Below are 56,288 nucleotides of genomic sequence, written 5' to 3'. Positions count from 1 at the left end.
GGACATTGCCGCCGCCCTCCTGGCCCTGCGCGAGCCCGACGATCACATGGAAGCGGCCGGGGATCTCGCTCTGGAAAGCGCCAGCTGCCGCGCGATCTGGAGCGCCATGGTCGATGCGGCCTTGGCCGACCGGGACGAGCCCGATGCGACACCATCGCCCGATCCGCTCGCCTGACCGGCGGCGCGAATTCGCAGGCGCCATGCGTCTCTCGCTTGCGCCTGACAGCAATCGGCGGCAGGACTTTTCGCGGTCGCAACGATTGCATGAATCGGCAGAGCCAGCAACTTGCCTGAGTTTCGCGAGTTGCACCCGGATTGCGGAATCAAAGGCGCATCCGGGCCGCGACCGGGCAGTCGAAGATCAAGAGGCGACGTGACGAACACTGGTATGACGGTCGACCTGACCAACTGCGATCGTGAACCCATCCACCTGCTGGGCGCCGTTCAACCCGTCGGCTACCTGATCGCTCTCAGCACGGACTGGGTGATCTCGCGCGTTTCCGCCAATATTGCCGCGCTGCTGGACGTTTCCCCCGAAAGTCTTGTCGGCCAGCCGTTTTCCGGCTTCATCCCGGCCTCGCTGATCCATGACTTGCGCAACCGCATGGCCTATCTGGTGTCTCCGGATTCGGTGGAGCGCATGTTCGGCGTGAGACTGGTCGACGGCGGGCAGTGCTACGACCTCGCGCTTCATCTCTCGCAAGGGCAGATCGTCCTGGAATTCGAACCCGGCGTGCCGACCAGCGGGGATTCCAGCGGCATGGTACGCGCGATGATGGCGCGGCTGGACACCCGGCCGGACCTGGCCTCCTTCTACCGGGAAGGCGCGCGCCAGGTCCGCGCGCTGCTGGGCTACGACCGGGTGATGGTCTACAAGTTCGCGGCAGGCGGCGACGGCGAAGTGGTGGCGGAGGCCTGCAAGGCCGGTATCGGATCCTTCAAGGGACTGCACTATCCCGCCAGCGACATTCCCCGCCAGGCGCGCGAACTCTACAAGCGCAACCTGCTGCGGGTCATTCACGATATCGATGCCGTGCCGGTTCCCATCGTGCCCCAGCTGGACGCCGAAGGTAAACCGCTAGACCTGTCGCTTTCGGTGCTGCGGTCGGTCTCGCCGATCCATATCGAATATCTTCGCAACATGGGCGTCAGGGCCTCGCTCTCGATCTCCATCGTCGTGGACGGCGAGCTTTGGGGGCTGTTCGCCTGCCATCATTATTCGCCGATCTCGCCCACGTTCGAGCGTCGCTCCGTCAGCGACCTTTTCGCCCAGATGTTCTCCATGCGCCTGGAAAGCCGGGAGCGCCGGGAGATGGCCGAATACGAGCGGCGCGCGCGCGATATCTCGGACCAGCTCCTCAGCGCCGTCGCGTCGGACGAAACGCTGCTGAAGGACCCCGACTGGCTTGCCGACATCCTGATGAGCGCGATCCCGGCCGATGGGGTGGGCGTGTGGATCAACGGCAACTACGCCTTTTCCGGGTCCGTGCCGCCCAGCGAGGACTTTCGCGCCATCGTGCGCGCCCTCAATGCCACGGCGGCGGGCAAGGTCTTTGCCACCGATCACATCGGCTCGCTGGTCAAGGGGGCCGGAAGCTATGCCAGGGACGCCGCCGGGCTGCTGGCCATTCCCATCTCGCGATCGCCGCGCGATTACGTCGTGCTGTTCCGCTCGGAAATGCGCCAGTCCGTGCGCTGGGCGGGAGATCCGCACAAGCCGATCGAATATGGCCCGAACGGCCCGCGTCTGACGCCGCGCGAGAGTTTCGCCGAATGGAACGAGCAAGTGGAAGGCCGCTCCCGTCCTTTCCTGCAGCACGAGCTGCGGGTGGCCGAGACCTTGCGCGCCACGCTGATCGAAGTGGTGCTCCGCCTGGCCGATGAAGCCGCGGCGCAGCGGCAGCAGGCCAATGGCCGGCAGGAACTGCTCATCGCGGAACTGAACCACCGCGTGCGCAACATCCTCGGCGTCATCCGGGGGCTGGTGCGGCAGTCCCAGCCTGACGAGGATGCCGTGAAGGAATTCGTCGAGGTGGTCGATGGACGCATCCATTCGCTCGCCCGCGCGCACAACCAGATTACCGACGATCACTGGGGGCCGGCACCGCTACAGGCGCTGATCGATGCCGAAGCGGCCGCCTTCGCCGCGCACAAGGAAAGCTCCATCCATTACGAGGGGCCGTCGATCCTGCTGAATCCGCAGGCCTATTCCTCCATGGCGCTGGTGGTTCACGAACTGGTGACGAATTCCACCAAATACGGCAGCCTTTCGGGCGAGGGGATCGTCCAGATCGCCTGGGAACGTGCCGACAACGACGACCTCATCCTGACCTGGACGGAAAGCGGGGGGCCGACAGTCAAGCAACCCACGCGCAAGGGTTTCGGCACGACCATCATCAAGCGTTCGGTTCCCTACGATCTGGGCGGCGCGGCGGACATCGTCTACGATCCGGCCGGGGTGCGGGCGACCTTCCGCATTCCCGCGCGGCACCTTTCCGAACAGCGCAATTTCAAGGGCACCACGATCAAGCTGCCCAACCCGCGCCGAATTTCGCATGGACCGGCCCAGTCGAAGATGCCGATCCCGCACGATCTGCTGGCGGACATGTCGGTGTTGATCGTCGAGGACAGCCTGATCATCGCGCTCGACGCGGAAGACATCCTGGGCCGTTTCGGCGCGGAGATCGATACGGCTTCCAGCGCGGAAGGCGCGCATGGGGCGCTCGATGGCGGCATGCCGGACCTCGCGATCCTCGACATCAACCTGGGCGACCAGACCAGCTTCGGCGTGGCGGACCGGCTGACGGATGCGGGCGTGCCCTTCTTCTTCGCAACCGGCTACGGCGAACAGGCGCTGCTGCCGCAGGAGCACCGCTCGCGCATCGTCGTGCAGAAGCCCTATACGACGCACAATCTGGCGCGGGCCGTCGAAGACCTGCTGGGCCTGACGCCCATCGAATAGGACCAGCCGCTTCCCGCCCGCCCGGGCATCAACGCGGATGGCGCCGGGCGAGGGCTATGCCCGCCAGGTTCTGCTCGCGCTTGATCCATCGAATGCGGGCGGGTCGGGCCTTGGCGACGAGGGCCAGAAATTCCGCCTCGTGGCGGTTGCGGGGTTCGCCGCGCTTCAGCGCCTCGTTGGCCTGGCGAATAACGGGAAGCGCATCGCCAACCAGCTCGATGTCCTGCAGCCCCAGCGATTGCGCCAGTTCCAGCGCGCGGTTCAGCGCGCGCCATTCGGCATCCTCATTGCTGCCCTGTCCCAGGTCTTCGAAGAGATGCACCGCGCCGCCGATGACGGCGGCGGCCTCGATCGGGCCGGGGTTGGGGCGGCAGCCGCCGTCGAAGAACACTTTCAGCCGGGATCGGGACATGCCGCGCTTGTGGTCCAGTTCGCGGCGAGATGCCAGCCGTCTCCGGCGCTTCGCAGGGCGAATGGCCGGAGAACTGGCATTGGGGCGTGCGGGGCGTCAGCTTCCGAAGTTGAACTTCAGCCGCAGCCCGTACATCCGCGGCGGGCCGTAGGCGAAGTCCAGGATGCCGGAGCTTTCGTAGCCGCCGCCCGATGCGGTCTTGAAGCGCTTGTTGGTGAGGTTGGTGGCGAAGGCGGCAATGTCGAAGCCCGAGCCGAACACGTCGCTCCAGGAGGCGTTGAGGTTGAAGAGGTTGGTGGCCGGGATCGTGACGCGCTGCGGGTTCGCGGCCGTGGCTGCGGTGAAGAAGTTGCCGTCCACCGCCTGGCTGGAGGTAAAGGTATAGTTGCCGCCGAAGGACAGCGAGCCTGTCTTTTCGCCCAGCGGCACGTCGAGATCCGCCGATAGTGTCAGGCGGTTCTTCGGCGAATAGCTGAGCGGATCGCCGGGCTGGCCGCGCGGGATGATCTGCTCGAACGGGCTGTCCGGGCTGAGCGTGGGGGGTACCAGTTCCTTGATCTCGGTATCGAGGTAAGTGTAGCCCGCCGAGAGCCGCAGCCGCTGGAACAGGGTAATGCCCGTGTCCACTTCGACGCCCTGGATCTTCGACTTGCCCGCATTGATGATCGCAGCGCCGCCGGCCAGGCCGCTGCCCTGCTTGGCGATGAGGGCGCCGAACACCTGTTGGTCGCTGAAATCGTTATAGAAACCGGCAATGTTGAAATAGCCGGGCAAGGACCCGCGCAAGGTCAGCTTGGCGCCCAGTTCGTAGGAGTCCACTTTCTCCGGATCCCATGTTTCAAGGCCGGGGTTGGTGAAGTTGACGCCGCCCTGGCGATAGCCGCGCGCATACTTGGCATAGAACAGCATGTCGGGCGTCGGCTTGAAGTCCAGGTCGATCAGCCAGGTCGGCCGGTTGGACTTGTTGGAAATCCGCGTGCTGCAGGCGGTCGTGTCGCCGCCGTTGGCGAGGAGGTTGACGGTGGGGTGATTGAGCACGTCGTTGCAGACGCGCCCGACGGGGATCGTGCCCAGTCCCGGTATCGTCGCCAGGTTCCAGCGGTTGCTTTCGGAGACCCCCACCGTCTTGTCGAACGTGTAACGGAAGCCGCCGGTTAGCGCGAACTGATCGGTAAAGTTGTAGGTGGCCTGCGCGAAGGCGCCGTGGTTGTCGAAATCGAAGCGCGTGCGCGATTCAGAGACCAGCGCGATGCCCAGGCTGGAAGCGGGCAGGCCCAGCGGCAGCACGCCGGAGCAGCCGAGGTTCCCGGCATCCGGGCAGTTCCCATAGATGCCGGTGCGCTGCTGGTTCCATCCGATCGGCCGGCTGAATTCCAGGTAGCCGCCGATCACGTAGTTCAGCTTGCCATTGGCCGAGCGGCCCTGGAGCTGGAGTTCCTCGGTTGCGGTGGATTCCGCCGCGGCGTGATAATTGGGCTGGATGTCGAGCGCGATGTAGTTGAACGGCGCGCCCACCGTGACGTAGCCCAGCGACTGGAATGTGCGGGTGACCGGCGTGTCGGCGATGCGGAAGTTGTCGCTGTAGAGATTGAACGCCGAATCCTCCCGGAATTCGCCGTAGCTGGCGATGTTCTTCACCGTCATCGTGTCGCTGGCCTGCCAGGTCGTCGTGTTGATGACCTGCCATGTCTCCAGCAGGAAGCGCGGATCGGGATTGCTCACTTCCACGTCGAGCCTGCCGTCTCCGCGCGCGGCCTGCCGGTCGATCTGGGCACAGGCGGCCGTTGCGGTGAAGTAGCGGGTGAACGGACCGCCTGCCAAAGGACTGGCTGCGTCGCGATCGCAATTCTCGTAATGGGTGGCGTAGCCGTTCGTATCCGACCGGCTGTAATGGAAGATCGTGTAATTCTCGAGATTGGGCGTCAGGTCGGCGACCACGCTGAGACGGGCGTAGACGTAGTCGGTATTGTTGTAGGCGTCAGGCCCGATGCCGGAGCGGTTTTTCATGTAGCCGTCGCGCTTGTTGCGGTCCACCGCGAGGCGTACCTTGAACGTCTCCGCCAGCGGCACGTTGAGTGCCGCCTGGATCCGGCGCTGGTCGTAATTGCCGATGGTGCCTTCGATATGGCCTTCGAACAGATCGGTCGGCCTGGTCGGAACCAGCAGGATCGCACCGCCGGTGGTGTTGCGGCCGAAGAGCGTGCCTTGCGGGCCTTTCAGCACCTGCACGTTCTGCAGGTCGGTGAAGGTGCCGGCGCCCACGGTATTGCCGGAGGTCGTGCCGCCCTGCGCGCGAACGCCCACGACGTCCGCGAAATAGACGCCCACGGTGGGCGCCGTCGAGGCATCCTGGTTGAAACCGCGCAGCGAGAAACTGGCTTTCTCGGCGCCGTAGCGCGTGTTGACGGAAAGGGAGGGGGTATAGGTCGCCAGGTCCGATGCCACGACGATATTGCGCTTTTCGATGGTGGCGCCGTCATAGACCGTCATCGAGATCGGCACATCCTGAAGCCGTTCTTCGGTGCGGCGGGCCGTAACGATGATATCGCCGGGATTTATCGTCGGCTGGCTTTGCGCCAGTGCCGGCATCGCCGTCGAAGTGCCACCCAGCACGGCGCCCATGATCATGACGCGCGTCAGCTTCCCTGCATTCATGCCTGTTCTCTCCTCCCGGTATCGTGTTTTTCTTTTTTGTTTTCCCACCGATATTGTTCTGTTTTCGGTGATGATTTGACTTTATCCCGCGCACAGGTAGCCGACGCCGCGGCGGCGCGCGCAAGTGTTCGGTTCGGAATGATCTGGGTATACTGCCGAAAATCGCCGCAATTCGGCCGGGTTGTCCCGGCCGGTACTTGCTCCCTCGCTCCGTATCTTGCCCGGAGCGTACTGCGGGTGATGCCCGGTGAAAAGAAACTATCGTTTCGTTGCAACCCGTTGCCAAATCGCGCGCCGCGAAATTCGCGGTCTAACAAGAGCTTGGCGATTTAATCTTCCGTCACGGATTATTGTTAGTGCCGATGCAGACTATCGGGCGACCATGGCGCGCGCGGGCTTATCCGAGCCTTGCCAAGGGCCGGACGGGATTGCATGCAGCGGCCGATGCTCAGGCCGGAAGGCCGCTTGTCTGCGGGCTGTGGACCGCCCGGACCTGCGGCAGGAAACTGGAGACGACTTGTGTTTGCGATCGGCTGCCTCGCCCTCATCGTCCTTCCCCTTGCCGGACTGGCGCTGGGCGGTTTCCTGGCCGGGCCGCTCGGCGCGAAGTGGGGCGCGGGGGCGGGGTTCGCCATCGCCCTGGGCCTGTGCGGCGTGACGACTTACGCGCTCGTCGCCGCCGCCCGCCGGCGCTAGGCCAGACCCTCCAGGGCCCGGCCCAGGCCGGTTTAGGCTTTGTTCACGCGCGGCAGGAATGCCGTCAGCAGGCCGATCGCCGGGAGGAAGGCGCAGACGTGGTAGACCGTCTCGATGCTCGTGCGGTCGGCCAGCCAGCCGAGCACGGCCGCGCCCAGACCGCCCATGCCGAACGAGAAGCCGAAGAACAGGCCCGAGATCATGCCGACTTTCCCCGGCACCAGTTCCTGCGCGAACACGACGATGGCCGGGAAGGCGGAAGCCAGGATCAGGCCGATCACCACGGTCAGCGGGCCTGTCCAGAACAGGCTGGCATAGGGCAGCAGCAGCGTGAAGGGCAGGGCGCCTAGGATCGAGAACCAGATCACGTATTTGCGCCCGAACCGGTCGCCCAGCGGCCCGCCCATCACCGTGCCGACCGCGACGGCGGCCAGGAAGGCGAAGAGGTGGAACTGCGCGTTCTGCACGGTGAGGCCGAAGCGGTGGATCAGGTAGAACGTGAAGTAGCTCGTCAGGCTGGCGAGGTAGACGTATTTGGAGAAGATCAGCGCCAGCAGGATGGCGATGCCGCGCGCGGCGTGGCCCTTGGGGAGGCCCGCGGAAAGCTTCGCCTTGCCGCCGGCCGCCAGCCGTTCCAGGCCATGACTGCGATACCAGGCGGCCACGTTCCACAGGACGGCGCCGGACAGCAGTGCCAGCAGCGCGAAGAAGGCCAGGCTGGACTGTCCCCAACGCACCACCACCAGCGCGGCGGCCAATGGCCCTAGCGCCTGACCGGCGTTACCACCCACCTGGAACAACGACTGCGCGAGTCCGTGCCGTCCGCCCGCGGCCATGCGGGCCACGCGGGAGGATTCGGGATGGAACACGGAAGACCCCATGCCCAGCAGCGATGCCCCGACCAGCACAAGTCCATAGCTATGCGCGGCCGACAGCACGGTCAGTCCGGCCAGCGAGAACAGCGTGCCGCCGGGCAAGGCGAGCGGAGTCGGTCGCTTGTCCGCATAGAGCCCCACGAGTGGCTGAAGGATCGAAGCGGTGATCTGGTAGGCCAGTGTCACCAGGCCGATCTGGCCGAAACTCAGGCCCAGGTCGGCCTTCAGCGCAGGATAGATCGCGGGCAGCAGAGACTGCATCATGTCGTTCAGAAGATGGCAGAAACTGATGGCGACGATCACGCCGAACACGGTTCCATTCACGGCCGCCTGTCCGCGATCGTCCATTGCCGGGCCGGACCCGCCTGCTGCCAATTTCTGGGCCATTTTTGCCGCCTCCTTCGCGGTCCTTTGCTCGTGGCGCCTCTCCTATTCGCTTTGAGATCGTCCCGCTTCGGCATATGGGTCAATCAATTATGATTGTGGGACATCAGATCCAGCAGCGCCAGCCGGCGGATTACGAGGACGTGCCGCGGCCGGTCGTCGGTATCGGCAACGATTATCCGCCCTCGTTCGAACTGGCGGAGCACAGCCATCGGCGCGGCCAGTTCCTCTATGCCTCGCGCGGCGTGGTGGCCGTGAGCACGCCGGATGGCGCCTGGGTCGCACCGCCGGAGCGCGCGGTGTGGATCCCTGCCGGAACGCCGCATTCGGTGCGGATGGTGGGCAAAGTCCAGACGCGCAGCGTGCTGGTGGCGCCTTCGGCGGGCGCGGCTCTGGCGGATACTTGCCGGGTGGTCGCGGTGTCCCCGCTGCTGCGGCAGCTTCTGGTGGCGGCGTCCGAAGTGCCGGCCGAATACGACCTGGAGGGCCGCGACGGACTGGTCATGGCTCTGCTGGTCGCCGAAATCTGCCAGGCGCCGGTCATTCCCATCGTCGTGCCTTTTCCGCGTAACCCCGCGCTGGCGGAACGCTGCCATCGCTTTCTGGAAAGCCCCCGCGCCGGAGACACGATCGAGCGATGGTCCGATGCGCTGGCGATGAACCGCCGCCGGTTTACCCGGCTGTTCCGCCGGGAGACAGGCATGAGTTTCGCGGAATGGCGGCAGCAGGCCTGCCTCTCGGTGGCCCTGCCGCGGCTGGCTGCCGGCGATTCCGTCACCGCCATCGCGCTCGACCTCGGTTACGATGGGCCGGGGAATTTCTCCACGATGTTCAAACGCGTGCTGGGCGTGCCGCCGAGCCGTTACCTGCAGCAATAGTGGACCGGAATTATCCTAGATTAACTTTTTGAAGTCCGGCCGGTCTTCGTCGTTGACAGCGTTGTCACTGACCAGCGCTTAAGTCATGCGCTTCAGCGGGCGCGCAGGAGTCGCGGGGCGTTAACAGCTGGGGGCGATGGGTAGAAAACTTGGGGAAGAGGGTTTCGGCGGGCTTGGGCCGACGCCGGAGAGTGGCTTGTCCGGGCATGTGTCCGCAGGCGGGCCAAGTGGCCATCCAGGTGGCGAAGGGCTGGGTGACGGGGCCGCGGAAGGCGATGCCGATCTGCTGCCCCTGGCCGAATATATCTATCGATGCCGCCGGATCCGTGATGAAATGCTCGGCGCGGATTTCTTCGGGGAGCCGGCCTGGGACATTCTGCTCGACCTTTTCATCGGCCAGTCCCGCAAACCCGCGGCGCCGCTCGGCACCTCCTCGGCCAATACGGTGCTGCGCTGGCAGAACGTGCTGGAAGCGAAAGGGCTGGTGACGCGCTGTACGGATGCCGCGTCGGGCGGCAACCATGCCTGTCTTACCGACAAGGGGCAGGCGCTGATGCGCGATTACTTGCGGCGGGCCGCGCGCAGTACCGGAAAGGTGAATATTTGACTATCCAATGGGAGTCATTCGTAATTCTACTTGGTTCGGAGCGTTCCTTGGCTTAGCCTGTCTTCTTGGACCTAGGGGGGATAGGCCCGAGGGGGAGGAACGGTCTGATGGCACTCACCAACCAGGAACAGCTTGTCCTTGAGCTGCGCAGCATTACGCACTTGCTGCAGGAGGCCATAGGCCGCCTCGACGCCTGCGGTCAGGATCTCGCGGCGATTCACGTCCAGACGGCCCTCGATGTCCTGCGGGACAAGGGCGGCGACGACGATTGGATCATGTTGCGGAACTGAGTGGCAGGGCGCGGGCGGGTTGGGAGCCTTGCGCTGCGATCAGGATGCCGGCTCGCCGCTGTTCAGATGTTCGATCTCTGTGGGACTGGAATTTCGGCCAAGAGCGAGATTGCGCCCCGGAAAGCGCCCGAAAGCGGCAATTTCGGCACTATGGCCCGAAGCGAAGCCCATCACTTCTTCGGCATAGTCGCGCAGGGCCTTGAAGCGTTCGACGCTCATGGCCTGGAGGACGGGGTCCTCGGCATGCATCAGCGGCATGTAGAAGAACTGGCGCTGCGCAAAGCCCAGGGTTTCGTCCATTCTGGCGGCTATGCCCTCGACGGCGAGGTGCTGCGCCGCCGGATCGCTGGCAAAGGCCAGCGCCGTGCCGCGATGGATATGGCGAGAGAACTGGTCGAGCACGAGTATCAGCGCCAGCCGGCCGAGCGGGGTCTCGGCCCAGTCCGCCAGCGCGCCTTCTGCGGCCTGGGCGTGAAGCGCGCCGAAACGGGCACGCACCGCGGGGTCCAGGGCCTCGGCGGTCTCGAACCAGTCTTTGGGAGAGAGTTCGCGGAACCAGAAATCCAGCACGTCTTCCCGGGGGTCGTTTCCGCTTTCGGTCATGCCGATTTTGCCTTTCAGTGGAGCCTGTTGGTTTCGGGAACGCATGAGGCGTGCCGCTGGCTGCCCTGCGCGGAGGAATCCCGGGTAGTCAGCGCGCCGTCGCGTCCCCGGACAGGGCCTTGGCGAGAGGATCGATTTGCGCCTCGGGAATGCGCCGGGCGATGACGGCCATCGGGTCGCGCGGCTTGTGTGCGTCGATCACGGTTTCCTCGCCCCGCCATTGCCGCAATCTGGCGGCGAGGTAGTCCGCCCGTTGGCCGCCGAGGGCGGGCGCCGCCTTTCCGGGCGCGTGGCAGGTGGTGCAGGCAGGCAATTGCTGCGCGGGCAGTCCATCCGAAACGATGGCATGGGCGGCGGGGAGGGATTGGTCGCGCAGCCCCGGTTGCCGTGCGTAATGGCGGGCGGCCTGGCGTAACTCCGCGTCCGAGAGGCCCGATGCTGCAACCTGCATGACCGCACCGTGGCGCTTTCCGGAGGCGAAGTCGCGCAGGGCGGCGAGGAGATAGCTTTCCTTCTGCCCGGCGATCACCGGGATATCGGCCTGGCCGCGCCCCAGACCGTCGGTTCCGTGGCAACCCGTGCAGCCGGCAAGGGCAGCGTTGCTGCCCGGAGTAGGCGCGGTGAGAGCCTCGTACTCGGCCGGGGTCATGTTCGGCAGGCGGCGCAGGAAGCCCACCATGCGGCGCACTTCGTCCGGTCGGTCGCCGGCCGGCCAGGCGGGCATGCCGGTGAATTTCACCCCGTGACGGACGATCCAGAACAGCTCCTTGTCGCCATATTCGCCCACCACGCGCGCAAGGTCCGGTGCGGGCGGCGTGGCGGACTGCATGACCGGCGATGGCGGCATGCCGGGCGCCCCGTGGCACACCGCGCAGGACTGCCGGAAATGGCCCGCCGCGCTGACGAGGGCCCGGTCGTCGCGCACGCGTTCCGGCGTCTGGAACGCGCTGTAAGTGCGCGCGGAGTTCTGCATGGTCCAGTGGAGGAACCAGTCGGTGATCGCCCAATGCCCCGAGGAAGCGGCGATGGGGAACAGGCCGGACCAGGCGAATCCCATGCCCAGCGCGAAGAGGGTGAGCAGCGCCAGGATCAGGCGTTTCCAGGTCAGTTTCACGGTCATTTCGAAGGTTCCGGCTTGGCTCTCAGCAGTCCCGCAAGAAGGGCAATGCCGCCGAGGAAGTAGCTTGCCCCGCCGATCACCAGCATGGCGACCCCGCCAAGCTGCTGGTCGGCCAGAGGGTCAAGGCCGAACGGCGCGCCGTGGTCGTGCATTCCGGGCATTCCCGAGCCGTAAAGCGGGCGCGGGGCGAGGCCGATGAGCACCCCCAGCAGCGTCATGTGCATCGATGTCAGCAGAAGCGCACCGATTCCGGCTGCGCGCTGGGGGGTGTGGATCGCGGCGCTCCAGAGCAGCAGTCCTGCGCCCAGGAAACTGGCGTATTCCGCGGCGCCCAGCCAGGGTGCGGCGTCGGCGGCGCGGCGCACGGCGGGCAAGTGCCACGCCCAGACGGCGACCAGTTCCACCAGCATCATCGCCATCGGCGTCACCAGGCGGGGCCAGCGGCGCGCAGGATCGAGAGCGGTTTCGGCCAGGCCGAATGCCAGTAGCGGCGCGGCCACGGCCACGGCGATCATATGCGCGGTCATGTGGCCGGTCATGCCGAAGTGCGCGCAGGCAAGGCCCAGCGGCACGAGCAGGAACCCGGTCAGGAGCGCGGCCCGCTTCACCGGCAGTCTCCGATGAACACCACCGGCAGCGCGGTGAAAAGCACGCCCACGAAGCTCAGTCCGGCCAGCAGCAGGGTTGCCTTCGCCAGAAAACGCAGCCGGTCGATGTCGGTCCCGTCCTGGTGCGGCGGCGGGCTGCCGGGCATGCGGACCTGCCGGTGGGCGATCCAGCCAGACAGGGCGATGGCCGCCAGGGCCAGCACCGTCCCGGCCACGAACAGCGTCGGGAAACGGGCGAAGGTGCCTTGCTTGGCGCAGGATATCGCCGCCCAGAGGTAGGAAAACAGGAAATGGGCCGCCCAGACCGTGGGCGGCACGATCAGGGTCCAGAGCGTGACTTGCAGCCGCTCGTGCCATTTCCTGCGGTCGCCGCGCGGGTCTTCGCTCATGCCACCTCCGGGAACAGGCCGATGGTGGCATAGGCGCAGGCGGCGGTGAGCGCGAAGAAGTGCATGTAGACGGTGACGTTGCGAATATCCGCGTCGTGATGCGGGGTCATCCGCCCTGCCAGGCTCCGCGCGAGAACATAGGCCTGCATGATCGCCGCGACGGCGGCATGAAGGCAGGTCCAGATCGCCAGCGTCCAGACGATTGCTGGGTAGCTGTGTGTGGCGGGATCCATGCCGGAGAGCCAGGGCCCCGCCAGTCCGGCCGGGACACCCGCCAGGCTGGTGGCCAACCCGAACAGCAGCAGCAATCGGCCCGCACCGATGCCACCCCGCGCGTGGATCTCGCGCGCGGCGACCGTGGCGACCCAGCCCGCAAGAGCCAGCATCAGCGCGATCATCGGCCAGAAGATGCCGGGCGCCGCGGCCATGTCGGGCGGCGGAAAGTCGGCATGCCGGGTCCAGAAGAAGAAGTAGCCGAACAGCAATCCGGAGAAGGCCGTGGCGTCCGCCATCATCGTGATGAACATGGCCCACCAGCCCGGAGAGGCTCCGCCCGAGATGTAGAGCGGCAGCTCCATGCCGTGCCCGATCGGCTTGCTGGGCTTTTCGGGAATTTCCGCCGTTCCGGTCCAGAGCCACCAGAGCACCATGGCCAGCGTCGCCACGCCCGAAACCAGCGCCAGCCAGTAGAGATGATAAGTGGTCAGGATGAACACGCCGCCCAGCGCCAGGGCGGTGAGCATGGGTTTCCAGCTGGGAGCGCCCAGGCGGATGACCGAGACCGGGCGCGCGTCCAGCACCGAGGTGATGATCGTCTCGCGCCGGCCTTCCTCGGCATCGGGCAGGAAATAGCGGCCTTCGTCCACCTTGCGCACGAAGTCTTCCTGATCCCAGATCGGATAGCGGCTCTCGATCAGCGGGATCGAGCGGATGCCCCAGTTCTCGTCCTGCGGATGGGCCAGCCATTCCAGCGTTCCGGCCTGCCAGGGATTGCGCGGGGCCATCTGGCGCCAGGGCGAGCGGCACAAGTCGAGCACGATCACCGCAACCCCGACGGCGATCACGAAGGAGCCGATCGTGGAGGCCATGTTCAGCCCGCCGAGGCCAAGGTCGGCCGGATACGTGAACACACGGCGCGGCATGCCCTCCAGCCCCGAAAGATGCATCGGGAAGAAGCACAGGTTGGCACCCACGAAGATCAGCCAGAATGCCGTGCGTCCCAGCCGGTCGGACAGTTTCTTGCCGGTCACCAGCGGCCAATAGTAATAGAGCCCGGCGAAGAGCGGCATCAGCGTGCCGCCGATCAGCACGTAGTGCAGGTGGGCCACCACGAAGTAGGTGTCGTGCGCCTGCCAGTCGAACGGGGCCAGCGCGACCATCACCCCGGTCAGCCCGCCGATCACGAAGATCGCGAGGCTTCCGGTGGCGTAGAGCAGCGGCGTGGACCAGACCACGCGGCCCGCCCAGAGGGTGACGATGAAGACGAAGATCTGCACCGCCGTCGGGATCGCCACCGCTTCGGACGCCGCCGAGAAGAAGCCGAGGCTGATCTTCGGCAGGCCCGTCGCGAACATGTGGTGGACCCATAGCCCGAACGAGAGGAACGCGGTGCCCACTGCCGCCAGCACGATCCAGGGATAGCCCAGCAGGTGGCGCCGCGCGAACGTGGGCACCAGCATGGCGAAAAGCGCGATGGAGGGCAGGAAGACGATGTAGACTTCCGGATGGCCGAAGATCCAGAACAAGTGCTGCCACAGCAGCGGATCGCCCCCGCGCGAGGCATCGAAGAAGGGCCAGTCCAGCAGGCGCTCCATCTCGAACAGCACATCCCCGGCGATCAGCGGCGGGAAGGCGAAGAGGATCATCACCGCTACCACCAGGATGTACCAGGCATAGAGCGGCATGAGGTTGAGCCGCATGCCCGGCGGACGGCACTTGAGCACGCCCACGATCAGCTCGACCGCAGCGGCGACCGACGACACTTCGATGAAGGAAAGCCCCAGCATCCAGATATCGGCGCCGAGACCGGAAAGGTCGGTTCGGGTGGTCAGCGGCGGATACATGAACCAGCCGCCGTCCGGCGCGGCGTCGAAGAAGATCGATCCCGAAACGAACACGCCGCCGATCAGGAAGGACCAATAGCCGAAGGCGGAAAGCCTGGGGAAGGGCAGGTCCCGCGCGCCCAGCAATTGCGGCAGGAGAATGATCGATACCGCCTCGAACATCGGCACGGCGAAAAGGAACATCATCACCGAGCCGTGCAGGGTGAACAACTGGTTGAACGTGCCCGGCCCCACCAGGTCGTTGTCGGGCACCGCGAGCTGCGTGCGCATGATGAGCGCCAGCACGCCTGCGAAGAGCATGAAGGCGAAGGCCGTGAGCACGTACCAGTTGCCGACCTGGTTGTTGTTGGTGTCCGTCCAGCGCAGGAAAAGGCCTTTGGGCGGCGCCCAGACTTCACGCAGGCGTTGTTCCTGCGCGGCGCGGAGGGCGGGATCGTCCTGGTCGTGCAGGCTCATCGCGCGTTCTCCGCCTTGGTCTGCTTCAGCCAGCGGGCAAGGGCCAGGGCTTCCTCCTGCGTGAGATGGGTATAGGCGGGCATGCGAGCGCCCGGTTTGAAGCGATGGGGATCGCGGATGAAGGCGGCGGTATGGGCGTCCGTCGGTTCGAGAATCCCGGCGCCAAGCGTCAGGCGCTCGCCGAACCGGGTGAGATCGGGGCCGATGCGGGCCTGGGCCGATGTGCCGGCGAGGGCGTGGCAACTTCCGCAGCCTTCGCGCGCGAACAGCGCGGCGCCGCGGTCTTGCGTGCGGCGCGGGGGTATGCGGGCGGCGGTCAGCCAGGCATCGAAGGCGGCCGGTTCCATGGCGATGACGTCGAAGGCCATCAGCGCATGGCTGAGGCCGCAGAACTCGGCGCAGACCCCGCGATAGGTGCCGGGCTTCTCGGCCTTGACGACCAGCCGGTTGGTGCGGCCGGGGATCATGTCCATCTTGCCGGCAAGGCCGGGGATCCAGAAACTATGGATGACGTCCGTGGCGGTGAGTTCGAACACGACCGTCCGGCCGACCGGGAGGCGCACTTCGTTGGCGGAGAGCAGCAGCGGCTCCGTCCGGCCGCCCGGGCCGTTGTCATCGCTCCGCGCGTAAGCGACGCGCCACCAGAACTGTTCGCCCTCTACGCGGATGTGCAAATCGCTGTCGCCGGTGGGAAGGGGGCGCATGGCCGGAAGCGCCCAGACCAGCAGCGCGGTCAGCACCACGGTCGGAACCACTGCGCCGAGCCAGAGGACGAGACGCATGCCGCTCTGGTGAGTGAGCTTTCCTTCCGGAGCCCGCGCCGCGACGAAGTAGATCGCGGCCATTCCGAGCGCGATGACACTGCCTCCCGCCGCCAGCACCGCCGTCAGCCAGAGCGTGGAGCGCGCTTCCAGCCCGAACGGCGCCAGCGCCGACTGATGCCCGTTGCAGCCCGCCAGCACCAGCGTCGCCATGGTAACGGACGCTAAGGTAACGGACGGTGCGGCAATCGATTTTCGCAAGACGACATTTCCCCTGACTCGTTCGGGGGCAACGCGTCAGGGGCCGCCGGGTTCGAGCGAAAGCGGCGAACGCGGCGTTACAAATGGTTGCTGCGGCGTGCCGCGGCTGAAAGGTCAGCCGTGAGAGCCTCGCCGCGCTCCGCCCACGCCGCCGGTCGTTTCGGTATCGGCGCCCGGATTGAGACGCTCGTCTTCCTTGTCGGGGTGAAGCTCCGCTTCCCGGGCGCGGGCCGGATCCTTCTGGGGAACGCCTTCGGGCGGCTTGCCATCGTGGTTGGTCCAGCGTCCGTCGGGCGTGCCGGCGGTTCCGGTGACATTGCGGGAATCGTCGGGTTCGTACTCGGCCATGATCCTTCTCCTTCGACAGAAGAAAGGCGCGAGCAGGCGGCCCCGTTCCCAGCTTTCGTTTTCAATCGGTCTTGCCGGCAGGGCGCCCTGCGCTCGAACCAAACGCCGGGTCCCGCGTTGGTTCTGCAAACATGTATCGGAAGAAGGACGCCTGCCCGTGACACTCAAAGCCCTGGCCATCAATTGCACGCTGAAGTCCGATCCAGCCGAGCCTTCCTCCACGGACGCGATGATCGCGGTTTTCGCGAAGGCCTTTGCCGAAACCGATGTCGAGATCACGGAGACCGTGCGGGTGGCTGGGCTCAACGTGCTACCCGGCGTGACCTCGAACGAGGGCGAAGGTGACGAATGGCCCGGCCTGCGGGAAAAGATCCTGGCGCACGACATTCTGGTGTTCGGCGGCCCCATCTGGATGGGCCAGATCGGCAGCGTCGCCAAGCGCGTGCTCGAACGGATGGATGCTTTTCTCGACGAGACCGACGACGAGGGCCGCATGCCCAGCTACGGCAAAGTCGCGGTGGCAGCGATCGTCGGTAACGAAGACGGCGCCCATTTCTCGTCGGCCCAGCTGTTCCAGTCTCTTAACGACGTGGGCTGGACGATCCCGGCTGTCGCGGCCTGTTACTGGGTAGGTGAGGCAATGGGATCCACCGATTTCAAGGACTTGGACAAGACACCTGAAAAAGTCACCAAGACGGCAAGGATGGTGGCAGGCAATGCGGCGCACCTTGCAGGTCTGCTGAAGGCCTCGCCCTACCCCGGTTGAACCGCGCGATCAGGAGATTGGGCATGACCGATAGGAAAAAGGAAGTGAAAGGCGCCGCCAAAGTGATGAAGGGGTACGCCAAGCGCCTTGCGGGCGAGCTTGCCGGCCGCCCTGACCTGGTGGTGGAAGGAGAGAAGGAACAGACCTCGGCCCTTCACGAGATCCGCCGTGCTCGCGACGCGGGCAGCGAAAGCGAGCTATAAGTGCGGCACGCTCGATCCACATGAAGAGACAGGCCGGCAACGGGCGCTAGGCGCCGCACGCTGCCGACCTGTCCGAAACCGCGAGACCGCGGCTTCACCCCACCGGGGTGCGCTCATAGCGCCGCTTTGGCAGGGCGCATTAACCGAGGTTACTTTTCAGGATTTACGCTCGGTCCTCATTTGATACCTACCGATGTCTGATACTTATTGGCGAAGGCTGTCGGGCACGATGCCGCCATTCTTGGCAAGGCTGTCCATCACGGCGCGATGGAGGGCGATATTCTGTTCTGCCGAACCGTCTGCAGCGGCATGGACGCCCAGTTCGTCTGCGAGTTCCTTCCGCGCGGAGAGGCTGGAATCGAGATCCAGCAGTTTCAGCAGGTCGACGATGGAGGTCTGGTAATTGCCGCCATGGTCCGCCTTCATCGATGCCATTTCCTCAAGCACCGCGCCGACGTCCACGGGTTCCGCCGCTTCGGGCGCGGCTGCGGCCTGCGTGGGGGCGGGTGCCGCAGGGGCGTTTTGCGTAGGCGCGGGGGCGGCTTTCGCCTTGTTGCGATGGAAGACCTTGTCGAAGATATTTCCTAGCATTCCCATAGTCTTGCTCCTGCCTTGCCGGGACGCTCCGCGATCCTTGCGACCGAGAGCAGTCTGTCCGGGAACGCGCGGCGGACTGGTTGGTTCACGATGGAGCATAGTGAGGAAGAGGAAATCACCATGAAGCACCGGGTACTATACGCCGTCTCGTTCGCAGCACTGGCTCTCACGGCCTGCAAGAAGGAGGCTCCCGCCACGAATGACGTGGCCACGGCACCGGCAACGGAAGTGGTTCCCGGCGCCATTCCGGGGGCGGACATGCCGATGGGCACGGCCACGCAGACCCCTGCGCAGGCCTTCGCCAATGCCGCCGCCAGCAGCGACGCCTTCGAGATCGAGACGTCCAAGCTGGCCATGGCCAAGGGCCAGTCGGCCGCAGTGAAGCGTTTCGCCGAAAAGATGATCGACGCGCACACCCAGTCCACCGCCAAGCTGAAGGGCGTGGCTGACAAGCTGTCGCCCGCGATCACGCCGGACGCCGGCCTCAGCGACGCGCAGGATCAGAAGCTCGATGCGCTGAAGAATCTCACCGGGGCCGATTTCGACAAGGCCTATGCCTCGGCGCAAGTCGATGCGCATCAGATGACCCTCGACAAGCTGAAGGACTACGCGGCGAACGGCGATTCCGCGCCTCTCAAGGCTTTCGCGAAGGAACTGGTGCCTACGGTGACGGCGCACCTGAACATGGCCAAGGCGCTCTAGTTCGCGAGCGGACAAAAGGTTTTAACCGAGAGTTTCGGGCCGTTTCCAAGCGGAAACGGCCCGAAACCACGATTGCCATCGGTGGTGCGACGGGGCGTTTCCGTTCTGTCGTGATACCGCAATGCTTCGGGCTTATCCGAAGCGGATGATATTTGTCTGCTGCGCGCGCCGCACTTCTGCTAGAGTCTTCCTGTGAGCACCGCGATTCCCCACGACTTCCGCATTGGTGTCGATGCAAACGACATCGACTTCATGGGCCATGTGAACAACGCCAGCTACCTCAAGTGGGTGCAGGACGCTGTCCTTGACCATTGGCGCGCCTTTGCGCCTACCGAAGTGGTGGGCCAACATCTGTGGGTCGCGCTCAAGCACGAGATCACTTACCGCAAACCCACTTTCCTGGGGGACGACGTGATTGCCACGGTGCTCCTGGAAAAGGTCCAGGGTGCGCGGGCGTTCTACGAAACGATCATCAAGCGCGGTGAGGAAGTGCTGGCCGAAGTGAAGTCCAGCTGGTGCTGCCTCGATGCCGTCACACTCAAGCCTTCCCGTCTGGCACGCGACGTGATCGACCACTTCTTCGGCAGCGAGTCCTGACAGCCTGACCAGGTTTTTCCGGCGCTTCCGTGAAGGGCCGGTACTTGGGTCATCTGTCCACTCGTGGTATCAGCGCGCCATGTTTCCCGCCGCTATCTTGCTTCTGGCAGCGATGCCTCCGGCTTCTTCGTTCATAAAGGCGCACTCCGACCGGCCCATCGGTGAGGTTGCCGCCTGCGTGGAAACCGAGTTCGATGATGTCGGCGTCAGTGAAAATCTGTCGGTGGAAACCGGCAGGAAGGTGAATTTTCGCGTCGCCAAGGAAACCGATACGCCGACGAGCCCCTTGATGTCCTTCGAGGCGCGGCACGACGGCACGCTGGTTCTCTATGGTTTCGGGGACTGGAAGGACGCGGTGGAACCGATGTGGAAGAACCTGGCTCGGGAATGTTTTCCAGAGGTCCAGGGCACGGCGCCGAAACCAAAGCCCTGAAAACGGCCCGACCGATCTGCCTGGTTCATTCCACGGATCGCAGGGCCCCGAGTACCAAGGTGCGGTAGGTTCGCGAACGCAGGCCTGACGGGGCTTGCAGATCGAGGCGTTCGAGCGCTTCCTCCTCCTCCCGCGTCGGCGCGGTGCGAGCAAGTCCGCGCGCTGCGATGGCTGCCAGCGCGCCGGGGCGACCGCCGGTTTCGGACAGATGCTGCAGCGCGGGCACGAGCCGCTGCTCGACCGGCGTGAAATCGGTGCCGAAGGGATAGGCGGGAAAGTCGTCCCTTGGCAGGGCGTCGGCGATGCGCTGCGGAAGGTTGGACCGCCATTCCTGCGGGATGCGCCAATCCGCTCCGATTTTTCCGGCGCTTTGCGCTGCCTCCAGAAGTTCGTCCTGAAACCGGCTGTCGGCCACGGCGATCAGGCGCTGGATCACCCGCTCGTCGCTCATGCCGCGAAGGTCGGCCACGCCGTATTCGGTGACCACCACGTCGCGCAAGTGGCGGGGAATCGTCTCATGGCCGTAGCTCCAGACGATGTTGGATTGCAGCGACCCGTCGTGCAGCCGGGTGGCGGGCAGGGTGATGATCGAGCGCGCGCCGTCCAGTTCCATGGCCTGCGCGACGAAGTTGTATTGCCCGCCCACGCCGCTGACGACGCGGCCGTCCTCCAGCCCGTCGGAAACCGTAGCGCCGAGCAGCGTCACCATCATCGCGCTGTTGACGAAGCGGGCGTCGACTCGGGCGGCCCGCTTGGCCGCTTCGTCGCCGTAAAGCGCGTTGACCCAGGAGATTTCGCGCATATGGATGAGGCCGCGCGTGGCTTCGTCCATGTCGCGCAGCGCTGCATAGAAAGCGCGGGGACCGACGAAGAAACCGCCGTGCAGCACGGCGCCGTCGACTTCGCGCTTGACGATATCGGCCCGGATCAGTTCGACGAAGCCGTCGACCAACATCTCGGTGGGCGCATAGAGGCCGTGCTCGAAGGCACCCATCTCCACGGGCGGGCGCACTTGCCCGGCCACGAGCAAGGTATCGATGGCGCTGCGGAAACGGTCTGGCTGGTGCTGGCGCAGGATCAGCGAATGGGCCACGGCATCGCCGATCTCGCCGATGCCGATCTGCAGCGAGCCGCCATCCGCCACCAGCGAGGCGACATGGACCCCGATCGCGTGCTGCGCCGGGCTGACCGGCTGCTTGGGCGGCCCGAACAGGGGAAACCGCGTATCCGCACTGTCGAGGATCATGGCGAAAGCATCGGCGGGAAGGTCTGCCGGGCCGGGCATGAACGGCAGCTCGTCGTTGACCTGACCGACCAGCAGGAAGTCGGCCTTGCCCGCATCCCGATGGCGGAGCAGGTCCAGCGTCATGTCGCTGTTGCAGCTGAGGCTGAAGCGGTCCTCCCGGCGGGCGACGATCTGCGCGATCACGTTCACGCCCTGATCGAGCAGGCAGCGCACGGCATGGGTGTAGTTGGCCGAAATGTAGCTGCGCTGGGCCACGGCGTTGGTGAGCCGGCTGCCCGCCTGGAAGAAGAATTCGTTCACCTCGATGTTGGGCGGCAGGTCGCCCGCCCGCTGGGTGGCGGCATACGCAAATTCGGGATAGCCACCCATCGTGCGTGCGAACACCGGCTCAAGAAAGCGGCGTTCGAGGTCCGACCCCAGCGCGGGCGGTTCCAGCGTCAGCGCGGTGAAGATCACGAGCCGTATCGATGGATCGCCCCGGGCACGATCGAACAGGGCATTGGCGACATGGGGAGACTTGCCCAGCCCCAACGGCAGGCCCAGCACGATCCGCCCGCCGGTATGGGCAATGATGCGATCCGCGATCTCTTCCGGATCGGTGAGATATGCGGTCACTTCAGCGCGTCCCACCCCGCGTCCGGTTCGAAGCGCGGCCCATGCTTGGCGGCAAGTTCGGTGAGCGCCGCGACCACGTCACTCACGCCGCGTTCTTTGGCATAGTGCAGCGGGCCGCCGCGGAACGGCGCGAAGCCGGTGCCGAAGATCATCGCCGCGTCGATCACGTCGGGATCGTCGTTCACGCCCTCGCGCAGCACGGCGACGGCGGTGTTGAGCATCGGCAGGATCAGGCGGTCCGCCAGATCGGTTTCGGGCGCTGCGGCGCTTCCGTGCCGTGCACCGTGGCCCTTCACCGCCTTGCCGTCTCGCCAGACGTAGATGCCCTTGCCGGTCTTCTTGCCGAGGTCGCCGGCTTCCACCTTTTCCTTCAGCCATGGCGGGGCATCGGGCATCGGCCAGTCGAGTTCGCGCTTCAGCATCTCGGCAACGGCCAGCCCGATGTCGAGCCCCACCTGATCGGCCAGTTCCAGCGGACCCACCGGCATGCCGAAATCCGTCGCCGCCTTGTCGATGACTTCGGGGGCGAGCCCCTCGTCCATCAGGGTCAGCGCTTCGACCAGGTAGGGCGTCAGCACCCGGTTGACGATGAAGCCCGGCGCGCTCTTCGCGGGCGCGGGCAGCTTGCCGATGCGACCAACGAAAGCGCGGGCCTGTGCCGCGACATCCGCATCGGTGCCGTCATGAGTCACCACTTCCACCAGATCCAGCCGCGAGACCGGATTGAAGAAGTGAATGCCGACCAGCCGTTCGGGGCGCTGGAGCCCTTCGCGCAGTTCGGCCAGCGGGATCGAGGAGGTGTTGGTGGCCAGAATGGCGCCGTCCTTCATGCGCGGCTCGGCATCGGCGTAGAGCTTGCGCTTGAGATCTGCCTTCTCCGGCGCGGCCTCGATGACCAGATCGGCGCTCGTCACGCCGTGGCCTTCGGGATCGGGGATCAGCCGGTCCAGCGCGTCGCGGATCTTGAGCCGGTCGCCATGTGCGATCTTCTCGTAGAGCGCGGCCGCGCGGCCGATGGCCTTGCCGATCGGCTCGGGCTTCACGTCGGACAGGCTGGTGCGCAGGCCCTTCCACGCGCACCACGCGGCAATGTCCCCGCCCATTGCGCCCGCGCCGATGACGTGCACTTGCGCTATGCCGGAAGTCTTGCCGGCCAGTTCCTTCAGCTTCTGCCTCAGGAAGAACACGCGGATCAGGTTCTGCGCCGTATCGGTCAGCATCAGCTTGGCGAAGGAGCCGATTTCCGCCTGCTTCATGGCATTCAGGTCGCCGCCATGCTCCTCCCAGAGATCGATCAGCGCATAGGGCGCGGGATAATGCGCAGACGGCGCGCGGCCCTCGGCCTGCGCGCGCATCTGCCGGGCGGCGATGCGGCGTGCCGGGGCGCTGTCCTTCAGCCGTTCTACCAGACCCTGTCGCGCCTGCTCCAGATCGCCGCCGACAGCGGCTGCGATGGCGGCGGCGACATGGCGCTCGGGCACCACGGCATCGACCAGCCCCATGCGCCTGGCCTGCCGGTCATGGATCGACTTGCCGGTGAGCATGGCGCTCATCGCCTCGATCGGATCGCACAAGTGCGTGAAGCGCGCGGTGCCGCCAAGGCCGGGGTGGAGGCCGATCTGCACTTCGGGAAAGCCGAAGCGCGTGCCCTCCACGGCAATGCGCTGCGTGCAGGCGAGGGCCAGTTCCAGCCCGCCGCCCATGGCGTAGCCGTGCATGACAGCGATTGTCGGTATCGTCAGCGCGGCCAGCCGGTCGACCACCTCGTGCGCCGCCGCGATCCTCGCACGGATTGCGCCTTCGTCAGTGACGCCGCGAAATTCCGCGATGTCCGCGCCTGCAAGGAAGCCGTCCCGCTTGGCCGACCGGATGACGAGCGCCTTGGGCGCACGCTGCTCGACAAGGTCGAGGATGCGGGAGAATTCCTCCAGGACCGCTTGCGACAGGGTGTTGGTGCCCGTGCCCTGCTGGTCGATCACGGCCCAGGCCACGCCATCGGCATCGCGCGCAAAGCTCCAGTGCGTGAAGCCTTCGGTGCTTTCCGGGTGGTCGTGGGGAACGGGGCCGAGCGTCAGGTCGCGGTCGGCCAGATAAGTCCATACGGGATCGTTCATCGCGGCCTCCTTCATGCGCGTTCGATCAGCATGGCGCCGCCCTGGCCCCCGCCGATGCATTCGGTGGCGATACCCCGGCCGCTGCCCAGCCGCTCCATCGCCTGCACCAGATGGAGCGCGATGCGCGCGCCGCTGGCACCGACCGGATGGCCGAGCGAGATCGCCCCGCCGTCGACATTGATGCGCCCGGGATCGATAGTGCCCGCCGCGCCGTCCAGACCGAGCACCTCACGGCAGAAGCCCTCGTCCTGCCAGGCGGCCAGGCAGGCCAGCACTTGCGCAGCGAAAGCCTCGTTCAGTTCCCAGAGGTCGATGCTGTCCAGCGAGAGTTCGTTGCGTTTCAGCAGTGCGGTAGAGGCTAGCACCGGACCGAGGCCCATGATCGAGGGATCGAGCGCCGACCACTGGCTGTCGACGATACGCGCGCGGGGCTTGAGGCCATGGCGCTCCACCGCCGCTTCCGAGGCGAGAATGGTCCAGCAGGCGCCGTCAGTGATCTGCGAGCTGTTGCCGGCCGTGACTTTGCCGTAGGGCCGCTCGAACACGGGCTTGAGCTTGGCCAGCTTGGCAGGCTCGCTGTCCGGCCGGACGCCGTCGTCGTGGTCGTGGACGGTGCCGTCGCGGGCGAAGGCGGGTTCGAGTTCGCCTTTCAGCCAACCTTCCGCCTGCGCCTTCGCCAGCCGCTTGTGGCTCTCTACCGCATAACGATCCGCCGCCTCGCGCGAGATCGAGAAGAGGTGGGCGAGCACTTCGGCGGTCTGCCCCATGCCGAGATCGGTGATCGGGTCGGTCAGCCCGCGTTCGAGGCCGACGATGGGCTTGAGGAAATCGGGCCGGAAGTGGCTTGCGGCCTTGAGCGCGCCGAGCGGGCCGGCCTTGTTGCCCTGCATTTCCGCCAGCCATTCCACCGCGTCCTGCCGCAGCACCAGCGGGGCATGGCTCAAGGCTTCGGCTCCGCCTGCCAGGATCAGGTCGCTGCCGCCGTCGGCGATGTAGCGATAGGCCGTGTCCATCGCCTGCATGCCGGAGCCGCAGTTGATCTGCACGGTGAAGGCAGTGGTCTGCGGGCCGCAGCCAAGGCGCAGGGCGGCGACGCGGGCCGGGTTGGCCTCGTCCGCGATGACGTTCACGCAGCCCAGGATCACCTGATCGAAGGCCGTCGGCGTGAACGGCTGGCGCAGCAGCAGCGGCCGCCCGCATTGCACGGCCAGATCGACCGGCGTGAAGGGACCGGGGCCGCCGCGCGCCTTCAGGAAAGGGGTGCGGGCACCGTCGACGATATAGACCGGGCGGCTCATTCGGCGGGCTCGGCAATGCGCGGGGTGGCCGTTTCGTGGCCGGACTGGTCGAGGTCTTCGGCCGCAAAGTCGTCCACCGCGATCACTTCCGCCACGGCCGCATCGGCGGCGCGCAAGCTCTCCAGTTCCCCATCGGTGATGAGGCCCTGTTCGTGCGCCTTGTCCAGATCGCGGATGCGTGCCTTGCGCAGGCGGTCGTGGACGGGCTGGGTCGCCACGGTTTGCTGGAAAGCGTCGGTCAGGCGGCCGACGGCCTCGTCCGCCCCCCCGATATAGACGTTCTCCACCAGCCGGTCGCGCGCGGCGCAGGGTTCCAGCAGGATGTCCGCGCACTGGCGGATCGTGCGGTCCGACGGGCCGTTGCGACGGCGGCCGAACGGCTGGATGAACAGGCGCAGCATCCAGCCGACCGGACGGGCCGGGAAGTTGGCGATGATCTCGGCAAAGCGCTGCTCGATAGTAGCGAAGCCGCTTTCCATGCACCAGGCCAGCAGCGGCAGGTCTTCGTCCTGCCGGCCTTCGTCTTCCCAGCGCTTGAGCGCGCCGGACAGCAGGTAGAGTTCGGAAAGCACGTCACCCAGGCGGCCCGAGAGCAGTTCGCGCCGCTTGAGTTCGCCGCCGAGCGTCAGGAACGAAATGTCCGAAGCGAAAGCGAAAGCGGCGGCATAGCGGCTCATCTGCCGGTAATAGCGCGTGGCCTTGCCTGCCCTGGGCGCGGGGGCGAACCTGCCGCCGCTCCAGCCGCGCACGAAGGCGCGGATCGCCGTCTTCAGCGCATGGCCGATGTGCTTCCACAGCACCTGGTCGAAATTCGCCAGCGCCCGGCCGCGATTGGCATCGCCCACGGCGCGGATTTCCTCCAGCAGGTAGGGGTGCGAGCGGATCGCGCCTTGTCCGAAGACCATCAGGCTGCGGGTGAGGATATTGGCGCCTTCCACCGTGATGCCCACCGGAATGGCGCGGTACTGGCTGCCGAGGTAGTTGCGCGGTCCTTCTATGATCGCCTTGCCGCCGTGCACATCCATGGCATCGTTGATGACGACGCGCATCCGCTCGGTGGCGTGGAGCTTGAGGATCGAGGAAATCACCGCCGGGTGGTTGCCCTGGTCCAGCCCGGCGCACGTAAGCCGCCGCGCGCCGTCCAGCAGATAGGCGTTGCCGGCGATGCGGGCGAGGCGCTCCTGAATGCCTTCGAACTTGCCGATCGGCAGATTGAATTGCGAGCGGACGCGGGCATAAGCGCCGGTGGTATGGGCCGCGAAAGCGCCTGCTGCCGCCGAGAGCGAAGGCAGCGAGATCCCGCGCCCGGCCGCCAGCGCGCTCATCAGCATCTTCCAGCCCTGGCCGACGCGCTCCGGCCCGCCGATCACGTTTTCCAGCGGGATGAACACGTCATGCCCTTCGTTGGGACCGTTCTGGAACGTTTGCATGGAGGGGATGTGGCGGCGGCCGATGGTCACGCCCGGCAGCTCCGTGGGCACGAGCGCGACTGTGATGCCGATATCGTCCTGATGGCCCAGCAGATGGTCGGGATCACGCAGCTTGAAAGCCAGGCCGAGAATGGTCGCCACCGGCCCCAGCGTGATGTAGCGCTTGTGCCAGTTGAGGCGGATGCCCAGCACGTCCTCGCCGTTCCATTGGCCCCGGCAGATCACGCCCTCATCGGTCATCGCGGCGGCGTCGGACCCGGCCTCGGGGCTGGTAAGCCCGAAGGCCGGCACTTCGCGCCCTTCGGCCAGGCGGGGCAGCCAGTGCTCCTGCTGCTCTTTCGTGCCGAAGCGCAGGATCAGTTCGCCCGGCCCAAGCGAATTGGGCACCATGGCCGTCACTGCAGTGGAGACCGAGCGCGTGGCGATCTTGCGCACGATTTCGCTATGCGCGAAGTTGGAAAAACCAAGGCCGCCGTGTTCCTTGGGGATGATGATGCCGAAGAACTTCTCGCGCTTCAGGAAGTCCCAGGCTTCGGGCGGCAGGTCGCGGGTTTCCCAGGTCATGCGCCAGTCGTCGATCATGGCGCAGAGCCTGTCGACCGGGCCGTCCATGAAGGCGCGTTCTTCTTCGGTCAGCGTGGCTGGCGGGATCGCCAGCAATTGCTCCCAGTCCGGATTGCCGGTGAACAGCGCGGCGTCCCACCAGGTATTGCCTGCGTCGATCGCCTCGTTCTCCGTGGCGGACAGTGCGGGCAGCGCGGACTGAACGAGCGAAAGAACCGGACGGGTGAGGATTTCGCGGCGGGCGGTGGTCATGATATGGGTCGCGGGCGACATCGGGCAGGCTCCTTCTCCTGCCCGGCACAACGCCTCTGCACGGCGAATTGCTCCCGGGTCCGTCTCAAGTCAGCCTCGCGCAGACCCGGCTTCAGGACTTGCGCCGCAGTTCCTCGGGCTTATGCGCCGCTTTCTTGCCCGACTTGTCGCTCTTGACGATATATTGCGGGTCGTCCGGCGTGGCGGCGACCTTGTGGCGCTTGATATGCGTTTCGGTGGTCTGCTTCTTCTGGACAGTGCCGTGTGTCGCGCCCTGGCTGGTGTCCCACTCCACCTTGTCGCCTTTCTTGAATTCCTTCGTCATGGCGCTGTCGCTCCTGCTCGCGGATATTCCCCGCCAACGCCCGCCGCCGGGTCGGCGTTCCTGTTCGTCCGCTCCTTTCGCGCCTGTGCTTGGGTGCTGGGAGCTTGATGGCGGCCATGGTTTGCGCATATGCCGGGAGGATCACGAGTGGCCCATCCGCTGCCGGGTCATCTGAGAGGTCTTCCATGCCCCTAGTCAAGAAATCCGCGCTGGCCGCCCGCAAGACGGCCCCCACGGGCTCCGGCACCGATCCGGTCACCCAGCAGCCGGTGCCGCGCACGACCGCGGCATCGGCCCGTGGAGGGCGGCGCGCGGTCACCGTGCTGGAACGGCTGGACGAGGCGACGCAGGAACTCGCCAGCGGGCTTACCGAGGCGGCAAGCGCTGCGGGAGAACTCCAGCGGGCCGCCGATCACATTTCCGTCTCGGCCGAAGAAGCGGCAGGTGCGGCCCAGGAATCGCTCGGGCTGATCGCCAGCCTGCGGGGCAATTTCCGCGAATCCAGCGAGCGCGCGGGTGCTGCGCAGCGGCACATCGAACTGGTGCAGTCGGGCTTTGCCGAAGCGGCGACGCAGATCGACGCTTCGGTTGCCGCGATCGTCCTGAATGGCGAACGGCAGCTGGGATCGGTCCAGCTTGTCGAGAAGCTGGAGGCCACGGCCGCGTCGATCATCGCGATCGGCGGCACGGTGGCGGACCTTTCGGAGCAGACCGGGATGCTGGCGCTCAACGCGGCTATCGAGGCGGCGCGCGCCGACGAGGCGGGAAGGGGCTTCGCGATCATCGCCGACGAAGTGCGGGAACTGGCCGACGATTCGGAGCGGAACGCCGCGGAAATCCGCAGTCTGGGTGACAGCATCGTCTCCGAAATCCGCCAGGTGGCCGAGCGCATCCGCCGTGCCGCCACGGTTGCCATCGGTCAGGCCAATGGCGGGCGGGCGCTGGTGAACGATCTTCAAGAGGCGCGCGGGCGGCTGTCCTCGCTCGGGAAGGGCGCGCAGGATATCGCGCTGGCCGCCATGGAGGCCGACGGTGCCGCCACCGAGGCGGAGAAGGGCGCGGAGCAGATCGCCGCCGCGGCCGAGGAGCAATCGGCGGCAGCAGCAGAAGCGCGGCAGGCCGTGGAGCAGCAGGCGGCCTCGCTGGAGCAGAGCCAGCAGACCGCCGAGACGCTGGCAGTGCTGGCAGACCGGCTTTCGGGCGAAGTCGGCGGAGAGAGCGCCGGGCAGGGCCAGGAAAGCGGCGCGGCCGAGCAGATCGCGGCGGCCGCCGAAGAGCTTTCGGCCACCGTGCAGGAACTGTCCGGCGCGGCGGGCGAGATCCTCGTGGCCATCGAGCAGATTTCGCGCGGCGCACAGATCCAGGGCGCGGCTACCTTGCAGGCCAGCGCGGCGATGGTGCAGATCGAAAAGGCGGCCATATCCGCGCAGGAACGCGCGGAAGAGGCCAGCACGGGCATCGCCGCAGTGATCGCCACGACCGAGCAGGGCAGCACCCAGGTGATGGCCCTGGTGTCCGGCGTCACCGAAAGTGTCGAGGAAACCCGCGCGGTGCTGTCGTCGCTCGGCACGATCGGCGACACCGGCCGCCGGATCGAGAAGATCGGCGACGGGCTGGCCCTGGTCGCGCTCCAGACCAACATGCTCGCGGTCAACGGCGCGGTGGAAGCGACCCGAGCGGGCAGTGCCGGCGCCGGTTTCTCGACCGTGACCGGCGATATTCGCAAGCTTGCGCGAGAGGCGGCAGCCAATGCGCAAGACGTCAAGGACGCGGTGCGCGCCATCCAGGACCACTTGACCCTCGTACGCAGCGATCTCGACCAGATCGTGGGCGCCGCTGAGACCGAAGGCGGGCGGAACCGCGCGATGATCGAGCGTTTCTCCGTCATGGCCGAAAACCTTTCCGAGACCGGGCGCGGAAATGCCGCCATTCTCGGCGGAGCGCAGGCGATCCTGCACGCCGTGCGCGAGATCCGCAGCGGCAGCGACCAGATCGCCTCGGCCGCCGAACTCGCCGCAGGCGCAGCCCGGCAGGCCAGCGCTGCCGCCCGCCAGCAGGCGCAAGGCGCGGAGGAACTGGCGGCGGCGATCGAGGACATCGCGGCGCTGGCCGTTTCGCTCGACCGCGGCGCCTGATCGGTCCGTGTCCGCGCGGGCGGCGGCCGAAAGCGAAGATACGGTTCTCAATTTCGTGGCGGGCGGTCGGCGAATGGCCCTGCCTGCCCGCCTGGTTCGCGAAATCTCGGCTCTGCCGCGACTGACCCCGGTGCCGTTCGGTGCCGCCAGGTTGCTGGGCCTTGGCAACTTTCGGGGGCACATCCTGCCCGTTCTCGCGCTCGGGGATGCCAGGAATGGGGCCGGCGAAGGGGCGCCCGCGCGGGCCTTGCTGCTGGACGGCGCCCGGCCGGTGGCGCTGGCGGTGGATGCCGTGCTCGGCCTGAGCGCTGGAGGGGATGGCGAGAACCTGGACCTCGATGCGCTGCTCGTGGCCAGTTTCCCGGCTCCGGAGCGACGCGCTGCGCGCCATGCACCGCTGCATGCGGAGCGCGGCGAAGCGGTTCGGGACGAGCGCCTGGCACTTCTGGTCATGGATCTGGCCGGCCAGCGCTTCGCCTTGCCCGCCGATCAGGTGCAGGAAGTGCTGACGAAGCCCGCCGATCTTGCCGTCGTTCCCGGAGCGGCGGCAACGGCGCTGGGGGCCATCGAACATCGCGGCAGCCTTTTGCCACTGTTCTCGCTGGCCCGCCTGCTGGGTTTCGAGGCCGAAGTCCCTGCCGCGCGCGAGCAGGTCGTGGTCGTGCGCGTCGGCGCGGGCCGGGTGGGGCTGGTGACGGAACGGGTGCGCAATGTCGTTCATGTCGAGCATGGGCGCCTGGAGCCGGTGCCGGGCGTGCTGCTGCGCGGAGATGCGGAGACCTCGATCCAGGCGATCTGCCGTCCCGGTTCGGGCGAGCGCCTGATTTCCGTGCTCGATGCCGAACACTTGCTCGATGCCGAGGCGGTGGCCGGGATGGAGGCGCTTCCCGACTTGCCGGATGTGATCCCGGCGGCTGTGGAGGCGGAGAGCGCCTACCTTGCCTTGCGAGCGGGTGGAAACCGGCTGGCGATGCCGCTCGGCTCCGTGGAAGGGGTGGCGCGGGTGCCGGTTCTCTCGGCCATTCCCGATGCGCCGGGCTGGCTATCAGGCATGGTCAATGTGCGCGGGTCTGCAGTGCCGGTGATCGACGTTTCCATGCGGCTCGGCGGCGGATCGGTGGCGGAACGGGAGGGCAGGCGCCTCGTGCTCGCGCGGCAGGGCGGGGATGTCGTCGGCCTGCTGGTCGAACGCGTGGACGGCCTCATCAGGCTGACGAACGCGGCCATCGAGCATCCGGAGGCCGGCGGCGAGGCGGACGCGATCTTCGAGGGTTATGTGCGCCTGGCCGATGGTGCCGGCGCGGGAGAGCGCATCGCCCTGCTGGTCTCGCCCCTGACCCTGATCGACGCGGCCGGGCGCGATCTGCTGGAGGCGGTGCGTTGACCGCGATCCGGCTGCTGATCGTCGACGATTCCGCGCTGATGCGCAAACTGCTGGTCCAGCTTTTCCGCGAGGACGGCGGGTTCGAGATCGCAGTCGCGCGCGATGGCGCCGAGGCGCTGGCCATGCTCTCCACTTTCGCGCCCGATGTGGTGACGATGGACGTGCACATGCCGCAGATGGATGGGCTCGCCTGTCTCGACCGGATCATGGTGGAGCGGCCCTGTCCGGTCGTCATGGTCTCGGCACTGACGCAGGAGGGCGCCGACGAGACGCTGGAGGCGCTGTCGCTGGGCGCGGTCGATTTCGTGGCCAAACCCGAGGGGCCGATCTCGCTGGAGATCGACCGGATCGCCGACCCGCTCGTGGAAAAAGTGCGCGCGGCGGCGTCTGCGCGCCTGCCGCGCTTCGTGCGTCTGGCCGACCGCCTGCGGGCAAGGGCTCATGCGCGCGCTTCTGCGATGAGGGCCGGGCATGCCGCTGAGACGCAGCTTGTCGGGAGGGAACCGGCCCAGCTGCCGGGCGCCGAGCCGCTGGACGGCATTTCCGCGGTGATCGTCGGTTCCTCGACAGGCGGCCCGCCCGCGCTCGATGCCTTGCTGCAGCCGCTGCCGGCGGATTTTCCCTGGCCCATCGTCATCGCGCAGCACATGCCGGCCAGCTTCACCGGGCCGCTCGCCCGCCGGCTCGACCGGCAATGCGCGCTGACCGTCAGCGAAGTGACCGGCGCCGTGCCGCTGCTGCCGGGGCATGTCTATATCGGCCGCGGCGATGCCGACGTGATCCTGTCACGCCGCCGGGGAGAGGCCTTCGTGCTGGCCGCGCCCGCCCGCGCCGACCTGCCCTGGCACCCGAGCACGGACCGGCTCGTCGAGTCCGCATGCGATGTGCTGGGCGCCGAGGCCCTGGTGGGGGTACTGCTCACCGGCATGGGCAACGACGGGGCGCAGGCCATGGCGCGCATGCGGCGCGAGGGTGGCCGTGCGATCGCGCAGGACGCCGACAGCGCCGTCGTCTGGGGCATGCCGGGGGCGCTGGTCGCGCTGGACGGCGCCGACCTGATATTGCCGATGGACCGCATCGCCGGCCAGTTGCTCGACTGGGCCGGCGCATGACGGAAACCGGAACGGGCCTTTCGCCGGGTTCGGGCGTCGAGAATGCCGATATCGCGCGCATCAGCGACTTGCTGCGCGGCTGGACCGGCATGACTTTCGGCCCGAAAAAGACCTATTATATCGAGCGCCGACTGGTGGATCGGATCCGGCGCACCGGATCGCCCGATGTGCGCGCCTATTTCACCCGCCTCCTGACCGACGCGGAGGAACGGCAGCAACTGATCAATGCCGTCACCATCAACGAGACCTATTTCTTCCGCGAGGAACACCAGTTCGCGGCGCTCGCCAATACGATCCTGCCGGAACTGGCGCGCACGCGCATTCCCGGCGACCGCATCCGTATCTGGTCGATGCCCTGCGCAACGGGCGAGGAAGCCTACTCCATCGCGATCTGGCTGCTCGAATTCTGGCCGCTGGTGGATGCCTATAACATCGAGATCGTCGGCTCCGACATCGACACCGCCGCGCTCGCCGCCGCGCGCGAGGGCGACTATGGCGAGCGCGCCGTGGCCCGCATGCCCGAAGAACTGCGAGCGGCCTATTTCGAGCGGGACGAGCGGCACTACCGCCTGATCGCGGACTTGCGCGAATCCGTGCATTTTGCCTACGCCAATCTGATCGACGCCAGTTCCATGGCCGCACAGGGCCAGTTCGACGTGATCCTCTGCCGCAATCTCCTGATCTATTTCGACGAGGCAGGCAGGCAGGTGGCGGCGGACAACTTGCATGGCGCGCTGCGCCGGGGCGGCTATCTTTGCCTGGGTCACAGCGAATCGATGACCCGGATCGACGATCGCTTCAATCTCGTTCGCCTTGACGACGCGATCGTCTATCGTCGCTCATGATGGACGAATTGCTCGAACAGTTCCTGATCGAGGGACGGGATCTCGTGGCGCAGGCGCAAGGCGATCTGGTGGCCCTGGCGCGCCAGCCCGAACGCCGCGACGTGCTCGACAGCCTGTTCCGCGCGGTCCACACCCTGAAGGGCTCGGTGGCCCTGTTCGAAATGGCGCCCGCCGAGCGCCTGCTGCACCGTGCCGAGACGCGCCTGGATCAGGCCCGGCGCGGCGATGCGGTGCTGACGGCGGAAGACTTCGACGGCTTCGTGGCAACGGTGGACCAGGTCGACCGCTGGATCGACGATGTGGAACGCGACGGCCGGCTGCCGGCGGATGCCGAGACGCGCAGCCTTGCGCTTGCGGCCTCGCTGGATGAAGCGGAACACCCGGCGGCGGCGCCGGAAACGACCGGCGAACTGCCGGACTGGACCGCGCCGATTGTCCGCAGCGCTGCCGCGGCGGATGGAGCCGGTGCCATGTCCGCCTTCCGCTACAGGCCCGATCCGGATTGCTTCTTTCGCGGCGAAGACCCCCTGACCGTCGTGCGGGCGGTGCCGGGCCTGCTGGCGATGGAACTGCAACCGGCGCCGGACGCGCCGGACCTCGCGCAGTTCGAGCCGTTTCGCTGCGCGATGCATCTGCTGGGACTCTCCAGCGCCGAGCCGGACGATGTACGCGCGGCCTTTCGCATGGTGCCCGATCAGGTCGAGGTAGTGCGGCTGCGCCAGGGCGAGAGCGAACCCGGCGCGGCGGAAGCGGCCCCGGCCGACCCGGGCGAGGGCGGCGGCATGCTGCGCGTCTCGGCCTTGCGGCTCGACGTTCTCGCTGCCGAAGTGGGCCAACTCGCGGTGGCGCTCAATGCCCTGGAGGCGACGGCAGAGCGCGCGGCGGTGACGGACCGCGCGCTGGCTGCCGAGCTGCGCCGCGTTCAGGGCGAGCTGTCACGCGCGCTGGGGCGGCTTTCCTCGACGGTGGCCGAAGTGCGCCGGGTGCCGTTGCAGCCCGTCCTGCGCCGCCTGCCGCGTCTGGCGCGCGAACTGGCCGCCTCGCTCGGCAAGGACGTCCGGTTCGAACTGGCCGGCGAGGGGGCGGAAGTGGACAAGCAGGTGGCGGACGCCATCTTCGAGCCGCTGCTCCATCTCGTGCGTAACGCCATCGACCATGGCCTCGAAAGCGCCGAGCGACGCGCGGAGGCCGGCAAGCCTGCCACCGGGACCGTCCGCTTGAGCTTCCAGCGCAGCGGAGACCATCTCGCGGTCGCGCTTTCGGACGACGGCAAGGGCATCGATGCCGCGGTAATCCGGCAGGCGGCGGTGGCTCGCGGCCTCCTGGACGAGGCGGCCGCGGCAGCACTGACGGATCGCCAGGCCCTGCGACTGATTTTTGCGCCGGGCTTCTCCACCTCGCAAGTGGTTACCGACGTGTCGGGCCGGGGGGTGGGCATGGACGCCGTGCAGCGCGCGGTCGAGCGGATGCAGGGCTCGATCGAGGTGGAGAGCACGCTCGGCCAGGGCACCGATATAGCCATCCGCCTGCCCCTCACGGCAATCCTGACGCGCCTAATTACGGTGCGTGTCGCCGGCGAGCGCTATGGGCTGCGCATGGACCAGATCCACGAGACGCGGCGCATCGACCCTGCCGAGATCCAGGAGCTTGGACATGGCCGCGCCTGCGTGATCCGCGACCGCACGGTGCCGGTCTTGTCGCTGGCGGCGCTGCTGGGCCACGAGGACACGCCGGGGGGCGAAGCGGCGAGGCTGGTGGTGACCGGAGCGGCAGGCGAGCGGATCGCGCTGCGCGTAGACGCCGTGGGCGAGCGAATGGATGCCGCCGTGCGCGAGCGCTCCGGATTGCTCGCCGCGATGCCGGCCATCGGCGGCACTGCCGTCGATGCCGATGGCGGGGTGCTGCTCGTGCTTGATCTGCCGGAGCTGCTGTCATGAGCATCGTCATGGAAAGCGATATCGTGCGTCTGGTCGGGGCCTGCCCGGTCGAGGATGCGGAGCCGCTGCTTTTGGCGCTGCAGGACGATCCGCAGCGCGTCGTGGACGTCTCGGCCATGGAAGGCGCGCATTTCGCGGTGTTGCAATTGCTGGCGCTGTTCGCCCGGCGGATCGAGGGGGACTTTGCCGATCCCCTGCTTCAGCGCCTGTCCTTTGCCGCACCGCAACCGCCGGCTTTGTAATGAAAGTTATACCCGCCTTCAGGTTCGCGCCCTATAGGTCGGGAAAATCGCCCTCGCGGGCAGCACCATGAGCAGCAGAAATTGAGGAGCAGTCCGTGTCGGTTACCGTGATGATCGTGGATGACAGCAAGCTTGCGCGGATCGTGGCATCCAAGGCCCTGGCCCAGCTCCAGCCGGAGTGGAGCAAAGTGGAAGCCGGCAGCGCGCGGGAGGCGCTGGAAGTGATCGAAAACGAGACGGTCGACGTCTCGCTGATCGATTTCAACATGAGCGAGACGGACGGGCTGGAACTTGCGGCCGAGTTGCGCGCTATGCGGCCCGAGATGCCGATTGCGATCATCACCGCCAACATCCAGGACGAGATCATCGCCCGCGCCCGCGAAGTGGGTGCGGCATTCATCGCCAAGCCCGTGACCAGCGATGGTCTTTCGGGCTTCCTTTCGGGTGCCGCGCTCAAGCTGAGAACCACGCGGGCATGATTCCGGAGCAGGTTGCCCTTACCGAGCTTGAACGCGATGCGCTGACGGAAATCGTCAATATCGGGGTGAGCCGTGCCGCCTCCAGCCTGCGCAAGATGATCGGCGAGCAGGTTCTGCTCTCCGTCCCTTCCATCGAAGTGGTAAGCCACCGGCGCGCCGCGCGCCTCATCAGCGAGCGCGAAGTGGCCGAGCTGATCGCAGTACGGCAGGATTTCAGCGGGCCTTTCTCGGGCCGCGCGCTCCTGATCTTTCCCGAGACGAACAGCCTCGAACTGGTGCGCGCCGTTACCGGCGGCGAACTCAGCGCCGAGGAAGTGGTAGAGATGGAGCATGAGGCCCTGGCCGAAACGGGCAACGTCATACTCAATTCCTGCCTGGCGACGATGGCGAACATGCTGAAACGTTCGTTGACGATGACGATCCCGGAAGTGCTTCGCGGCAATGGTGCCACCCTGTTCGAGGTGGACGAGTCCGGCGCCGAGGAAGGGCTCGTGTTGTTCCTCTACATCGACTTCGCCGTGCGCATGCGCGACATCAGGGGCTATATCGCCATGCTGATGGACATCCCCTCGCTGGCGACGCTGAAGGAACTGCTGGACGAATTCATCGCGAGCGTCGTGGGCGACGATGCCTGACACGGACGGGGGACCGGGCGGCGGCGCCGGTGATGGCAAGGGCGGAAACGGGATGGCGCGCGCCGCGGGCAGCGCACTGAACGACGAGCAATTGCGCGCGGTTCTTGCGGCGGCCGGGGCCAGCGGGTCCTGGGACTGGGACATCGCCGGGGAACGCTTGTTCCTCGATGCCAGCTTCGCCGAGCTTTACGGCCTCCCCACCGACCAGATCCGGGACGGTTTCCCCACCGCCACGTTCTTCCGCTCGATCCATCCCGAAGACCGCCCGCGCATCCGCATCGCGGTGGCGGGCATGCTGGCCGGGGCCTCGCTGTTTTCCAAGGAGTTCCGCGTCGTCACGCCGGCGGGCAAGGTCCTGTGGATGCACGGGCGCGGGCAATGCCATCTCGATGCCGATGACGAGCCGTTGCGCTTCACCGGCCTGCTGGTCGACGTTACCGAGCGCAAGCGTACCGAAGAACGCCTGCGCATCGCGCAGAGTGCGGGCGGGGTGGGCACTTTCGAATATAACGACGGCTTTGCGACCGTGTCCGTCTCCACCGAATTCTGCGTGTTGCTGGGCCTGCACCCGGCGGACCGGCTACCGCTGCGAACGATCAATTCGGTCGTCAGCGAAGGTGAACTGGCGCTGATCCCCGAAGGCGTGCAGGGCGCCCTTCCGGACACGCTGGCGGGCGAGTTCCTCATCCGCAGGGGCGACGACGGCGAACTGCGCTGGATCGCCCGGCGCGGCGAAGTGCAGTATGAGGCGGACGGCACGGGTTATCGTTTGCTGGGCGTCATATACGACGTAACCAACGCCAAGCGGCAGGAAGCCACGCTGCGCGAACTGGCGGAAACGCTGGAACAGCGCGTCGCCGCCGAAGTCGCGGAACGCCAGCATGCCGAAGAGGCCCTGCGCCAGGCGCAGAAGATGGAGGCCGTCGGTCAGCTTACCGGCGGCATCGCCCACGACTTCAACAACCTCCTGACGATCATCATCGGCAGCATCGACATGGCCTCTCGCCGGGTGGCGCCTTCGGCCGATCCGCGCGTGCGGCGCTCGCTGGAACAGGCGATGAAGGGGGCCGAGCGCGCCGCCGCACTGACCCACCGCCTGCTCGCCTTCTCGCGCCGCCAGCCTCTGGACCCGCGCGCGGTGAACGTGCGCGACTTGCTGGAGGGCATGTCGGACCTGCTCTCGCGCACGATCACCGAGGCCATCGCCATCGCCATCGATGCGAATTCCGGCGTGTGGATGATCGAGGCCGATCCTCACCAGCTTGAAAATGCCATCCTGAACCTGGCGGTCAATGCGCGCGACGCCATGCCCGAGGGCGGTTCGCTGCGGATCACCGCCCGCAACGCGGTCCATTCCGGCACGGGCGGGGACATGCCCGCCGGCGATTATGTGGCCATCGAAGTGGTCGACAACGGTGTTGGCATGGACGAGGCGACGCTGGCGAAAGTCTTCGATCCGTTCTTCACCACCAAGGACGTGGGCAAGGGCACGGGGCTGGGCCTGTCGATGGTCTATGGATTCGCCAAGCAGTCGGGCGGCGGCATCGATATCGCCTCGGAGCCGGGCAGCGGTACGCGGGTGGTGCTTCACCTTCCGCGCGGCGATGCAAGCGCAGTAGAGGATCAGGCCTACCATCCCGCCGCCGAGGATTTCGGCCGCCCTTCCGAGACGATCCTGGTGGTAGAGGACGATGATGACGTGCGCCGCTACGCCGTGGGCGCGCTCTGCGATCTTGGCTACCGCGTGCTGGAGGCGGCCGACGGCTTTGCCGCGCTCGACCTGCTGCGCGGGCGCGATCGACCCGTGGACCTGCTGGTGACGGACGTGGTGATGCCGCGCATGTCGGGCAGCGAACTGGCCCAGTCCGCCCACGAGATCGTGCCCGGTCTCGGCGTTCTCTACACCTCGGGCTACCCTCACGACGCGATCATGCATGAAGGGCGGCTGGGCGAGGGTGTGGAACTGCTCTCCAAGCCGTTCACCATGCAGGCGCTGGCCGCGAAAGTGCGCGAACTGCTGGACCGCTGAGCGCCCTCAGCGCCGCAAGGTTCCGGCTGGCGACGCTCCTGCCCGCTTGGTCTTTCCCTCGGGAGCATCGATGCCCATCGCGGGTTGATTTCGGCAACCTCATGGGAGAACTGCAATGACCAGCAAGACCCTCAGCGACCTTGCCGAGAAGATGAAGGACATAGATTTCACGATGCTCTCCACCCACGGCCCCGGCGGCACGATCGCCGCGCGGCCGATGAGCAACAACCGCGATGTGGAATATGACGGCGATTCTTGGTTCTTCACCACCGAGGATACCGCGATGGTATCCGAGATCGCCGACGATCCCCGCGTCGGCCTGAACTTCCAGGGCAAGGCCGGGATCCTGGGCATGCGGCCATTCTTCATTGCCGTGGAGGGCAAGGGCGAACTGATCCGCGACAAGGCCCAGTTCGCCGCGCACTGGACCAAGGATCTCGATCGCTGGTTCAAGGACGGCGTCGATACGCCCGGCCTCGTGCTGATCCGCGTGGGAGCAGAGCGCGCTCACTATTGGGACGGCGAGGACGAAGGCGAAGTGATCGTGGAGAGAGGGTCCTACGTTGGTGGTCCCTGACGCTTTCGGCTCCGAAGGTCCGGCTCGGCGCGTTCCTGCGGGGGCGTGCTGAGCGGGCATGCGCGTATTCCTCGATTTCGAAGCGTCTTCGCTGGCGAAGCGCAGCTATCCGATCGAGGTGGCCTGGGTGTTCGAAGACGGGCGCTGCGAAAGCCATCTGATCCAGCCGCACCCGGACTGGACGGACTGGGACGAGGAGGCCGAGGCCATCCACGGTATCTCCCGAAGCCAGCTTGCGCGCGAGGGGGAGCCGCATGACCGGGTGGCGCTCCGCATGGTGGAGGTGCTGACCGGCCACGACCTCTTCGCCAGTGCGCCGTCCTGGGATGCCAAGTGGCTGAATGCCCTGCTGCGCAGCGTGGGTTTCCCCAAGCATCAGCTTCGGCTGGGCAAGACGTCCGAGATGATCGCGCGGGAACTGGGCACTCTGCTGGGAGAAGCGTTTTCACCGGAGGAATCCCGGGAGGCTGTGAAGGCAATTCTTGCAGATACAGACCCGGCGCGGACGGGGCCGCCCGCCCACCGGGCGCTGCCCGATGCGCAGGCCGATCGCTCGCGCTGGCTTGCAGCGCAGGGGGCTGCCGAGGCGCTCCGGCAGGCAAAGGCCATCTGCCGCCCCGGACGGCGTAGCGCCGACTACCCCGCCTGACCGCCGTGATCCTGACGAGCCGCGGCCATGAGGCGATCCTTGAACCAGATCATGCCCGCATCGCTCGCCCGGGCCGCGTGATACTGGATCATCTCCCGCATCGGCGGCATGGCGATCGGCGCGGGTCGGATTTCGAGCGGTAACAAGGGTGCAAAGAGCCGGGCGAGCCGCTCATGCATCAAAGCCAGCAAGTGCGTGCCGGGCAGCAGCCATGGCACCAGCGAGAACGATGGCGCCGTCACTTCTATGCGCCGCCGGTCATCGGCCGCCAGCAGGTGCCGCTCCGCGAACGAGGGGACGCCGGTGATCCTTACCGCCACATGGCCGCAAGAATGGAAGGCCTCTTCGGTCATCTCGCCGGAAAAGACGGGGTTCCCCGACCAGCCCACCACGACGTGGCGCTCCTCGAACAGCAGTTCGCTGGGGTGGTCGGCGCTGAGGAACTGTTCCGGCGTGAGCTGGAAGTCGAGCTTGCCGTCTTCCAGCAGCGCGCTCGTCTGGCGGGTGGGCAACACGACGTTGATCGCCACGTTCGGGGCTTCTGTCTTGAGCTGGGGCAGCAGGGGACTGAGCAGGATCGTGGCGATGTAGTCGGAAGCGGCGATTTCGAAGCGTCGGTCGGACGTGGCCGGATCGAAGGCCGTCGCCCCGGATATGAGCGCGCGAAGGCTGCGGACCGCTTCGGAGACTTGCGGCGCCAGCGCCAGGGCATGGGGCGTCGCCACCATCCGCCGGCCATGCGGCACCAGCAGTTCGTCGTTGAGCGCCAGCCGCAGCCGCGCGAGTGCCGCGCTCATGGCCGACTGTGTCAGGTTGAGGCGCTGCGCCGCCCGCGTGACGTTCTGCTCCTCCAGCAGCAGTTCCAGCGCGATCAGCAGGTTGAGATCGAACTTGTCGAGGCGCATCGAATATCGATCCTGTCCATGATAAGAGCATTGAACCAGAGGTTTCATCGATGATGAACCGGTCCAAGTCCAGCCCCGTGGAAGCGAATTGCCAAGCGAGGCCGTCTGGCTATCATGCGGTTCATGTTAAAGAGGAATCACGCGGGCCGCACGGGCCGATGAAGGCCGACGCTGGTCGCGACGGGCAGGAACGCGGGCCTCTTTCGAGGCGCTCGATGGTGATCGCCGCATTCTCGACCATCGTCGAGTGGTACGATTTCACGCTTTACCTCTATCTGGCGACCGTGCTGTCGCGCGTGTTCTTCGGCGGCGGCGAAGGATCGCTTTCGGTCACGCTCGGCGGGTTCGCCGTGGCCTATCTCATGCGGCCGCTGGGCGCGGCGGTTTTCGGCCATGTCGGAGATCGCTATGGACGCAGGCGCATGATGCTGCTGTCCATGGCACTGATGACGGCGGCCATGCTCGCCACCGCCGCGATGCCGACTTATGCCAGCATCGGCGCGGCTTCGGGCTGGTTGCTGCTCGGCCTGCGCTGCGTCATGGCCTTCTCGGTCGGCGGCGAATATACCGGCGTCGTCGCCTATCTGATGGAAGGCGCTCACCGCCGGCGGCGGGGTCTGGTGACGTCCTCGGCGGCCGCCGCCAGCGAACTCGGCGGCCTGCTGGCGGCGGGCGTGTCAGCGCTGGTCGTCAATGCGCTGGCTCCGGCCGCGCTCGACGCCTGGGGCTGGCGCATACCCTTCCTGTTCGGCGCCGGCCTGGCCGGAGCCGTGCTGCTGGCCCGTGCAACGCTGGAGGAATCCCCCGAGTTCGAGCGGCAGTTGGTCCACCGCACGGTGCCCGAACGACCGCTGCGCCTCGTCCTTACCCGCCACCGCGCTGCGATCGGGCGCGGGTTCGCCATCTCCGCGCTGGGATCGATCACATATTACGTCGGCATCACTTATGTCCCGGCATTCGTCACCGAATCCGGTGTGATGGCGGAGAGCGAGGCCTTGTGGCTGTCCACGGCGGCGGCCTTCCTCGTCATTCTGGTCACGCCGTTCATCGGCGCGCTGTCCGACCGGATCGGGCGCCGACCGGTGTTGCTGGGCGTGGGCGCGCTGGCAGTGCTGCTGCCCGCCGCCTCCTTCGCCGCAATGGGAGAAGGATCCTACGGCGCCGCGCTGATCGGCGCGCTGTTGCTGGCGGCGCTGGGCGGGGCAGTGAGCGCTGTGGGGGCGGTAGCGACGGCGGAGCAGTTCCCCGGTGAGGGGCGTCTTTCGGGGCTGGCCCTGGGTGCCACGGCCGCGACGGCGATCTTCGGCGGGCTTGCGCCATTCGTGGCGCAATTGCTGGTCAAGGCAACGGGCTGGCAGGCCGTGCCGGGCGTGATGATCGCGATCGTGGCCATCGGAGCCTTGCCGGTATTCCTCAGAATGCCGGAAACCAGGCCGACCCGCTGAAGCGCGCGAGTGCAGCCGGATTTCACAAATTGTGAAATCCGGCTTTGCCATTTATCGATGGTCGTCGCGGAAAAATCCCGTCATCTACACCGTTGCATCGCAGCAAAGTGCCGAATCCCGGTTGGGGCACGATAACGCTCCTGGCAGCAACGAGGTATTTCGATCCATGACGGCTTTGACTGAAACGCGCTACGTCTATCGCTTCGGTGGCGGCGTCGACGATGGTGGCAAGGGCGACAAGAACCTCCTCGGCGGCAAGGGCGCCAATCTGGACGGCATGGCTGCGATCGGCCTGCCGGTTCCCCCGGGCTTCACCATCACCACCGAGATGTGCACGCGCTACTACACGGACGGCGGCGTCTATCCCGAAAGCGTGAAGGCCGAAGTGGCAGAGGGCATTGCCCATATCCAGCAGGTGACCGGCAAGACCTTCGGCAACATCGCCGATCCGCTGCTGGTCTCCGTGCGTTCGGGCGCGCGCATCTCGATGCCGGGCATGATGGATACCGTGCTCAACCTCGGCCTCAATGACCAGACGGTCGAAGGCCTTGCCCAGACCTCGGGCGACGAGCGTTTCGCCTGGGACAGCTATCGCCGTTTCATCCAGATGTATTCGGACGTCGTGCTCGAACTCGATCACGGTGCCTTCGAGGAAGCGCTGGACATCGCGAAGGAAGACCGCGGCTACGACCTCGACACCGAGATGACCGCTGCCGACTGGAAGATCCTGGTCGCGGAATACAAGGCTATCGTCGAGAAGCTCTGGGACAAGCCTTTCCCGCAGGACGTGCACGACCAGCTCTGGGGTGCGATCGGCGCCGTGTTCGGTTCCTGGCAGTCGGACCGCGCCAAGGTCTATCGCCGCCTGAACTCCATCCCCGGCGAATGGGGTACGGCCGTCAACGTGCAGGCCATGGTCTTCGGCAACATGGGCGAAACCTCGGCCACCGGCGTCGCCTTCACCCGTGACCCCGCCACCGGCGAGAATGCGTACTACGGCGAATATCTCATCAATGCCCAGGGCGAGGACGTCGTTGCCGGCATCCGCACGCCGCAGTACCTCACCAAGGACGCCCGCGAGCGTGCCGGTGCCCGGGCCGCCTCGATGGAAGAGGCCATGCCCGAGACTTATGGCGAACTCGCCGGTGTGTTCGAAGTGCTGGAAAAGCACTACCGCGACATGCAGGACATCGAGTTCACGGTGCAGCAGGGCAAGCTCTGGATGCTCCAGACCCGCTCGGGCAAGCGCACCGCCAAGGCCGCGCTGAAGATCGCGGTCGACATGGCGCGCGAAGGTCTCATCAGCGAGGAAGAGGCCGTCGCCCGCGTCGATCCCGCCGCGCTCGACCAGCTGCTTCACCCCACGCTCGATCCCGATGCGCCGCGTGACGTGCTCACCAAGGGCTTGCCTGCATCGCCGGGCGCGGCTTCGGGCGCGATCGTGCTCGATGCCGATACCGCCGAAAAGCTGGCCGAGCAGGGCAAGGCCGTGATCCTTGTCCGCGTGGAAACCAGCCCCGAGGACATCCACGGCATGCATGCCGCGCGCGGTATCCTGACCGCACGCGGCGGCATGACCAGCCACGCCGCCGTCGTGGCGCGCGGCATGGGCCGCCCCTGCGTCTCGGGCGCCGGCAGCCTGCAGATCGACAATGTCGCTCGCACCATGCGCATCGACGGGCGCGTTCTGAAGGAAGGCGACACCGTCACCATCGACGGCGCCACCGGCGAAGTCATGGCCGGCGAAGTGGCCACCGTGCAGCCGGAACTCGCCGGTGACTTCGGCACGCTGATGGAATGGGCCGACAAGGTTCGCCGTCTCAAGGTCCGCGCCAATGCGGAAACGCCGCTGGATTGCCGCACCGCGCGCGAATTCGGCGCCGAGGGTGTCGGGCTCTGCCGCACCGAACACATGTTCTTCGATGCCGCCCGCATCACTGCCGTGCGCGAGATGATCCTGGCCGAGGGCGAGGCCGAGCGCCGCGCCGCGCTGGCCAAGCTGCTGCCCGAACAGCGTGACGACTTCGCTGAGATCTTCACGGTCATGGCCGGTCTGCCGGTAACGATCCGCCTGCTCGATCCGCCGCTTCACGAATTCCTGCCCCATGCCGAGGCGGAATTCGAAGACGTGGCGCGTGCCGCCGGCGTCAGCGTAGACACGCTCAAGCGCCGCGCTGCGGAGCTGCACGAGGTCAACCCGATGCTCGGCCATCGTGGCTGCCGCCTCGGCGTGACCTATCCGGAAATCTACGAGATGCAGGCCCGCGCGATCTTCGAGGCGGCGCTCATCGTCAAGGAGAACACCGGCGAGGCGCCGATCCCCGAAGTGATGATCCCGCTGGTCGCCACCCGCAAGGAGCTGGAGCTGATGAAGGCCATTGTCGACCGCGTTGCGGCCGAAGTCTTCAGCGAGCGTGGCGCCACCGTGGACTACCTCGTGGGCACGATGATCGAGCTGCCGCGCGCTGCGCTCAAGGCGGGCGAGATCGCGGAGCTGGGCGAATTCTTCTCGTTCGGCACCAACGATCTCACCCAGACGACCATCGGCATCAGCCGTGACGATGCCAGCCGCTTCCTGACGCATTATGTCGACAAGGGCATCTTCGCCCGCGATCCTTTCGTCAGCCTCGACGTGGACGGCGTCGGCGAACTGATCGAACTGGCCGCGGAACGTGGCCGCAGAACGCGCCCCGATATCAAGCTGGGCATCTGCGGTGAACATGGCGGCGATCCGGCCTCCATCGCTTTCTGCGAAAAGACCGGCCTCGATTACGTCTCGGCCTCGCCCTACCGCGTGCCGATCGCACGCCTGGCGGCGGCGCAGGCGGCACTTGCCAACAAGTAAGTCATAACCGCGTCGGGGAGGAGGAGCGACCTGACCGGGAATGCGGATCGCGCGCGATAGCGTGCGGTCCGCATTTGCTTTGGCCATTGCGAAACGTCGGCCTTCAGCGGCCGGCGGAGCGTTCCACCAGGAAGTCGATCAGCAGTCGCGCCGGGCCGGACAGGCTGGCGCCGTTGGCGGCGATCAGCATCTGGCGCTCGGCCCAGTTCTCGTCGAGTTCCACCAGTTTGAGACCCATCGGCACGATGAAGTTCTTGGCGGCTTCGCTGGGCAGGACGCCGATGCCGAAGCCGGCCTGGATCATGCGGCAGACCGCGTCATAGCTGTCTACGGCCGCGCGCAGGCGGAAGGACCAGCCCTGCTCGTCGGCAGCACGGGCGAGGAGGCGGGTATTGGCGGTATCGTAGCCCATTTGCACGAATTCGTGCTCGGCCAGATCGTGGAAGCGAACCGAATGGGTGCCGAACAGCAAGTGCGGCGGGGCGACCACGGTGAGCCGGTCGCATCGGTATTTCCAGGTATCGAGACCCACGGTTCCCGGCTCTTCCATGATGACGCCCACTTGCGCTTCGCCGGCGCGAAGGCGGCCGACGATCTCTGCGGAGTAGACCTCCTGGATGTTGAGGCGGATCTTGTCGTTGGCATGGCCGAAAGCGGCGAGGTCGGCGGGCAGGAACTGGGTGATCGCCGAAGTGCAGGCGAGAATGTCGACGCTGCCTTTCAGACCGTTGGCGTAGTCGGAAAGGTCGGACACCGCCAGCCCGATGTCGCGCATGATGCGCTGGGCATGGGCCAGCAGGGCATTCCCCGCCGCCGTCGGCGTCACGCCGCGCCCGTTGCGGACCAGCAGTTGCACGCCGAGGTCCTGCTCCAGCTGGGTGAGCCGGCGGCTGATCGCGCCGATGGCGAGGTTCGCCTCGTCGGCCGCCCGCGACAGGCTCCCCAGCTCCGCAACGCGAATGAACAGTTGCAGGGTCGTCAGGTTGAGCATCGGATTTCGCGCGTTACGGCCATGAGCCGGTCTCTATAGTGCGCAACGACCCCCGCGGCTAGCGCGCCGCAGCGGCTCGCGCTTGCCAGGCATAGGGGCCGACCACCGTACCTACGAAGCCGCCTGCCGATTTGGTGCTGAGAAAGCGCACGTCGACGTTCTGCGCCAATGTGGCGCGCTGCCCGTCCGCGGCATAGGAGATGTCCACGCTGGCGCCTTTGAAGTGGAGGAAGAGCGTGACCGGCCCGGTGCCTGCGAAGGGCTGCGAAGCGATCTCACGCTCGGGCGCATCGCCATCGCGCACGAGAAGGGCGACGCGGGTCGTGCCCTGTTTGCGGAGAAGGCCGAAGAACAGGTAGGCCTTGTCGGACTGGACGGCGGCCAGCCCCGCGCGGTCGCCATCGGCGGCTGGCGCGTAGCGCAAGTCCACCGATATGGCGGCGTCATGGTGCTGCTGCCGCCTGCCCACAAAGGCGGGGGCGGCGGAGAGGTCGCCCAGCGGCGTCGCGCCTTCCAGCACCAGCGAGCCGTTTTCCAGCTTGTAGATCGGCGCGCGGGGCGTGCGCAGGCCGATCCAGGCCATGCCCAGCCGGTCGCCGTCGAACGTGTCGCGGTAGCTGTAGTCTCCCGAGGCAGCCGGTGCGGCGGCGCCGGCGGGCAGGTCCGGCCGAGCCGCGACCAGCGGGATGGCCTTGTCGGCCGGCAGGATACGCGGCCAGCCATCCTGCCAGGTGACGGGGAGCAGGAATGTCTCGCGGCCGATGTTGTAGTAATCGCCTTCATAGGGCCGGGTCGCGAGGAACGTTGCCCACCACTTGCCGTCCTGCGTTTCGACGAGCTTGGCATGCCCGGCGGAAGTGACCGGGTTGGCACGCGCGGGATCGAGCGACCTCTGGCTGAGAATGGGATTGCCGGACCAGGGCACGAACGGCCCGCGCACGCTGCGGGAGCGGAAGACGACTTCGCTGTGCTGCTCCCCGGTGCCGCCTTCCGCGGCGATGAGGTAGTATTGGCCATCGCGGCGGAGCAGGTGCGGCCCTTCGATCCAGACCGGTTTGCGTGCCAGGTCCACGCCTCCGTTGACGATCTGCGTCGCTGCGCCGACCATCTTGCCGGCGTGCCAGTCGAATTCCTGAACCCAGATCGCGCGGTGCCCTTCGTAGAGCGCAGTCCCGCTCGGCGCCCGGTTGTTGACGATGAAGGCGCGGTCGCCCTCCCAGTAGAGCGAGGGATCGATACCTTCGAACGACAGCCAGACCGGGGCCGACCAGGGGCCTTTGGCGTCCTTCGCGGTCATCACGAAATTGCCGCCGCAATCGACGCAAGTGCCCAGCAGGTAGAATGTGCCCGCATGCCAGGAGATGTCCGGGGCGAACATCCCGCGCGAGCTTCGCAGGCCCGCGAAGTCGAATTGATCCGGGCGGTCGATGGCGTTGCCGATCTGGCGCCAGTTCACGAGGTCGGACGAGGTGAAGACCGGCAGTCCGGGATAGTGTGCGAAGGAGGAATTGACGAGGTAGTAGGTGTCGCCCACGCGCGTCACCGAAGGATCGGGATAGTAGCCGCGAAGGATCGGGTTACGATATTCTCCCGGGCCGGGCTCCACGGCGTCCTGGCTGCGGCCCTGGTAGGCAAAGTTGTCGAAGCGGGCGCCGCGATCCGGTTCTGCCGCGCGTGCTGCCGTCATGGGGGACGCCAGCAAAGGCAAGGCGCCGGCGGCGAGCAGGAATGCAGCGCGAACGGATTTCAGCAATGGTTCTCTCCCTTTGCGGGGGAGCTTAGGTCACGCTTGATGGTAACGCTACCATAAACCGAGCAGGTCGTGATCGAGGCCGCGGGGCGGCCCGTTCGGCGTAAATCGCACCTTTCTGGTTGTGGCGCATATCCCACACAAAGACCGGACAGGTTGTTTAATCAACCAGCAATCCCTCAGCAATCTTGCGAGCCAGTCGCATTATCACTAGTGGCGCGATCGCGACTCATTATCGATATCGAAAGGCAGTTTATGTTTCGAACGACGGTCCGCGGCCGCCTTCTCCTGGGAGCAGCCACCGGCATGGTGGCCATTTCCCTCCTCCCTGCTGCCGCACAGGCTGCGGCGGCCGATTCCGACGACACCATCGTCGTCAAGGGTGACCGTTCCGCAACCGTGGCCTCCTCGGGCACGAAGAGCGATGTTCCGCTGGCGGAAACGCCGCAGTCGGTGTCGGTGATCGACGCGTCCACGATTGCCGAGCTGGGCATCCAGAACCTCAACCAGGCCTTGCGCTATGTGGCCGGCGTCACGCCGGAAACGCGTGGTTCCTCGGCCGAGGTCTACGACCAGTTCAAGCTGCGCGGCTTCGATGCGCCGGTCTATCTCGACGGCCTGAAGATGTTCTCCAGCGGCTCGGGCTATGCGACGCCGCAAGTGGACATGTCGCGCCTGGACCGCATCGAAGTGGTGAAGGGCCCGGCATCGGCGCTCTACGGTTCTTCCAGCCCGGGCGGCTTCGTCAACGAGCAGAGCAAGCTGCCGATCAACCGCGATTTCTACGGCGCCGTGTCCGGCACCTACGGCAATTACAGCAATTACCGCATCGATGGCGACGTGGGCGGCAAAGTGGGCGAAACCGTGCTCTGGCGTCTCTACGGCAGCGCCAACGGGGCCGATGCCCAGCAGCGCTACGGCAAGCGCCGCCGCGAAACCGTTTCCGGGGCCGTGACGCTGGGCGCCGGTACCTCGACCACGTTCACGGTGCTCGGCGCCTACTCGCACGATCCGTTCAACGGCAACTACGGCGTGTTCCCGGCCAGCGGTACCCTGTTCGACAACGCCAACGGCAAGATCTCGACCAAGTTCTACGGCGGCGAGCCGGACGACTTCTTCAAGCGCGAGCAGGCCGCGGGTACCTTCATCTTCCGCCACGATTTCGGCAATGGCTGGGCCTTCCGCTCGTCTGGGCGCTATCAGTATGTGAAGACCCGTCTGGGTATCGTCTATACCTCGGGAACGCCGGTCGAAACGGACAGCACGGTCTACAACCGCGCGTCCTATGCGACGAACGAGCAGCTCAACAACTGGACTTACGACAACCAGCTTTCCGGAGAGTTCACCACGGGTTCGGTGCACCACTCGGTCCTGTTCGGTGTGGACCGCCAGGTTGCCCATTCGACCGAGCTGGCCAAGTTCGGCACCGCCACGACGATCGACGCCTACAATCCCGTTTACGGCACGATGGCGACGCCCGCGAACCCCTATGAGGTCCCCGGCGTCGACACCAACGGCGATTTCATCGACCCGACCACCACCGCCACCCGCCAGCGCCAGCAAGGCATCTACGCGCAGGACCGCATCTCGGTGGGTAATCTGGACGTGACGCTCGGCGGCCGGCAGGACTGGGCGCGTCTTGAGCAGAACGGCTCGGTGCAGACCAACCGCAAGTTCACCTGGCGTGCGGCGGCGCTCTACAAGACCGAACTCGGCCTGTCGCCTTACGTCACTTACTCCACCTCGTTCGAACCGCAGTCCTCGGTGCTGGAAAGCGGCGAACTGGCCAAGCCTTCGGTCGGCAAGCAGATCGAGGCGGGCGCCAAGTACCAGGTTCCCGGCACCGATATCCTGCTGACCGGTGCCTGGTTCCAGATCAACCAGACCAATGTGGTGGTTTCCGATCCCGTGACGTTCACCGCGTTCCAGTCGGGCGAGGTCCGCTCGCGCGGCGTCGAGGTGGAGGCCAGCGGCTCGTTGCCCTACGACTTCAACTTCCGGGTTGCCTTCAGCACCCAGAACGTGAAGGTCCTCGAAGACGTCAATACGGACAACGTCGGCAAGGGCCTGGCGACTGTCGGCAAGGGCGGCATCTCGGCCAACCTGGCCTGGGCGCCGAAGTCCGGTTCGCTGGAAGGCTTCTCGATCGGCGGCGGGGTTCGCCATGTCGACAAGGTCTATGCCGGCAGCCTCGATGGCACGACCACGATCTACACCCCGTCCTACACCGTGTTCGACGGCCTGCTCCGGTACAATCTGGGCAAGCTGAATCCGGATCTCGGCGGCGTGACCATCGGCCTGAACGCCACCAATATCTTCGACAAGAAGTACCTGACCAGCTGCTTCGCGGCTTACAGCTGGTGCTGGTACGGCAACCGTCGCACCGTGCAGGGGACCATCGGCTTCACCTGGTAAGCCGGACCGACGCGGTCACGAAAGGCCCCGCAGCGTACCGAACGCTGCGGGGCTTTCCTTTATCGGATCGGCGCGCCGAGCGGTTTGCCGTGACGGAAGACCCGGCGTTCCGAGGGCGGGGCGGCCACGGCGGCCGCCGCACTCACGGCCGGAAGCGCCACGAAGCTGGCCTCTGCGCCCACTTGCAGGCCCCGGCCTTCGAGGCCGAGCGAGACGGCGGCCTCGGTCGTCGCCATGGCCAGTGCCACGGCAAGATCCTCGTCCCGGTAGAAGCCCGAGCGATAGCCTATGAGCATCGCCCGCTGGAGCATGTCGCCATTGCCGTAGGGCCACCAGGCGTCGCGGATATTGTCGTTCCCGGCAAAGACCCGCACGCCATGTTCGTGCAGGCGCAGAATGGGCGGAAAGGCGCGATCTCCCGGTGCGTTGGTCATGATCGCCACCCCGGCGTCGGCCAGGGCACAGGCGATCGTGTCGAGCACCGGAAGCTCCACGTCGCCCAGGGCATAGGCATGGCTCACCGTCACCCGGCCGCCGAGACCCAGTGCGCGGGTGCGCGCGGCAATGCGGTGCAATTGCTCAACGCCCGGCAGTCCGGCCTCGTGCAGGTGGATGTCGATCTTGGCACCGCGCCGCTCGGCAAGGCCGAAGACGATGCCGAGATGAGCTTCGGAATCGCCGTCCATTCCTTCGGGATCGATCCCGCCCACCACTTCCGCGCCTTCGCGGATGGCGGCGTCGAGAATGTCGGCCGTGCCGGGGCAAGTGACGATGCCTGCCTGCGGGAAGGCCACCAGTTCGATGTCCATCTGGCCGCGCCATTTCTCACGAGCGGCCATGACCGCGTGCAGATGCGAGAGCCCGGTCGTGGCATCGACATCGACATGGCTGCGCATCGCCACGGTGCCCAGGCTGGCGGCCTGGCCGATCAGCACGTCGGCGCGGACCGCGGCAGGGCGCACGTCGGCGAGCATGGCTTTCTCCACCGCGAGCCGTTCGCGCAGGCTGGCGGCGGGGCGGTGGGGTTGCCACGGTTCGCCGAAGAAGCTCTTGTCGAGGTGGATATGGCCGTCGACGAAGCCCGGCAGCACCAGGTGTCCGCCCAGATCCACGCGTCCGGCCGTATCGTCGGCGACAAGGTCGGGGCCGATTGCCACGAAGCGGCCGCCCGAAACCGCCAGGTCGGCCAGGCTGCCGTCCGGGAGCAGGGCGCCGGTGAAGAGCTGCTCTATCATTGCGTGGCTCCGGCCTTGTCGGCGATGTTCCAGGCCGCGACCTTGTTCTTCGTATCCGTCAGCATCCCGTCCAGCGCCGTGCGGTCATAGAGCTTGCCGTTCATGATGACGGCGCGGATCGCGCGGGTGGCGGCGATGTCCTTCAGCGGATCGCGGTCCAGCAGGACGAGATCGGCCGCCTTGCCGGGGGCAACGGCGCCATAGCGGCCCAGCAGGCCGAACCAGGCGGGACCGGCGCGGGTCGCGGCGGACAGGGCCTGCGCCGGGGTGAGGCCTTCCTTCACGAAGAGGCTCAGTTCGTCGTGCAGGCCGATGCCGGGATAGTTGAAGGAATTGAGGAAGCCCGCATCGGTGCCCGCGATCACGGTGACGCCCGCCTTCTCCAGCAGCGGCAGCACCGCCGCCATGCGCTGGAAATGCGCATGGCGCGCCTCGACCGCGGCAGCATCGGCCTTTGCGGCGCGTTCGATGCGCCATTCGTAGGTCTTGCGCAGCTTCGGGCCGATATAGGCGAGATAGGAATCGTGCGCGTGATCGTCGGCATCGAGCCAGGCGAGGATGCGGCTGCCGTTCAGCGTGGGCGTGACGAAGACGCCCTTCTGCGCGAAGTTGCGATAGGAGGCCATGGCCGTCGCCGTGTCGAACCCGCTGTCGAGCCGGCGATTGGCCTCGGCACGGTCGATGCGGCCCGCGGCGAAATCGGCGGCGATCGCCGCTTCGTCCTTCACACCGGCCTTGTAGGCATAGTCGATGTGTTCGATCGAGCTGATCCCGGCATCGACCGCCTGGCCGACGGTCAGCGCCATCGGGATATGGCCGGAGCTTCGCAGCCCGCGCGCCTTGGCCTGCGAGACGGCATAGAGGAACAGTTGCGGGTCCAGCGTGCTGTCAGTGATCTTCACGAAGTCGACTTTGTCCCGGTCCTGCAGCCGGGTCAGCGCCGCATCGACATCGGCCTTGCTGCCGACTTCGATCGTGCCTTTCCACACCGGCTTGATCCCCTCGATCTTGGCGCCGGATGTCAGCAGGCGGGGGCCGAACAGGGTGCCGCCGGCGATCTCGCCGCGCCAGGACAGGACCTGGTCGGGAAGGTCGCCCGAACAGTCGCGGATGGTGGTGATGCCGTGAGCGACATAGAGCGGCAGCAGCGCCTTGTTCTCCTCGACGAGGTCCGGGCCGCCGCCGAAATGAACGTGCATGTCCCAGAGGCCGGGGATCAGGAAGCGCCCCTTGCCCTCGACCACGCTCTGCGCATGCCAGGCCCGGGCGATCTCGCCGTCCTTGCCGACTGCCACGACATCGTTGCCGCGCAGCACGACCGCCTGTTCGCCTATGGCGCGCCCGTGTTCGACGTCTATGACCGTGACGTGGCGGATCATCATGTCAGCGCTGTCGGTGACCGGTGCGCCGGCGGCGAGGGCGGAGGTCGTGGAGGCGAGGAGGGCGACGATCAGCGGGGCGACGAACTTCATGGCGGAAGGCTCCTTTTCCGCAAATCTACGCCGCCGCGTTATCATTCACAAATTAGATATTGGCATGTCCATCATTCGCTCTATGAATGAACTTATGCTCGATCCCCGTCTCCTGCGCAGTTTCGTCGCCATTGCCGATACCGGCCATTTCACGCGCGCGGCAGAGCGACTGGGCATGACGCAGTCGACAATAAGCCAGCAACTCGGACGATTGGAAGACATGGCGGGCCATGCCCTGATCGATCGCGCCGCGCGGCCGGTGCGTCCGACGCCGATGGGCGAACGCCTGCTGGGCCACGCCCGCCGCATCCTGCAGCTCGACGAGGAAGCACAGAGCCTGCTGCGCGATCCGGCGGGCACGGCGGCGATCTCCATCGGCATGCCGGAAGACCTGGCGACGCTTGCCATGGCGCAGGGTCTGGCGCGTTTCGCTGCCCGCAACAGCCGGATCAGGCTGGACGTGGTCACCGGGCTGAGCCGCGATCTGGCCGGGCGGTACCGGCAGGGGGAATTCGACATCGTCGTCGTCAAGGAAGACCAGCCCGCCGCGGATTGCCGCGCCAGCTTTCCGGAGCCGCTGGGCTGGTTTGCCGGCCCCGGCCACGCGGTAGAGGCGCGCGATCCTCTGCCCTTGGTGACGTTTCCCAACGGCGGCCTCTACCGCGACACGATGTTCCGCGAACTGGAGGCCATCGGCCGCCGCTGGTACGTCGCCTTTTCCGGCAGCAGCCTGCAGAGCGTGCTTGCGGCAGTCTCTGCGGGCATGGGGATTTCGCTGCTGCCGATTTCGGTGACGCAGGGGCAGGGGCTGCGCCGGGTCGACGGCCTGGGCGAGGCGACGCCCATGGTCGTCTCGCTCTATGCGCGCGAGGACCAGGAGCCGATCGGCGATCTGGTGGCGCTGACCTCGAAAGTGTTGGAGAACCGGTGACCCTCCGCCCCGGCAATGGGGCAGAGGGTGGCTGCGCCTTCGGGCGGCTACCGGCGTCCTCGCGCCGGGCGGCCGAGGTGAAGCGCAAGTCGGGCCGCGCGCGATCGGAACGCTCTAGTCTTCGAGGATGAGCCCGTGATGCCGCGTCTCGCGCATCCGCACATAGACCACCAGCGAGATGGCGATCATGACCGAGACGTAGATGTAGAAGGCCTGCTCCATGCCTGCCTGCTTGAACCACAGGGCCACGAATTCGGCCGTGCCGCCGAACATGGTGTTGGCCAGGGCATAGGGCAGGGCAACGCCCAGCGCCCGGATATGGGCGGGGAACAGCTCGGCCTTCACCACGGCATTGATCGAGGTATAGCCGGTGACGATCACCAGCCCGGCCATCACCAGCAGCCCGGCGACCAGGGGATTGCGGGTTTCCGCAAGCGTGGCGAAGATCGGGTATGTGCAGAGCACGCCGAATACCCCGAAGCCGATCATCAGCGGCTTGCGGCCCACCCGGTCGGACAGGGCGCCGGCCAGCGGCTGGAGCAGCATGAACACGAAGAGCGTCACGCCGTTGATCTCGGAAGCGGTCTCGCGGCTGAGGCCGCTGGTGTTGACCAGGAACTTCTGCATGTAGATCGAATAGGCGTAGAACGCGATCGTGCCGCCCGCCGTCAGCAGCATGACCGTCAGGGTTTCTCGCGGGTGATGGCGGATCAGTTCGAGGAAGCCGGACTGCGGTGCCCCCTCGGCGCGGGCTTTCTCGAAGCTGTGCGTCTCGGCCATGCCCCGGCGCAGGCGGAACACCAGAACCGCCAGGGCGCCGCCGATCACGAAGGGAATGCGCCAGCCCCAGGCATCGAGCTGGGCCTCGGTCAGCAGCGCCTGGAGCACCAGCAGGACGCAGATCGCCACGAGCTGCCCGGCAATCAGCGTGACGTACTGGAAGCTGGAAAAGAACCCGCGCCGGTCGCGTCCAGCCATCTCGGAGAGGTAGGTGGCGCTGGCGCCATATTCGCCGCCGACGGAAAGGCCCTGCATCAGCCGCGCCAGCACCAGCAGCAGCGGCGCGCCGATGCCGATGGACTGGTAGGACGGCGTCACCGCGATCAGCAGCGACCCCGCGCACATCAGCGCCACCGATAGCGTGAGCCCGCTCTTGCGGCCCTTGCGGTCGGCATAGATGCCCATCAACCAGGCGCCGACCGGGCGCATCAGAAACCCTACCGCGAAGATCGCCGCCGCGCTCAGAAGCTGGGCGGTCCGGTCCTCGTCCGGGAAGAAGTGCGGCGCGAAGTAGAGCGTGAAGGCCGAATAGGCGTACCAATCGTACCACTCGACCAGATTGCCGGTGGAGCCCGCGACAATGGCCTTCAGCCGCTGGCGGCGGTCGGGGGCGACGGGTGGCGGGGTTGTCGACATCGGGATGCGCCCTCTTGCTGATCGTCCTGCCGCAGCAACGGGCGGAACGAGCGGACGGTTATGGGAATTGGCTGGCAAGGTCCAGAAAGCAGGTCGAGGTCGAGGGCGCCGGGAGGAAAACCCCGGTTCAGCCCCGGGCCTGCTCCAGCGCTTTCACGGCTTCGGTCAGCTGCGCGAAAGTGTAGGGCTTGTTCAGCATGAAGGCCGGCGGATGGGGCAGGTCCCAATTGCCGCCGCCACTGGCGATGGCGAAGGGCACCGCGCGGGCACCCAGTTCGGCGATGATGGGATCGGCGCGCTCGCCGGCCAGGTTCATGTCGATGACGGCCACGTCGAACTCTTCGTCGCGCCCCGCTTCCAGTGCCGAGGCGAGGGTGGCGTAAGGACCGACCACGTGGCAGCCCAGGTCGTCGAGCATTTCCTCCAGCAGCATCGCCACCAGAATTTCGTCTTCGGCCACCAGAACGCGCAGCCCTTCCACTTCGGGGTTCCCCTCGATCATTTGCGTCAATCCTCGATGCTTTCGCGTATCCGCTTCGCCAGTGCATCCATGGCGAAGGGCTTTGTTATCATGGCCATGCCCGGTTCCAGAAATCCGGCGGCAAGCGCGGCGTTCTCGGCATAGCCGGTCATGAACAGCACTTTCAGGCCGGGCCGCGCGGAGCGGCCGCCATCGGCGACCTGGCGGCCATTCAGGCCGGGCAGGCCGATGTCGGTGATGAGCAGGTCGATGCGCTGGTCGGATTGCAGTATTTCCAGGCCGGAGGGCCCGTCCGCCGCCTCGATGGCCTTGTAGCCGAGTTCGTCCAGCACTTCTATGATGAGGCCGCGCACCACGGCCTCGTCCTCGACCACCAGCACGACTTCGCCTTCGACCGCTGCGGGCAGGTGGCCCGCATGCCCGGCATGCTCGTCCGCTTCTTCGACGCCGCGATGGCGTGGCAGGAAGAGCTTGACGCTGGTGCCCATGCCTTCCTCGGAATAGATCCGGGCATAGCCTTCGGACTGCCGTGCAAAGCCGTAGATCATCGAGAGGCCGAGCCCGGTTCCCTGTCCCATCGGCTTGGTGGTGAAGAACGGTTCGAAGGCCCGGTCGCTCACTTCGCGCGTCATGCCCACGCCGGTATCGCTGATGGCGATGCAGACATATTGCCCGGGCCGCAGGTCGCGCTGCTGGACGACGGATTGGTCGTCGAAATGGGCGTTGCACGTCTCGATGGTCAGCTTGCCGCCGTCCGGCATGGCATCGCGGGCATTGATGACCAGGTTGAGGATCGCGCTTTCGAGCTGGTTGGGATCGCAGCGGGTCTGCCAGAGCCCTTCGGAAAGCCCGAACTCCAGCTTGATGT

50 protein-coding genes (2 of these 50 only partly in view) are annotated in these 56,288 nt (G+C 66.5%); 26 read left to right on the top strand and 24 right to left on the bottom strand.

The features are described 5' to 3' along the window. Both ACZ1J6_RS05360 and ACZ1J6_RS05355 read left to right on the top strand, forming a co-directional pair. Positions 1-175 carry the 3' portion of a hypothetical protein gene (locus ACZ1J6_RS05360; RefSeq protein ID WP_431567189.1) on the top strand. Its footprint begins 101 nt before the window's first position, so only the last 175 of its 276 coding nucleotides appear in the window; the start codon falls outside the window, past its left edge; it ends in the stop codon at positions 173-175. A 213-nt stretch (positions 176-388) separates the two neighbouring features. Then, positions 389-2,962 carry an HWE histidine kinase domain-containing protein gene (locus ACZ1J6_RS05355; RefSeq protein ID WP_431567204.1) on the top strand — a complete coding sequence of 858 codons (2,574 nt, stop codon included), beginning with the start codon at positions 389-391 and terminating at the stop codon, positions 2,960-2,962. A gap of 28 nt (positions 2,963-2,990) precedes the next feature. Here ACZ1J6_RS05355 and ACZ1J6_RS05350 read toward each other — a convergent pair whose 3' ends face one another. Both ACZ1J6_RS05350 and ACZ1J6_RS05345 read right to left on the bottom strand, forming a co-directional pair. Further along, a complete protein-coding gene (locus ACZ1J6_RS05350; protein WP_431567190.1) occupies positions 2,991-3,374 on the bottom strand; it encodes a ribonuclease HI in 384 nt (127 codons plus the stop codon). Positions 3,375-3,470: 96 nt separating this feature from the next. Beyond that, complete coding sequence (locus tag ACZ1J6_RS05345; protein WP_431567191.1) at positions 3,471-6,029, bottom strand: TonB-dependent receptor; 2,559 nt, start codon at positions 6,027-6,029, stop codon at positions 3,471-3,473. A gap of 519 nt (positions 6,030-6,548) precedes the next feature. Here ACZ1J6_RS05345 and ACZ1J6_RS05340 point away from each other — a divergent pair. Beyond that, on the top strand, positions 6,549-6,725 hold the full coding sequence (locus tag ACZ1J6_RS05340) for a hypothetical protein (RefSeq protein WP_165921397.1): 177 nt from the start codon (positions 6,549-6,551) through the stop codon (positions 6,723-6,725). Positions 6,726-6,757: 32 nt separating this feature from the next. On the opposite strand, the gene ACZ1J6_RS05335 is transcribed toward ACZ1J6_RS05340, so the two are convergent. Continuing rightward, positions 6,758-7,948: an MFS transporter gene (locus ACZ1J6_RS05335; RefSeq protein WP_134095736.1), complete on the bottom strand. Its 1,191-nt coding sequence runs from the start codon at positions 7,946-7,948 to the stop codon at positions 6,758-6,760. A 128-nt stretch (positions 7,949-8,076) separates the two neighbouring features. Between ACZ1J6_RS05335 and ACZ1J6_RS05330 the strand changes: the two genes are divergently transcribed. The 3 genes from ACZ1J6_RS05330 (at position 8,077) to ACZ1J6_RS05320 (ending at position 9,759) form a co-directional block, all read left to right on the top strand. Beyond that, entirely contained in the window at positions 8,077-8,862 is a 786-nt protein-coding gene (locus ACZ1J6_RS05330; protein WP_243841187.1) for an AraC family transcriptional regulator, read from the top strand. Positions 8,863-9,196: 334 nt separating this feature from the next. Further along, positions 9,197-9,469, top strand: a complete 273-nt coding sequence (locus ACZ1J6_RS05325; protein WP_132265978.1) for a hypothetical protein — start codon at positions 9,197-9,199, stop codon at positions 9,467-9,469. Positions 9,470-9,576: 107 nt separating this feature from the next. After that, positions 9,577-9,759 carry a hypothetical protein gene (locus ACZ1J6_RS05320; RefSeq protein ID WP_132265977.1) on the top strand — a complete coding sequence of 61 codons (183 nt, stop codon included), beginning with the start codon at positions 9,577-9,579 and terminating at the stop codon, positions 9,757-9,759. Positions 9,760-9,798: 39 nt separating this feature from the next. Here the strand turns inward: ACZ1J6_RS05320 and ACZ1J6_RS05315 are convergent, their stop codons facing one another. From ACZ1J6_RS05315 to ACZ1J6_RS05285, 7 genes are all read right to left on the bottom strand, one after another. Next, positions 9,799-10,362 (bottom strand): DUF924 family protein, encoded by a 564-nt coding sequence (locus ACZ1J6_RS05315; protein ID WP_431567193.1) that lies wholly within the window; start codon positions 10,360-10,362, stop codon positions 9,799-9,801. 88 nt (positions 10,363-10,450) lie between these two features. Then, entirely contained in the window at positions 10,451-11,482 is a 1,032-nt protein-coding gene (locus ACZ1J6_RS05310; RefSeq protein WP_431567194.1) for a c-type cytochrome, read from the bottom strand. Next, positions 11,479-12,090, bottom strand: coding sequence for a cytochrome c oxidase assembly protein (locus ACZ1J6_RS05305; protein ID WP_431567195.1), 612 nt, complete (start codon positions 12,088-12,090; stop codon positions 11,479-11,481). The genes ACZ1J6_RS05310 and ACZ1J6_RS05305 overlap by 4 nt, the downstream gene beginning before the upstream one ends. Then, entirely contained in the window at positions 12,087-12,479 is a 393-nt protein-coding gene (locus ACZ1J6_RS05300) for a hypothetical protein (protein WP_431567196.1), read from the bottom strand. Before ACZ1J6_RS05300 ends, ACZ1J6_RS05305 begins: the two co-directional genes overlap by 4 nt. Next, positions 12,476-14,998, bottom strand: coding sequence for a cytochrome c oxidase subunit I (ctaD, locus tag ACZ1J6_RS05295; RefSeq protein ID WP_465127068.1), 2,523 nt, complete (start codon positions 14,996-14,998; stop codon positions 12,476-12,478). Before ctaD ends, ACZ1J6_RS05300 begins: the two co-directional genes overlap by 4 nt. Next, positions 14,995-15,972, bottom strand: coding sequence for a cytochrome c oxidase subunit II (gene coxB / locus ACZ1J6_RS05290; protein ID WP_431567198.1), 978 nt, complete (start codon positions 15,970-15,972; stop codon positions 14,995-14,997). The genes ctaD and coxB overlap by 4 nt, the downstream gene beginning before the upstream one ends. Positions 15,973-16,134: 162 nt before the next feature. After that, on the bottom strand, positions 16,135-16,368 hold the full coding sequence (locus ACZ1J6_RS05285) for a hypothetical protein (protein ID WP_431567199.1): 234 nt from the start codon (positions 16,366-16,368) through the stop codon (positions 16,135-16,137). A gap of 157 nt (positions 16,369-16,525) precedes the next feature. On the opposite strand from ACZ1J6_RS05285, the gene ACZ1J6_RS05280 reads away from it, so the two are divergent. Together ACZ1J6_RS05280 and ACZ1J6_RS05275 are read left to right on the top strand one after the other, a co-directional pair. Beyond that, positions 16,526-17,134, top strand: a complete 609-nt coding sequence (locus ACZ1J6_RS05280) for a flavodoxin family protein (protein WP_431567200.1) — start codon at positions 16,526-16,528, stop codon at positions 17,132-17,134. A gap of 23 nt (positions 17,135-17,157) precedes the next feature. After that, complete coding sequence (locus ACZ1J6_RS05275; RefSeq protein WP_431567201.1) at positions 17,158-17,337, top strand: hypothetical protein; 180 nt, start codon at positions 17,158-17,160, stop codon at positions 17,335-17,337. Positions 17,338-17,541: 204 nt separating this feature from the next. On the opposite strand, the gene ACZ1J6_RS05270 is transcribed toward ACZ1J6_RS05275, so the two are convergent. Continuing rightward, positions 17,542-17,934: a DUF3597 family protein gene (locus tag ACZ1J6_RS05270; RefSeq protein WP_431567202.1), complete on the bottom strand. Its 393-nt coding sequence runs from the start codon at positions 17,932-17,934 to the stop codon at positions 17,542-17,544. A 120-nt stretch (positions 17,935-18,054) separates the two neighbouring features. Between ACZ1J6_RS05270 and ACZ1J6_RS05265 the strand changes: the two genes are divergently transcribed. From ACZ1J6_RS05265 to ACZ1J6_RS05255, 3 genes are all read left to right on the top strand, one after another. After that, positions 18,055-18,636, top strand: a complete 582-nt coding sequence (locus ACZ1J6_RS05265) for a DUF4142 domain-containing protein (protein ID WP_132265963.1) — start codon at positions 18,055-18,057, stop codon at positions 18,634-18,636. A gap of 192 nt (positions 18,637-18,828) precedes the next feature. Further along, positions 18,829-19,233 (top strand): acyl-CoA thioesterase, encoded by a 405-nt coding sequence (locus ACZ1J6_RS05260; RefSeq protein ID WP_132265961.1) that lies wholly within the window; start codon positions 18,829-18,831, stop codon positions 19,231-19,233. 79 nt (positions 19,234-19,312) lie between these two features. Further along, positions 19,313-19,666, top strand: coding sequence for a hypothetical protein (locus tag ACZ1J6_RS05255; RefSeq protein ID WP_431567704.1), 354 nt, complete (start codon positions 19,313-19,315; stop codon positions 19,664-19,666). Between the two features lie 25 nt (positions 19,667-19,691). Here the strand turns inward: ACZ1J6_RS05255 and ACZ1J6_RS05250 are convergent, their stop codons facing one another. The 5 genes from ACZ1J6_RS05250 to ACZ1J6_RS05230 form a co-directional block, all read right to left on the bottom strand. Then, positions 19,692-21,527, bottom strand: coding sequence for an acetyl-CoA hydrolase/transferase C-terminal domain-containing protein (locus tag ACZ1J6_RS05250; RefSeq protein ID WP_431567703.1), 1,836 nt, complete (start codon positions 21,525-21,527; stop codon positions 19,692-19,694). After that, complete coding sequence (locus ACZ1J6_RS05245; RefSeq protein ID WP_431567702.1) at positions 21,524-23,641, bottom strand: 3-hydroxyacyl-CoA dehydrogenase NAD-binding domain-containing protein; 2,118 nt, start codon at positions 23,639-23,641, stop codon at positions 21,524-21,526. Before ACZ1J6_RS05245 ends, ACZ1J6_RS05250 begins: the two co-directional genes overlap by 4 nt. 11 nt (positions 23,642-23,652) lie before the next feature. Beyond that, positions 23,653-24,939: an acetyl-CoA C-acetyltransferase gene (locus ACZ1J6_RS05240; protein WP_431567701.1), complete on the bottom strand. Its 1,287-nt coding sequence runs from the start codon at positions 24,937-24,939 to the stop codon at positions 23,653-23,655. Then, the gene (locus ACZ1J6_RS05235; protein WP_465127067.1) at positions 24,936-27,206 is read right to left on the bottom strand and encodes an acyl-CoA dehydrogenase; all 2,271 of its coding nucleotides are present in this window, start codon (positions 27,204-27,206) and stop codon (positions 24,936-24,938) included. The genes ACZ1J6_RS05240 and ACZ1J6_RS05235 overlap by 4 nt, the downstream gene beginning before the upstream one ends. A gap of 91 nt (positions 27,207-27,297) precedes the next feature. Beyond that, positions 27,298-27,510, bottom strand: coding sequence for a hypervirulence associated TUDOR domain-containing protein (locus ACZ1J6_RS05230; RefSeq protein WP_132265955.1), 213 nt, complete (start codon positions 27,508-27,510; stop codon positions 27,298-27,300). Between the two features lie 185 nt (positions 27,511-27,695). Between ACZ1J6_RS05230 and ACZ1J6_RS05225 the strand changes: the two genes are divergently transcribed. The 11 genes from ACZ1J6_RS05225 to ACZ1J6_RS05175 all read left to right on the top strand — a co-directional run bounded on the left by ACZ1J6_RS05225 (position 27,696) and on the right by ACZ1J6_RS05175 (position 39,534). Next, the gene (locus tag ACZ1J6_RS05225; RefSeq protein WP_431567699.1) at positions 27,696-29,645 is read left to right on the top strand and encodes a methyl-accepting chemotaxis protein; all 1,950 of its coding nucleotides are present in this window, start codon (positions 27,696-27,698) and stop codon (positions 29,643-29,645) included. 73 nt (positions 29,646-29,718) lie between these two features. Then, positions 29,719-31,029 (top strand): chemotaxis protein CheW, encoded by a 1,311-nt coding sequence (locus ACZ1J6_RS05220; protein ID WP_465127066.1) that lies wholly within the window; start codon positions 29,719-29,721, stop codon positions 31,027-31,029. Beyond that, a complete protein-coding gene (gene cheB, locus ACZ1J6_RS05215; RefSeq protein ID WP_431567697.1) occupies positions 31,026-32,141 on the top strand; it encodes a chemotaxis-specific protein-glutamate methyltransferase CheB in 1,116 nt (371 codons plus the stop codon). The genes ACZ1J6_RS05220 and cheB overlap by 4 nt, the downstream gene beginning before the upstream one ends. Next, positions 32,138-32,986: a CheR family methyltransferase gene (locus tag ACZ1J6_RS05210; RefSeq protein WP_431567696.1), complete on the top strand. Its 849-nt coding sequence runs from the start codon at positions 32,138-32,140 to the stop codon at positions 32,984-32,986. The genes cheB and ACZ1J6_RS05210 overlap by 4 nt, the downstream gene beginning before the upstream one ends. Further along, on the top strand, positions 32,983-34,923 hold the full coding sequence (locus tag ACZ1J6_RS05205; RefSeq protein ID WP_465127065.1) for a chemotaxis protein CheA: 1,941 nt from the start codon (positions 32,983-32,985) through the stop codon (positions 34,921-34,923). Before ACZ1J6_RS05210 ends, ACZ1J6_RS05205 begins: the two co-directional genes overlap by 4 nt. Beyond that, positions 34,920-35,165 carry a hypothetical protein gene (locus ACZ1J6_RS05200; RefSeq protein ID WP_431567694.1) on the top strand — a complete coding sequence of 82 codons (246 nt, stop codon included), beginning with the start codon at positions 34,920-34,922 and terminating at the stop codon, positions 35,163-35,165. Before ACZ1J6_RS05205 ends, ACZ1J6_RS05200 begins: the two co-directional genes overlap by 4 nt. Positions 35,166-35,260: 95 nt before the next feature. After that, positions 35,261-35,644, top strand: a complete 384-nt coding sequence (locus tag ACZ1J6_RS05195) for a response regulator (RefSeq protein WP_132265947.1) — start codon at positions 35,261-35,263, stop codon at positions 35,642-35,644. Beyond that, positions 35,641-36,279: a chemotaxis protein CheX gene (locus ACZ1J6_RS05190; RefSeq protein ID WP_431567693.1), complete on the top strand. Its 639-nt coding sequence runs from the start codon at positions 35,641-35,643 to the stop codon at positions 36,277-36,279. Before ACZ1J6_RS05195 ends, ACZ1J6_RS05190 begins: the two co-directional genes overlap by 4 nt. Next, entirely contained in the window at positions 36,272-38,308 is a 2,037-nt protein-coding gene (locus tag ACZ1J6_RS05185) for a hybrid sensor histidine kinase/response regulator (protein WP_431567692.1), read from the top strand. Before ACZ1J6_RS05190 ends, ACZ1J6_RS05185 begins: the two co-directional genes overlap by 8 nt. 115 nt (positions 38,309-38,423) lie before the next feature. Next, positions 38,424-38,885, top strand: a complete 462-nt coding sequence (locus tag ACZ1J6_RS05180) for a pyridoxamine 5'-phosphate oxidase family protein (protein WP_132265943.1) — start codon at positions 38,424-38,426, stop codon at positions 38,883-38,885. 58 nt (positions 38,886-38,943) lie between these two features. After that, positions 38,944-39,534: a 3'-5' exonuclease gene (locus tag ACZ1J6_RS05175; protein ID WP_431567691.1), complete on the top strand. Its 591-nt coding sequence runs from the start codon at positions 38,944-38,946 to the stop codon at positions 39,532-39,534. On the opposite strand, the gene ACZ1J6_RS05170 is transcribed toward ACZ1J6_RS05175, so the two are convergent. Continuing rightward, complete coding sequence (locus tag ACZ1J6_RS05170) at positions 39,522-40,439, bottom strand: LysR family transcriptional regulator (RefSeq protein ID WP_134095640.1); 918 nt, start codon at positions 40,437-40,439, stop codon at positions 39,522-39,524. The two genes, ACZ1J6_RS05175 and ACZ1J6_RS05170, sit on opposite strands and share 13 nt — an antisense overlap. 158 nt (positions 40,440-40,597) lie before the next feature. On the opposite strand from ACZ1J6_RS05170, the gene ACZ1J6_RS05165 reads away from it, so the two are divergent. Next, a complete protein-coding gene (locus ACZ1J6_RS05165) occupies positions 40,598-41,884 on the top strand; it encodes an MFS transporter (RefSeq protein WP_431567690.1) in 1,287 nt (428 codons plus the stop codon). Between the two features lie 166 nt (positions 41,885-42,050). Continuing rightward, the gene (gene ppdK, locus ACZ1J6_RS05160) at positions 42,051-44,729 is read left to right on the top strand and encodes a pyruvate, phosphate dikinase (protein ID WP_134095639.1); all 2,679 of its coding nucleotides are present in this window, start codon (positions 42,051-42,053) and stop codon (positions 44,727-44,729) included. A gap of 103 nt (positions 44,730-44,832) precedes the next feature. Here the strand turns inward: ppdK and ACZ1J6_RS05155 are convergent, their stop codons facing one another. Both ACZ1J6_RS05155 and ACZ1J6_RS05150 read right to left on the bottom strand, forming a co-directional pair. After that, a complete protein-coding gene (locus tag ACZ1J6_RS05155; RefSeq protein ID WP_132265937.1) occupies positions 44,833-45,720 on the bottom strand; it encodes a LysR family transcriptional regulator in 888 nt (295 codons plus the stop codon). A gap of 58 nt (positions 45,721-45,778) precedes the next feature. Then, positions 45,779-47,473: a glycoside hydrolase family 43 protein gene (locus ACZ1J6_RS05150; RefSeq protein WP_465127064.1), complete on the bottom strand. Its 1,695-nt coding sequence runs from the start codon at positions 47,471-47,473 to the stop codon at positions 45,779-45,781. Between the two features lie 303 nt (positions 47,474-47,776). Between ACZ1J6_RS05150 and ACZ1J6_RS05145 the strand changes: the two genes are divergently transcribed. After that, positions 47,777-49,885 (top strand): TonB-dependent siderophore receptor, encoded by a 2,109-nt coding sequence (locus ACZ1J6_RS05145; protein ID WP_431567688.1) that lies wholly within the window; start codon positions 47,777-47,779, stop codon positions 49,883-49,885. A gap of 59 nt (positions 49,886-49,944) precedes the next feature. On the opposite strand, the gene ACZ1J6_RS05140 is transcribed toward ACZ1J6_RS05145, so the two are convergent. After that, complete coding sequence (locus ACZ1J6_RS05140; RefSeq protein ID WP_431567687.1) at positions 49,945-51,120, bottom strand: amidohydrolase family protein; 1,176 nt, start codon at positions 51,118-51,120, stop codon at positions 49,945-49,947. Continuing rightward, positions 51,117-52,592: an amidohydrolase family protein gene (locus tag ACZ1J6_RS05135; RefSeq protein ID WP_431567686.1), complete on the bottom strand. Its 1,476-nt coding sequence runs from the start codon at positions 52,590-52,592 to the stop codon at positions 51,117-51,119. Before ACZ1J6_RS05135 ends, ACZ1J6_RS05140 begins: the two co-directional genes overlap by 4 nt. A gap of 82 nt (positions 52,593-52,674) precedes the next feature. On the opposite strand from ACZ1J6_RS05135, the gene ACZ1J6_RS05130 reads away from it, so the two are divergent. Continuing rightward, a complete protein-coding gene (locus ACZ1J6_RS05130) occupies positions 52,675-53,523 on the top strand; it encodes a LysR family transcriptional regulator (RefSeq protein WP_465127063.1) in 849 nt (282 codons plus the stop codon). Between the two features lie 114 nt (positions 53,524-53,637). Here the strand turns inward: ACZ1J6_RS05130 and ACZ1J6_RS05125 are convergent, their stop codons facing one another. The 3 genes from ACZ1J6_RS05125 to ACZ1J6_RS05115 all read right to left on the bottom strand — a co-directional run. Next, the gene (locus ACZ1J6_RS05125) at positions 53,638-54,939 is read right to left on the bottom strand and encodes an MFS transporter (protein ID WP_431567685.1); all 1,302 of its coding nucleotides are present in this window, start codon (positions 54,937-54,939) and stop codon (positions 53,638-53,640) included. A 127-nt stretch (positions 54,940-55,066) separates the two neighbouring features. Further along, positions 55,067-55,441, bottom strand: a complete 375-nt coding sequence (locus ACZ1J6_RS05120; RefSeq protein WP_431567684.1) for a response regulator — start codon at positions 55,439-55,441, stop codon at positions 55,067-55,069. A gap of 5 nt (positions 55,442-55,446) precedes the next feature. Continuing rightward, positions 55,447-56,288, bottom strand: the final stretch of a protein-coding gene (locus ACZ1J6_RS05115; protein WP_431567683.1) for a PAS domain S-box protein. Its footprint extends 2,905 nt past the window's final position; the window shows 842 of its 3,747 coding nt (coding positions 2,906-3,747); its start codon lies beyond the right edge, outside the window; its stop codon occupies positions 55,447-55,449.

This window comes from Novosphingobium sp. BL-S-21 (genome assembly GCF_055521655.1).
The sequence above is the reverse complement of the archived record's forward strand: the minus strand, read 5'-3'. Positions and strand labels throughout refer to the sequence as shown.

Excerpts from the sequence above, each read along its gene's own strand:
- ACZ1J6_RS05355 (WP_431567204.1), top strand. The coding sequence starts at position 389 with ATGACGGTCGACCTGACCAACTGCGATCGTGAACCCATCCACCTGCTG.
- ACZ1J6_RS05350 (WP_431567190.1), bottom strand. The coding sequence starts at position 3,374 with ATGTCCCGATCCCGGCTGAAAGTGTTCTTCGACGGCGGCTGCCGCCCC.
- ACZ1J6_RS05345 (WP_431567191.1), bottom strand. The coding sequence starts at position 6,029 with ATGAATGCAGGGAAGCTGACGCGCGTCATGATCATGGGCGCCGTGCTG.
- ACZ1J6_RS05335 (WP_134095736.1), bottom strand. The coding sequence starts at position 7,948 with ATGGACGATCGCGGACAGGCGGCCGTGAATGGAACCGTGTTCGGCGTG.
- ACZ1J6_RS05330 (WP_243841187.1), top strand. The coding sequence starts at position 8,077 with ATGATTGTGGGACATCAGATCCAGCAGCGCCAGCCGGCGGATTACGAG.
- ACZ1J6_RS05325 (WP_132265978.1), top strand. The coding sequence starts at position 9,197 with ATGCTCGGCGCGGATTTCTTCGGGGAGCCGGCCTGGGACATTCTGCTC.
- ACZ1J6_RS05320 (WP_132265977.1), top strand. The coding sequence starts at position 9,577 with ATGGCACTCACCAACCAGGAACAGCTTGTCCTTGAGCTGCGCAGCATT.
- ACZ1J6_RS05315 (WP_431567193.1), bottom strand. The coding sequence starts at position 10,362 with ATGACCGAAAGCGGAAACGACCCCCGGGAAGACGTGCTGGATTTCTGG.
- ACZ1J6_RS05310 (WP_431567194.1), bottom strand. The coding sequence starts at position 11,482 with ATGACCGTGAAACTGACCTGGAAACGCCTGATCCTGGCGCTGCTCACC.
- ACZ1J6_RS05300 (WP_431567196.1), bottom strand. The coding sequence starts at position 12,479 with ATGAGCGAAGACCCGCGCGGCGACCGCAGGAAATGGCACGAGCGGCTG.
- ctaD (WP_465127068.1), bottom strand. The coding sequence starts at position 14,998 with ATGAGCCTGCACGACCAGGACGATCCCGCCCTCCGCGCCGCGCAGGAA.
- coxB (WP_431567198.1), bottom strand. The coding sequence starts at position 15,972 with ATGGCGACGCTGGTGCTGGCGGGCTGCAACGGGCATCAGTCGGCGCTG.
- ACZ1J6_RS05285 (WP_431567199.1), bottom strand. The coding sequence starts at position 16,368 with ATGGCCGAGTACGAACCCGACGATTCCCGCAATGTCACCGGAACCGCC.
- ACZ1J6_RS05275 (WP_431567201.1), top strand. The coding sequence starts at position 17,158 with ATGACCGATAGGAAAAAGGAAGTGAAAGGCGCCGCCAAAGTGATGAAG.
- ACZ1J6_RS05270 (WP_431567202.1), bottom strand. The coding sequence starts at position 17,934 with ATGGGAATGCTAGGAAATATCTTCGACAAGGTCTTCCATCGCAACAAG.
- ACZ1J6_RS05265 (WP_132265963.1), top strand. The coding sequence starts at position 18,055 with ATGAAGCACCGGGTACTATACGCCGTCTCGTTCGCAGCACTGGCTCTC.
- ACZ1J6_RS05255 (WP_431567704.1), top strand. The coding sequence starts at position 19,313 with ATGTTTCCCGCCGCTATCTTGCTTCTGGCAGCGATGCCTCCGGCTTCT.
- ACZ1J6_RS05245 (WP_431567702.1), bottom strand. The coding sequence starts at position 23,641 with ATGAACGATCCCGTATGGACTTATCTGGCCGACCGCGACCTGACGCTC.
- ACZ1J6_RS05240 (WP_431567701.1), bottom strand. The coding sequence starts at position 24,939 with ATGAGCCGCCCGGTCTATATCGTCGACGGTGCCCGCACCCCTTTCCTG.
- ACZ1J6_RS05235 (WP_465127067.1), bottom strand. The coding sequence starts at position 27,206 with ATGTCGCCCGCGACCCATATCATGACCACCGCCCGCCGCGAAATCCTC.
- ACZ1J6_RS05230 (WP_132265955.1), bottom strand. The coding sequence starts at position 27,510 with ATGACGAAGGAATTCAAGAAAGGCGACAAGGTGGAGTGGGACACCAGC.
- ACZ1J6_RS05225 (WP_431567699.1), top strand. The coding sequence starts at position 27,696 with ATGCCCCTAGTCAAGAAATCCGCGCTGGCCGCCCGCAAGACGGCCCCC.
- ACZ1J6_RS05220 (WP_465127066.1), top strand. The coding sequence starts at position 29,719 with ATGGCCCTGCCTGCCCGCCTGGTTCGCGAAATCTCGGCTCTGCCGCGA.
- ACZ1J6_RS05210 (WP_431567696.1), top strand. The coding sequence starts at position 32,138 with ATGACGGAAACCGGAACGGGCCTTTCGCCGGGTTCGGGCGTCGAGAAT.
- ACZ1J6_RS05205 (WP_465127065.1), top strand. The coding sequence starts at position 32,983 with ATGATGGACGAATTGCTCGAACAGTTCCTGATCGAGGGACGGGATCTC.
- ACZ1J6_RS05200 (WP_431567694.1), top strand. The coding sequence starts at position 34,920 with ATGAGCATCGTCATGGAAAGCGATATCGTGCGTCTGGTCGGGGCCTGC.
- ACZ1J6_RS05190 (WP_431567693.1), top strand. The coding sequence starts at position 35,641 with ATGATTCCGGAGCAGGTTGCCCTTACCGAGCTTGAACGCGATGCGCTG.
- ACZ1J6_RS05185 (WP_431567692.1), top strand. The coding sequence starts at position 36,272 with ATGCCTGACACGGACGGGGGACCGGGCGGCGGCGCCGGTGATGGCAAG.
- ACZ1J6_RS05180 (WP_132265943.1), top strand. The coding sequence starts at position 38,424 with ATGACCAGCAAGACCCTCAGCGACCTTGCCGAGAAGATGAAGGACATA.
- ACZ1J6_RS05175 (WP_431567691.1), top strand. The coding sequence starts at position 38,944 with ATGCGCGTATTCCTCGATTTCGAAGCGTCTTCGCTGGCGAAGCGCAGC.
- ACZ1J6_RS05170 (WP_134095640.1), bottom strand. The coding sequence starts at position 40,439 with ATGCGCCTCGACAAGTTCGATCTCAACCTGCTGATCGCGCTGGAACTG.
- ACZ1J6_RS05165 (WP_431567690.1), top strand. The coding sequence starts at position 40,598 with ATGAAGGCCGACGCTGGTCGCGACGGGCAGGAACGCGGGCCTCTTTCG.
- ppdK (WP_134095639.1), top strand. The coding sequence starts at position 42,051 with ATGACGGCTTTGACTGAAACGCGCTACGTCTATCGCTTCGGTGGCGGC.
- ACZ1J6_RS05155 (WP_132265937.1), bottom strand. The coding sequence starts at position 45,720 with ATGCTCAACCTGACGACCCTGCAACTGTTCATTCGCGTTGCGGAGCTG.
- ACZ1J6_RS05145 (WP_431567688.1), top strand. The coding sequence starts at position 47,777 with ATGGTGGCCATTTCCCTCCTCCCTGCTGCCGCACAGGCTGCGGCGGCC.
- ACZ1J6_RS05140 (WP_431567687.1), bottom strand. The coding sequence starts at position 51,120 with ATGATAGAGCAGCTCTTCACCGGCGCCCTGCTCCCGGACGGCAGCCTG.
- ACZ1J6_RS05135 (WP_431567686.1), bottom strand. The coding sequence starts at position 52,592 with ATGAAGTTCGTCGCCCCGCTGATCGTCGCCCTCCTCGCCTCCACGACC.
- ACZ1J6_RS05130 (WP_465127063.1), top strand. The coding sequence starts at position 52,675 with ATGAATGAACTTATGCTCGATCCCCGTCTCCTGCGCAGTTTCGTCGCC.
- ACZ1J6_RS05125 (WP_431567685.1), bottom strand. The coding sequence starts at position 54,939 with ATGTCGACAACCCCGCCACCCGTCGCCCCCGACCGCCGCCAGCGGCTG.
- ACZ1J6_RS05120 (WP_431567684.1), bottom strand. The coding sequence starts at position 55,441 with ATGATCGAGGGGAACCCCGAAGTGGAAGGGCTGCGCGTTCTGGTGGCC.